This is a genomic window from Nostoc sp. DedQUE05 (assembly GCF_034530955.1).
Lineage (GTDB): Bacteria > Cyanobacteriota > Cyanobacteriia > Cyanobacteriales > Nostocaceae > Nostoc.
In genome coordinates, this window is record NZ_JAVRCB010000031.1 from 35,676 (window position 1) to 93,346 (window position 57,671).

46 protein-coding genes (1 of these 46 only partly in view) are annotated in these 57,671 nt (G+C 40.7%); 18 read left to right on the forward strand and 28 right to left on the reverse strand.

Annotated features, from left to right (window positions below):
* Nucleotides 1-2,798: CHAT domain-containing protein (locus RMZ42_RS22215; RefSeq protein WP_322673444.1), on the reverse strand; the 2,798-nt coding region annotated here is incomplete at its 3' end.
* A gap of 137 nt (nucleotides 2,799-2,935) precedes the next feature.
* Here RMZ42_RS22215 and RMZ42_RS22220 point away from each other — a divergent pair.
* Nucleotides 2,936-4,060 (forward strand): succinylglutamate desuccinylase/aspartoacylase family protein, encoded by a 1,125-nt coding sequence (locus RMZ42_RS22220; protein WP_322673445.1) that lies wholly within the window; start codon nucleotides 2,936-2,938, stop codon nucleotides 4,058-4,060.
* A 93-nt stretch (nucleotides 4,061-4,153) separates the two neighbouring features.
* Here RMZ42_RS22220 and RMZ42_RS22225 read toward each other — a convergent pair whose 3' ends face one another.
* The 3 genes from RMZ42_RS22225 to RMZ42_RS22235 all read right to left on the reverse strand — a co-directional run bounded on the left by RMZ42_RS22225 (nucleotide 4,154) and on the right by RMZ42_RS22235 (nucleotide 6,226).
* Nucleotides 4,154-4,420 carry a type II toxin-antitoxin system RelE/ParE family toxin gene (locus RMZ42_RS22225; RefSeq protein ID WP_322673446.1) on the reverse strand — a complete coding sequence of 89 codons (267 nt, stop codon included), beginning with the start codon at nucleotides 4,418-4,420 and terminating at the stop codon, nucleotides 4,154-4,156.
* Nucleotides 4,417-4,656 carry a hypothetical protein gene (locus RMZ42_RS22230; RefSeq protein WP_322673447.1) on the reverse strand — a complete coding sequence of 80 codons (240 nt, stop codon included), beginning with the start codon at nucleotides 4,654-4,656 and terminating at the stop codon, nucleotides 4,417-4,419. Before RMZ42_RS22230 ends, RMZ42_RS22225 begins: the two co-directional genes overlap by 4 nt.
* Before the next feature lie 487 nt (nucleotides 4,657-5,143).
* On the reverse strand, nucleotides 5,144-6,226 hold the full coding sequence (locus tag RMZ42_RS22235; RefSeq protein ID WP_322673489.1) for an ATP-dependent 6-phosphofructokinase: 1,083 nt from the start codon (nucleotides 6,224-6,226) through the stop codon (nucleotides 5,144-5,146).
* Nucleotides 6,227-6,655: 429 nt separating this feature from the next.
* On the opposite strand from RMZ42_RS22235, the gene era reads away from it, so the two are divergent.
* The 3 genes from era to RMZ42_RS22250 all read left to right on the forward strand — a co-directional run bounded on the left by era (nucleotide 6,656) and on the right by RMZ42_RS22250 (nucleotide 8,961).
* Nucleotides 6,656-7,630, forward strand: a complete 975-nt coding sequence (gene era, locus RMZ42_RS22240; RefSeq protein WP_322673448.1) for a GTPase Era — start codon at nucleotides 6,656-6,658, stop codon at nucleotides 7,628-7,630.
* A gap of 251 nt (nucleotides 7,631-7,881) precedes the next feature.
* The gene (locus tag RMZ42_RS22245) at nucleotides 7,882-8,559 is read left to right on the forward strand and encodes a response regulator (RefSeq protein WP_104908984.1); all 678 of its coding nucleotides are present in this window, start codon (nucleotides 7,882-7,884) and stop codon (nucleotides 8,557-8,559) included.
* Nucleotides 8,560-8,694: 135 nt separating this feature from the next.
* A complete protein-coding gene (locus RMZ42_RS22250; RefSeq protein WP_322673449.1) occupies nucleotides 8,695-8,961 on the forward strand; it encodes a hypothetical protein in 267 nt (88 codons plus the stop codon).
* A 739-nt stretch (nucleotides 8,962-9,700) separates the two neighbouring features.
* Here the strand turns inward: RMZ42_RS22250 and RMZ42_RS22255 are convergent.
* The 6 genes from RMZ42_RS22255 to RMZ42_RS22280 all read right to left on the reverse strand — a co-directional run bounded on the left by RMZ42_RS22255 (nucleotide 9,701) and on the right by RMZ42_RS22280 (nucleotide 17,397).
* A complete protein-coding gene (locus RMZ42_RS22255; protein WP_322673450.1) occupies nucleotides 9,701-10,441 on the reverse strand; it encodes a DUF3891 family protein in 741 nt (246 codons plus the stop codon).
* 318 nt (nucleotides 10,442-10,759) lie between these two features.
* Nucleotides 10,760-11,452, reverse strand: coding sequence for a manganese catalase family protein (locus RMZ42_RS22260; RefSeq protein ID WP_012410902.1), 693 nt, complete (start codon nucleotides 11,450-11,452; stop codon nucleotides 10,760-10,762).
* Between the two features lie 165 nt (nucleotides 11,453-11,617).
* Nucleotides 11,618-11,896: a GlsB/YeaQ/YmgE family stress response membrane protein gene (locus RMZ42_RS22265; protein WP_322673451.1), complete on the reverse strand. Its 279-nt coding sequence runs from the start codon at nucleotides 11,894-11,896 to the stop codon at nucleotides 11,618-11,620.
* Nucleotides 11,897-12,494: 598 nt separating this feature from the next.
* Nucleotides 12,495-13,877, reverse strand: coding sequence for an oxygen-independent coproporphyrinogen III oxidase (gene hemN, locus RMZ42_RS22270; RefSeq protein ID WP_322673452.1), 1,383 nt, complete (start codon nucleotides 13,875-13,877; stop codon nucleotides 12,495-12,497).
* Nucleotides 13,878-14,019: 142 nt separating this feature from the next.
* Nucleotides 14,020-14,736 (reverse strand): heme oxygenase (biliverdin-producing), encoded by a 717-nt coding sequence (locus tag RMZ42_RS22275; RefSeq protein WP_322673453.1) that lies wholly within the window; start codon nucleotides 14,734-14,736, stop codon nucleotides 14,020-14,022.
* Nucleotides 14,737-15,141: 405 nt separating this feature from the next.
* Entirely contained in the window at nucleotides 15,142-17,397 is a 2,256-nt protein-coding gene (locus tag RMZ42_RS22280; RefSeq protein WP_322673454.1) for an FdhF/YdeP family oxidoreductase, read from the reverse strand.
* 419 nt (nucleotides 17,398-17,816) lie between these two features.
* On the opposite strand from RMZ42_RS22280, the gene RMZ42_RS22285 reads away from it, so the two are divergent.
* Nucleotides 17,817-20,051: a DUF1796 family putative cysteine peptidase gene (locus RMZ42_RS22285; protein WP_322673455.1), complete on the forward strand. Its 2,235-nt coding sequence runs from the start codon at nucleotides 17,817-17,819 to the stop codon at nucleotides 20,049-20,051.
* A gap of 138 nt (nucleotides 20,052-20,189) precedes the next feature.
* On the opposite strand, the gene RMZ42_RS22290 is transcribed toward RMZ42_RS22285, so the two are convergent.
* The gene (locus tag RMZ42_RS22290) at nucleotides 20,190-21,311 is read right to left on the reverse strand and encodes an aldo/keto reductase (RefSeq protein ID WP_322673456.1); all 1,122 of its coding nucleotides are present in this window, start codon (nucleotides 21,309-21,311) and stop codon (nucleotides 20,190-20,192) included.
* A gap of 34 nt (nucleotides 21,312-21,345) precedes the next feature.
* On the opposite strand from RMZ42_RS22290, the gene RMZ42_RS22295 reads away from it, so the two are divergent.
* Complete coding sequence (locus RMZ42_RS22295) at nucleotides 21,346-22,383, forward strand: AraC family transcriptional regulator (RefSeq protein WP_322673490.1); 1,038 nt, start codon at nucleotides 21,346-21,348, stop codon at nucleotides 22,381-22,383.
* Between the two features lie 109 nt (nucleotides 22,384-22,492).
* Here RMZ42_RS22295 and RMZ42_RS22300 read toward each other — a convergent pair whose 3' ends face one another.
* The 7 genes from RMZ42_RS22300 to RMZ42_RS22330 form a co-directional block, all read right to left on the reverse strand.
* The gene (locus RMZ42_RS22300; RefSeq protein ID WP_322673457.1) at nucleotides 22,493-23,995 is read right to left on the reverse strand and encodes an acyl-CoA synthetase; all 1,503 of its coding nucleotides are present in this window, start codon (nucleotides 23,993-23,995) and stop codon (nucleotides 22,493-22,495) included.
* Between the two features lie 122 nt (nucleotides 23,996-24,117).
* Nucleotides 24,118-25,098 carry a magnesium transporter CorA family protein gene (locus RMZ42_RS22305; RefSeq protein ID WP_322673458.1) on the reverse strand — a complete coding sequence of 327 codons (981 nt, stop codon included), beginning with the start codon at nucleotides 25,096-25,098 and terminating at the stop codon, nucleotides 24,118-24,120.
* Nucleotides 25,099-25,318: 220 nt separating this feature from the next.
* Nucleotides 25,319-27,379: a tetratricopeptide repeat protein gene (locus tag RMZ42_RS22310; protein ID WP_322673459.1), complete on the reverse strand. Its 2,061-nt coding sequence runs from the start codon at nucleotides 27,377-27,379 to the stop codon at nucleotides 25,319-25,321.
* Between the two features lie 366 nt (nucleotides 27,380-27,745).
* Nucleotides 27,746-29,593, reverse strand: a complete 1,848-nt coding sequence (locus RMZ42_RS22315) for an aspartate kinase (protein WP_322673460.1) — start codon at nucleotides 29,591-29,593, stop codon at nucleotides 27,746-27,748.
* Between the two features lie 119 nt (nucleotides 29,594-29,712).
* The gene (locus RMZ42_RS22320) at nucleotides 29,713-30,282 is read right to left on the reverse strand and encodes a Uma2 family endonuclease (protein WP_322673461.1); all 570 of its coding nucleotides are present in this window, start codon (nucleotides 30,280-30,282) and stop codon (nucleotides 29,713-29,715) included.
* Between the two features lie 82 nt (nucleotides 30,283-30,364).
* Nucleotides 30,365-30,553: a type II toxin-antitoxin system HicA family toxin gene (locus tag RMZ42_RS22325; protein ID WP_322673462.1), complete on the reverse strand. Its 189-nt coding sequence runs from the start codon at nucleotides 30,551-30,553 to the stop codon at nucleotides 30,365-30,367.
* A 2-nt stretch (nucleotides 30,554-30,555) separates the two neighbouring features.
* Complete coding sequence (locus RMZ42_RS22330) at nucleotides 30,556-30,726, reverse strand: type II toxin-antitoxin system HicB family antitoxin (RefSeq protein ID WP_322673463.1); 171 nt, start codon at nucleotides 30,724-30,726, stop codon at nucleotides 30,556-30,558.
* 343 nt (nucleotides 30,727-31,069) lie between these two features.
* Between RMZ42_RS22330 and RMZ42_RS22335 the strand changes: the two genes are divergently transcribed.
* From RMZ42_RS22335 to RMZ42_RS22350, 4 genes are all read left to right on the forward strand, one after another.
* On the forward strand, nucleotides 31,070-31,342 hold the full coding sequence (locus RMZ42_RS22335; RefSeq protein WP_322673464.1) for a type II toxin-antitoxin system HicB family antitoxin: 273 nt from the start codon (nucleotides 31,070-31,072) through the stop codon (nucleotides 31,340-31,342).
* Nucleotides 31,320-31,550 carry a hypothetical protein gene (locus tag RMZ42_RS22340; RefSeq protein WP_322673465.1) on the forward strand — a complete coding sequence of 77 codons (231 nt, stop codon included), beginning with the start codon at nucleotides 31,320-31,322 and terminating at the stop codon, nucleotides 31,548-31,550. The genes RMZ42_RS22335 and RMZ42_RS22340 overlap by 23 nt, the downstream gene beginning before the upstream one ends.
* A 488-nt stretch (nucleotides 31,551-32,038) precedes the next feature.
* Nucleotides 32,039-32,404: a DUF433 domain-containing protein gene (locus RMZ42_RS34790; protein WP_416211830.1), complete on the forward strand. Its 366-nt coding sequence runs from the start codon at nucleotides 32,039-32,041 to the stop codon at nucleotides 32,402-32,404.
* Nucleotides 32,405-32,413: 9 nt separating this feature from the next.
* Entirely contained in the window at nucleotides 32,414-32,776 is a 363-nt protein-coding gene (locus RMZ42_RS22350; RefSeq protein WP_322673466.1) for a DUF5615 family PIN-like protein, read from the forward strand.
* 143 nt (nucleotides 32,777-32,919) lie between these two features.
* Here the strand turns inward: RMZ42_RS22350 and RMZ42_RS22355 are convergent, their stop codons facing one another.
* The 4 genes from RMZ42_RS22355 to RMZ42_RS22370 all read right to left on the reverse strand — a co-directional run bounded on the left by RMZ42_RS22355 (nucleotide 32,920) and on the right by RMZ42_RS22370 (nucleotide 37,720).
* Nucleotides 32,920-35,103, reverse strand: coding sequence for a tetratricopeptide repeat protein (locus tag RMZ42_RS22355; RefSeq protein WP_322673467.1), 2,184 nt, complete (start codon nucleotides 35,101-35,103; stop codon nucleotides 32,920-32,922).
* A 60-nt stretch (nucleotides 35,104-35,163) separates the two neighbouring features.
* The gene (locus tag RMZ42_RS22360) at nucleotides 35,164-35,538 is read right to left on the reverse strand and encodes a hypothetical protein (protein WP_322673468.1); all 375 of its coding nucleotides are present in this window, start codon (nucleotides 35,536-35,538) and stop codon (nucleotides 35,164-35,166) included.
* A gap of 301 nt (nucleotides 35,539-35,839) precedes the next feature.
* Nucleotides 35,840-36,229, reverse strand: a complete 390-nt coding sequence (locus RMZ42_RS22365; RefSeq protein ID WP_322673469.1) for a Tudor-knot domain-containing protein — start codon at nucleotides 36,227-36,229, stop codon at nucleotides 35,840-35,842.
* Between the two features lie 558 nt (nucleotides 36,230-36,787).
* A complete protein-coding gene (locus RMZ42_RS22370; RefSeq protein ID WP_322673470.1) occupies nucleotides 36,788-37,720 on the reverse strand; it encodes a lysylphosphatidylglycerol synthase domain-containing protein in 933 nt (310 codons plus the stop codon).
* A gap of 142 nt (nucleotides 37,721-37,862) precedes the next feature.
* On the opposite strand from RMZ42_RS22370, the gene RMZ42_RS22375 reads away from it, so the two are divergent.
* The 4 genes from RMZ42_RS22375 to RMZ42_RS22390 all read left to right on the forward strand — a co-directional run bounded on the left by RMZ42_RS22375 (nucleotide 37,863) and on the right by RMZ42_RS22390 (nucleotide 43,574).
* Nucleotides 37,863-38,852: an alpha/beta hydrolase gene (locus RMZ42_RS22375; RefSeq protein ID WP_322673471.1), complete on the forward strand. Its 990-nt coding sequence runs from the start codon at nucleotides 37,863-37,865 to the stop codon at nucleotides 38,850-38,852.
* A gap of 259 nt (nucleotides 38,853-39,111) precedes the next feature.
* Entirely contained in the window at nucleotides 39,112-40,020 is a 909-nt protein-coding gene (locus RMZ42_RS22380; RefSeq protein WP_322673472.1) for an alpha/beta hydrolase, read from the forward strand.
* An 86-nt stretch (nucleotides 40,021-40,106) separates the two neighbouring features.
* Complete coding sequence (locus RMZ42_RS22385) at nucleotides 40,107-41,777, forward strand: phosphatidylglycerol lysyltransferase domain-containing protein (RefSeq protein ID WP_322673473.1); 1,671 nt, start codon at nucleotides 40,107-40,109, stop codon at nucleotides 41,775-41,777.
* A 405-nt stretch (nucleotides 41,778-42,182) separates the two neighbouring features.
* The gene (locus RMZ42_RS22390) at nucleotides 42,183-43,574 is read left to right on the forward strand and encodes a hypothetical protein (protein ID WP_322673474.1); all 1,392 of its coding nucleotides are present in this window, start codon (nucleotides 42,183-42,185) and stop codon (nucleotides 43,572-43,574) included.
* 135 nt (nucleotides 43,575-43,709) lie between these two features.
* On the opposite strand, the gene RMZ42_RS22395 is transcribed toward RMZ42_RS22390, so the two are convergent.
* The 3 genes from RMZ42_RS22395 to RMZ42_RS22405 all read right to left on the reverse strand — a co-directional run bounded on the left by RMZ42_RS22395 (nucleotide 43,710) and on the right by RMZ42_RS22405 (nucleotide 46,673).
* Complete coding sequence (locus tag RMZ42_RS22395; RefSeq protein WP_322673475.1) at nucleotides 43,710-45,356, reverse strand: PAS domain-containing sensor histidine kinase; 1,647 nt, start codon at nucleotides 45,354-45,356, stop codon at nucleotides 43,710-43,712.
* A gap of 137 nt (nucleotides 45,357-45,493) precedes the next feature.
* Nucleotides 45,494-46,027: a hypothetical protein gene (locus RMZ42_RS22400; RefSeq protein ID WP_322673476.1), complete on the reverse strand. Its 534-nt coding sequence runs from the start codon at nucleotides 46,025-46,027 to the stop codon at nucleotides 45,494-45,496.
* A gap of 37 nt (nucleotides 46,028-46,064) precedes the next feature.
* Nucleotides 46,065-46,673, reverse strand: a complete 609-nt coding sequence (locus tag RMZ42_RS22405; RefSeq protein WP_322673477.1) for a site-2 protease family protein — start codon at nucleotides 46,671-46,673, stop codon at nucleotides 46,065-46,067.
* A gap of 519 nt (nucleotides 46,674-47,192) precedes the next feature.
* Here RMZ42_RS22405 and RMZ42_RS22410 point away from each other — a divergent pair.
* Nucleotides 47,193-47,468, forward strand: a complete 276-nt coding sequence (locus RMZ42_RS22410) for a DUF485 domain-containing protein (RefSeq protein WP_322673478.1) — start codon at nucleotides 47,193-47,195, stop codon at nucleotides 47,466-47,468.
* Between the two features lie 224 nt (nucleotides 47,469-47,692).
* Complete coding sequence (locus RMZ42_RS22415) at nucleotides 47,693-49,261, forward strand: sodium:solute symporter family transporter (RefSeq protein WP_322673479.1); 1,569 nt, start codon at nucleotides 47,693-47,695, stop codon at nucleotides 49,259-49,261.
* Between the two features lie 188 nt (nucleotides 49,262-49,449).
* Here the strand turns inward: RMZ42_RS22415 and RMZ42_RS22420 are convergent, their stop codons facing one another.
* Together RMZ42_RS22420 and RMZ42_RS22425 are read right to left on the reverse strand one after the other, a co-directional pair.
* On the reverse strand, nucleotides 49,450-50,292 hold the full coding sequence (locus RMZ42_RS22420; protein ID WP_322673480.1) for a tetratricopeptide repeat protein: 843 nt from the start codon (nucleotides 50,290-50,292) through the stop codon (nucleotides 49,450-49,452).
* Nucleotides 50,293-50,524: 232 nt separating this feature from the next.
* On the reverse strand, nucleotides 50,525-51,445 hold the full coding sequence (locus RMZ42_RS22425; protein WP_322673481.1) for a ribonuclease D: 921 nt from the start codon (nucleotides 51,443-51,445) through the stop codon (nucleotides 50,525-50,527).
* Nucleotides 51,446-51,912: 467 nt separating this feature from the next.
* On the opposite strand from RMZ42_RS22425, the gene RMZ42_RS22430 reads away from it, so the two are divergent.
* The gene (locus RMZ42_RS22430) at nucleotides 51,913-52,371 is read left to right on the forward strand and encodes a BON domain-containing protein (RefSeq protein ID WP_322673482.1); all 459 of its coding nucleotides are present in this window, start codon (nucleotides 51,913-51,915) and stop codon (nucleotides 52,369-52,371) included.
* 507 nt (nucleotides 52,372-52,878) lie between these two features.
* Here the strand turns inward: RMZ42_RS22430 and RMZ42_RS22435 are convergent.
* Complete coding sequence (locus RMZ42_RS22435) at nucleotides 52,879-53,700, reverse strand: carbonic anhydrase (protein ID WP_322673483.1); 822 nt, start codon at nucleotides 53,698-53,700, stop codon at nucleotides 52,879-52,881.
* Nucleotides 53,701-54,360: 660 nt separating this feature from the next.
* Between RMZ42_RS22435 and smc the strand changes: the two genes are divergently transcribed.
* A protein-coding gene (gene smc / locus RMZ42_RS22440) for a chromosome segregation protein SMC (protein WP_322673484.1) crosses the window boundary here: on the forward strand, nucleotides 54,361-57,671 show its 5' portion. The gene runs 355 nt beyond the window's last position; the window shows 3,311 of its 3,666 coding nt (coding positions 1-3,311); its start codon is at nucleotides 54,361-54,363; the stop codon falls past the right edge of the window.

Below are 57,671 nucleotides of genomic sequence, written 5' to 3' on the forward strand. Positions count from 1 at the left end.
ATTTTCAGCGCCTTGTTGTAGTAATCAACAGCCACATCAAACTGCCGTTGCTCTTCGGCAATAGTGCCTAAATTATGATTAGCACTGGCAATTTTGACATTCACTGAGGAGTCATTTACAGCTATCAGTTCATCCAGAATTTCTTGATCAACTTTCCTTGCCCCTTTCAAGTCAGCACTTTGAGCTGCTTCATTAGCATCTGCACCCCGCAGATACATCCAAAAATCCAAAGCATTTTTACCCTTTGCTTTTGCATCTGCCAAGTGAATGCCTATTTGTTTCAGCGCACGTTGCCGCAGTGACTTAAATTCGGGTTTGCGCCCTATCCGCTTATACACTTCTCCCAAAGCTTGCAGAATTGATTGTGCATAAGCCCATTCCTGCTGCTGTTCAGCAAGGCGCAGATTTTGCAACAGATTTGGTTCTTCGACCCGCAGCACAAAAGTTGCTAGTTTTGCCTTGCTGATGAGTTGCTTATAATACTTGTCAGCCAACGCTGCGTAGAAAATCAGTAACTTTTTTTCGAGTTCGTTAATCACCTCCTGGGAAGTAATTGTGTTTAACTGCTGGCGCAAATACCAAGGCAATGCAGGGTGAATTTTGTAGATAGTCTCACCCAAATATTCCAAAACACCTGCGGCGGCGGCTTCATTGAGAATCCTTAACCAATCTGGTTTTTGCAAGTTCTCCCCAAACACAGCCCGATAAGCTTGTCCAAATTCATTATCAGCATTTTCTGAAAACAGATTCAGCCAATGTGCATCAACCCGTTCCGAAAACAGTGCCAAAAATGGTAAATGCTGACGTGTTCGTTCTGACAACTTAGCAAAGGAATAATCCAACGACACAGTAAGAGATTTTTCTCTCCCTTCTTCCTCTTGTCCCCTAAAAGTATCTAACCCCCGCCGCAACGCCTCAATTAACTGCACAGGTGTCTGCATTTTTAAATGCGGTAACACCACCCGCAAAGACAACGGATGTCCCCCCAACAATTTCAACAATTCCAAATACTCTGCTGGTAGGTTCTTTCTCTCCACACCCACGGTTTGCAAAATCTTCGCGGCTAACTCTTGGGCATCCGCTTGAAACAACCCCCGCAAGTTGATTAAACTATACCCACAATCCAACCAAAGTTCTTCGTGGCGACTGGTAATTAATACCCAAGATTTACCACCCCGCAATTCCTTAAGAAACTGCTTCAGCTTGTTTCTTTCTTCCCCACTCAATAATGGTTCATTCCCCGTAGGGAAACCGTTGACAGGTTCAAAGTTATCCCAAATCAACAAGCAAGGATTAGTTTGCAGATATTGCTGCACCACATCCTCTTGCTTATCTGGCATCATTTGGGAAAATCTCTCACCTCCTAACGCCCTACCAATTTGGTTAATTACCTGACTCAACCCCGCACCCTGTTCAAAGGAAGTGAAGAACATACCGCCAGTACGTCCTTGAGTGTCATTTAACCACCGGGCGAAACCTGCGGCTAACTCAGTTTTACCAACGCCGCCCATTCCCTGCACTAACACAACATGATTTTGCCGAAATGCTCTCTCTAAACGCAAAATCTCATAATCCCGCCCAATAAAACCATAGGCGCTTTCATCAGGTAAACCTACAGCTTTGCTACTTTCTGAAATGTTGTCAGCTTGCGCCATCAACTCGGCAAAGCTGGGTACTGTGTTTTTAGGAACAAAAGGCGTATAGGGTTCCTGCTGATACAGCACTGGCACTAGCCAATCTTGTAAAGGTAAATTTCCTTTCGGACTGGGGCGCATTTTTTCAATAGACATGGACTTGCGCCCTGCTGCGACGGCTGTGGCGATACACTCTCCCCTGACTAATTCCCCATACAACCGCCCAATAAAATGTTCTGCACCTTTGGCGTAAACTGAATACGCCATTGCTACTACACCCTTTGCCCCCAATTTCACCAACTGTCCCGCCACAGAAGAAAAGGCTTCTTCGCCTACTTGCCCAGACTTGCAAGCATTCAGCACAAAAATCGGCACGCGACAATCTGTTAAATATTGGGCAATTTCTCTGGCACTAACAAGTTGCTCGTTTCCCTGCTCATCTTCAAAGACTAAAACTCCTTGAGTATCGCTGTCAAAATTTCCATGTCCATCAAAATGGACGATATGGTAAAAAGCTTTATTTGCCTGGAGTTCTGCTTCAAACGCTTTCAAGCTAGGGGGACGCAATACTTTCAAGTTGACTCGCTGACGTATTGGTTGCAACGCCGCCAGCAAAGGACGGGCAATGGTTTTAAAATTTACGTCTTGCTCATCATAAGGGCGGGCAATAACTAATAAAATATTCAGTTGGTCATCGGGCATTGGTGGCAATGGTGCTTTTACGCCCTGAGTGCTGAGACTGCGATACATCCCCGCCAGTGAAGGTGCAAGAAATTGATAGTCGGGGGAGTACAGCAATTCCCAAGGTAAATTCAGCACGTTGGCGTTATCGGAAATGATGCCCAGTTCGCATTTATCGAGTCCTTCCCGTGTAGCTTCTTGAAAAAACTCTCTTCCTTTTTCTGTGCTGCGAAATACTAGCTCAAATAGCTGTTGTCCCCACTGCTGTAACTTTTGTTCGATTTTTACAGCGTTATCAGGAAAAATACCGTAAGGAAACTGTAAATAATCTTCTAAATACCAGCGCAATTCAGCCGCGTTTTCTTCATCGAAGGGTTGTTGGAAAGGGACTGCTGGGGCTAGGCGAGGATTTTCGTATCCGCGTTGCCAAGAAAGTTGGATTGTTTCGCCTTGATGGGTGATTCGCAACCAATTTGTTGCCATTGCTGCTGTGCTGGTTACTGGGTAAATTGATGCTAGCTTAATTTGGGTAATTCACGCAGAGGCACAGAGAGGAAGATTGAGTTTTAATTCAGTACAGATACAGCGATAATGTACTCAAATTATCAGCGAATTATTTTATGCAGCCAGTTATTGAGACTATTGTATTACGTCAAATGGCTTCGGGCGATCGCCTATCTTTACAACTATACAAATTCATCGGCGCTCAACCTGGTAAAAAGGTTTACATTCAATCTAATCTGCACGGTGCAGAAATTGCTGGTAATGCCGTTATTCACCAGCTAATTGAGTTTTTTTTAACAATAAATGATACAGATTTAACTGGAGAAATTTGGCTAGTTCCCGTTTGTAATCCAATGGGGACGAATGAACGCGCTCATCATTTTTCCCCCGGACGTTACTGCATTTACGAATCTAAAGACTGGAATCGCATATTTTGGGACTACGAAAAAGAAGCTGATGATTTAGTAGCTTTTACTAAATCTCAACTTCATATCGATCTAAAGGTCGTTCGACAAAATTATCTAACTATAATTAAGCAACAATTTGCGAAAATTTTAGAAAAAATTAATTCTCCTAGTGCAGTGCCCTACACTGAGCTTTTTGGCTACAAGTTACAAAACCTGAGTTTAGATGCAGACTACTTAATTGATTTACATAGTTCTACAAATCAAGCGTTAGACTATGTTTATTACTTCCGAAATCGAGAAGACAGTGCAAAACACTTTCTACTCGATTTTGGAATCTTGCTTAATAAATACGATGGTGATGCTTTTGATGAAGCTTTTATCAAACCTTGGTTAGCGCTGGAAGCTTGTTTTAAAGAGTTGGGTAGAGATATTAAGTTTGATGTGGAAGCTTGGACACTAGAATTAGGCTCAGGAATGCAAATGAATCCTGATTCAGTTGCTAAAGGTGTACGGGGTGTAAAAAATTATTTAGCACAAAAAGGTGTACTGCAAATGTCTGTATCAGGTGACACAAAAACCCATGAAATGACTTTTGCATCTAGCAGCAATCGAAAAAAATATTATGCGATCGCAGGTGGGATGATTCAATCGAGAATAGCATTAGGTAGTACAGTCAAAGCTGGAGACAAGCTGTATCAAATTCTCAGTTTTAATAAAGAAGGTCAACTACCTAGTGTAATTGATGTCTGCGCTCAACATGATGGATTAGTTTATGATGTCGCAACCAATCAAGCTGTTAATGAAGGTGAGTTTGTCTTGGGAATTGTTAGTTAAGGAATAGCAGTTCGTAATTAAGATAGGAGCAATAAGTTAATGCGATCGCGTTTGGGTTTGTGGAGTGCGATCGCTCTAAGTTTTTCTTGCTTCTCAACTTTCATCTTTATAAATATTTTTACGATGTCCGACTTCCACAACATTTACCATTAGAATATCGTCGAAAATATCATAGATAACGCGATAGTCACCTACTCTAATTCTATAAGCATTTTCTTTCCCTTTTAGCTTTTTAACTTTATTCGGACGTGGTTCTGTAGCTAAATCATCAATTTTAATTTGTATACGTTCTTGAAGTTCTGACGGTATTTTTTTAAGTTGCTTCAATGCACCCCTCGATATTTCAACTTTATAACTCACGCCACTTCCTTGTTTATTCCTGTCTTTAGTTCTTTTTTAGCTTCTTCCCATGACACTGAATTATCAAGATTAGCTTCTTTTTTTGCTTTGTCGTAGGCTTTTAAATCTTCTTCTTCTTCTTCTTCTTCGATTGTTTGAAGTAGTGCGTAAATCTCATCTAAAGTACTATCATAAGCTTGATTTAATAGTACGTTAATCTCTTTAATTAATTGTTCGCGTTCCTGTTCACTTTTCATAATTTGTCTTTCTTACTCTAAACTTAGGTTATAAATTCAATTATAAATGCAATCGCGTTTTGGTGTTTTGACATGGCGATCGCTATTCATTTTATACTGGTGTAATTTCTTAATTTTGCCCTAACTTCCTGTGCGGAAATTACTTTACCAGCTTGACTGTCAGTAAGTCCAGCCGCGTTGCGTCTACACATTTTTATTTTGTAAAGAAGTACGATCGCTTTTTGAAAATCAATTTAACTTCAACTACTTTGTTGCTGTTCCAACCACAGCTAACAAACATTATCAAAACTCACAAGATTAACAGACATAATATTATGATTATATTAATCTGAAATGGTCTCAGTAATTATTGTGCGATCGCGCAGATGAAGAAGTTATTGCATCTGTATTTTATTTCCCCAGTGGTAAAATTCCCGCGTCATTTACATCTTCTACTAAACTTTGTACTTTGATAGGCACAGCTATGCTGTGCCTGTACCATGTATATTCAGTCTCCCAAATAAATACTCATACCACGAGCAGTTTTAACTAAAGTACCATTGGGATCGACAGCGCTATATTGAGCGATCGCTTCTATAATTGGTACACTTAATACTTGGCGATTTTGCCATGTTACCATGCGATCGTATTTACCCTCTGCAATTAGATTAACGGCTGCAACACCAAAAGCTGTTGCAACTAATCTATCTAGTGGTGAAGCAGTTCCACCGCGTTGAATGTGTCCTAAAACTGTAACTCGTGTTTCTACACCGATGTGTTCAATAATTTTATCTGCCAAATATTCACCAATTCCGCCATATCGAGATTGACCTAAGCGATTTGTAATCGTCACATTTTCCCCATCGTGGGTACGAACCGCTTCAGAAACAATAATCAAACAATAGTTTTTGCCTTTCTCTTGGCGTTCTTTGATTTTGTGGCAAATATGCTCAACTGTGTAAGGAATTTCGGGAATTAAAATTACATTCGCTCCCCCCGCAATTCCCGCAGCTATTGCTATGTGTCCGGCATCACGACCCATTACTTCCAAAATCATGACTCGGCTATGACTTGCAGCAGTAAAATGTAACCTGTCTAGTGCTTCCGTGGCAATATTGACTGCTGTATCAAAACCGATGGCGTGTTCGGTAACGCCAATATCGTTATCAATGGTTTTGGGAATACCTACTAAATTAATACCACCTTGTTGAGCTAGGCGACGCAAAATTGCCAAGCTACCATCGCCGCCGATACCAATCAAAGCGTCTAAACCTAGTTCATGATAACCTGCAATAATTTCTTCGGAGCGATCGCATAAACTTCCATCCGCCATCGGAAAAGCAAAAGGGTCGCCTTTATTGGTCGTCCCCAACATTGTGCCACCCGCAGTTAACAATGAGTCAACTCGGTCAACTTCCAGGTTGGTAAATTGCGGCGGACGCGCCATTAATCCTAGAGTCGCTTGACGAATTCCTAAAACCTCCCAGCCGTAAGTATTTACAGCACAATTTACTACAGCCCTAATCACAGCATTTAAACCAGAACAATCACCTCCACTCGTAAGAATTCCTATGCGTTTGGGTTCTCCCACATTTTTTATTGACATTTTGATCCAAATGTATACGTTAAGTAGTCGATGAAACTTAAGCCAAAGTTAGCAGTAGATTAAACTCAAGCAAAAGTCCTCTCTGTTAATGCCAAAGTAATTTTATGTTTCTTTTGGATCTAAAAACAAAACAAAGTCTAAAAATTCAGCAACTCTTGAGCTAAAAGTCAAAATTTATGTGGGTTTAGTACGATCGGCGATGAAATGAGGTAAACTTTGAGTTTAATTTTTTTAATATTCTGACTACTGAATTCTGACTCCTGAATACTACAACTAAGGTTATCTCAGCTGTAAAATATAAGTGTAGAGCAAGTAGTAGATTAAACCTCGGCAAAAGCAAACCCTAAAAATGCCAGGGTAATTTTATGCTTGTTTTGTGTCTAAGAAAAAACCAAGTTATCCCAGCTAGAAAATATGAGGGTGGAGCCAAAGGTGACTAGTATTGAAAATTACACTTTCTCTTTTTCAGAAGAAGTAACAATTCCCCAGGCTCCTCCTGAATTCAAATCAGGTTTTATCGGCATTGTTGGTCGTCCAAATGTCGGTAAATCTACTTTGATGAATCAGTTAGTAGGACAAAAAATTGCCATTACATCACCAGTAGCACAAACTACACGTAACCGTTTGCGCGGTGTACTAACTACGCCAGAGGCGCAGTTAATATTTGTAGATACGCCAGGAATTCATAAGCCCCATCATCAATTGGGCGAAGTATTGGTGCAAAATGCCAAAATTGCCATTGAATCGGTAGATGTAGTGTTATTTGTGGTAGATGGATCTGTAGCTTGTGGATCGGGCGATCGCTACATTGCCGAATTGCTCAGTCGCAGCAAAACACCAGTAATTCTGGGTGTGAACAAAACCGACCAACAACCGGCTGATTCGCAGTTTCTAGATGATAGTTACGCCCAAATGGCCCAATCCCATGAATGGGAAATCGTGAAATTTTCTGCCAAGACTAGTACCGGATTACCGCAACTTCAAGAATTATTAATTAAACATTTAGAAATTGGGCCATTATATTATCCTCCAGACTTGGTAACTGACCAGCCAGAACGCTTTATTATGGGTGAATTGATCCGAGAACAAATTTTATTATTGACTCGTGAAGAAGTACCCCATTCAGTAGCGATCGCCATTGATCTAGTAGAAGAAACTCCCAGCATTACCCGCGTACTTGCTACTATCAACGTCGAGCGTGATTCCCAAAAAGGTATACTCATCGGCAAAGGTGGAGCAATGCTCAAAGCAATTGGTAGTGAAGCCCGCGAACAAATTCAAAAATTAATCGCTGGCAAAGTTTATCTAGAATTGTTTGTGAAAGTCCAGCCAAAATGGCGACAGTCGCGGATTAGTTTAGCAGAGTTAGGCTATCGCGTGGAAGAATAATAATTGGTCATTTGTCATTGGTCATTGGTCATTTGTCATTGGTCATTGGTCATTGGTAACTTGTACTGAGCGACTTGTACCGAGCAAAGTCGAGGTAAGCCGTTGACGCAGCCTCTCCAAGAGTTGTATTGTCATTGGTTATTGGCAGGTGAAAAAAGCAAAAAACAAAAGCCAAAAGACTAATAACTAATGACAAATGACTAATGACAAATGACAAATGACAAATGACAAATGACAAATAATTAATAAAAATGTCTTTAGATACTCGCTATCCCTTAAATTTACCCGTCAATGCTCCGCCCTTGCGCGTGTTAATTGTTGAAGACGATCCGATGATGCAACTGGGATTAGAGCAATCGTTGATGGCTCATCCTCAGTTAGAGATTGTTGGACAAGCTGAAGATGGTTATTTGGGAGTTCAAGCTGCACTGCAACTGAAACCTGATTTGGTGGTTATGGATATTGGGTTGCCGCGATTGGATGGTATTGCCGCGACACAGCAAATTAAGGCGGCGCTACCAGCAACTCATGTAGTAATGCTGACATCTCATCAAACAGAGACAGAAATTATTGCGGCATTGTCTAGCGGTGCAGATGCATATTGTATCAAAGGTGCAAGTGTGGAAAGATTGTTAAGTGCGATCGCAGCCGCAGTTGATGGCGCAGCCTATCTCGATCCCCAAATTGCGCGGCGAGTAATTGACAATCTCAAACCGCCTTCACCCACCACCAACACCGCCAACTTATCAGGGCGCGAGTTAGAAGTGTTAAAGCTGATGGTAGATGGATTGAGCAACCCAGAGATTGCCGAAAAGCTCTATCTTAGCCCCAACACCATCAAAACTCATGTCCGAGGGATTATGAATAAATTAGCAGTAGACGATCGCGTGCAAGCAGCAGTTGTCGCACTGCGTTCTGGTTTGGTTTGATACTAGAATAAATTTATCTGCAACTTTCAAAATACTAAAGTTCAACCTTTGGCTAGTATTTTTAACTATTAAAATTGTTGCAAAAACTTTAAATTCAGCTAATTTTTTTCCATGCGCTCATTAATATTTCAAAATTTGAAGCTGACTATTCCTACAGCTTTAGCATTTACGGTTCTTGGTTATATTCTAAGTCTACCTCTGAGTTATCTTGGCAACTCAGAAGCAGCAAGATGGCAATTCAATTTCGAACGCACAACATTTATTGAAACCCGAAAGCTTGATGAGCTTGGAAGTTTTCAAGCTAGGGTAGCACTTGGTGGTACAGCGCTTGGAATCTTAGTAGCTCAAACAACTTTTATTGCGTATATATTTGGACTTAGCAATCGTAGTACTAAGCAGTAATATCTTTGATGAAATATATGTAAATACAGCCTTTAGGCCACCTAATGCAGTTGTATATTATAGCGATCGCTACACCTTTGGCTTTCAAGTTGGCACACATTTATAACCACATTTACAATTAGAGGCGTACATATATATGTACGCCTCTATAGCTGAATAATTTGTTGCCAAGATGTTGGAAAGATAGTCTACCTCAATGCATTTCAGTTAAAAGAGTTTGAGAATTGATTAGGGTCTATATTAGCAGGAAATAAAAAAATTTCCTTGCCTTCTCTTCTTGCCTTTTGGTGAAGCAAAATTGCCTTTTCCAAAGAACAATATTTGATTGGAACCCATCTGTCGCTATAATAGTAGACAGTTACTCGGCTCATTGCATACTCTTTCAACGGCAGTGGAAGAGACCAGGACGAGTCCACAGTTTGAACCTTACCTGTTGAGTCCATGCTTTGAACCTCAGTTATTAAGTATATTTACTTTCACTGATTGGAATGATGTAGAGGAACTATCATAAGTAATAATCAATGTATTTTAAAACTACATCTTTAGATAAAAATTAAAACAATTAAAACTGCTATCACGCCCTTAGCACTAAATGCGATCGCTACTTCTGGTATCTCATCAGCAGTCGTTACTCAGATCGCCATTGTCAGAATAAGTAGGGATTTGATAGAAGAGTGCGATCGCATAACCTAGTTTTCTTACAGCAATTGTCAGGAAAATAGCTGTAAGTTGTATGCATCTAACTCTTAACGAATGTCCACTCTAGTACCTTGATCGGGGCTTCTTGTAGTGCTTGAGTTAATTCGGTGCTACTCTGAAATTTCACCTCAGAGAGGTCACAGGCTTCGACATTGACCGTGAATTTATCGTTTTGGAAGGGCCAGGGTTTGACAACAACCAAGTTATCACTGCGCTGCATGATGTCATAGCGCTCACCTTCAGGGCCCTTGCTAATTTCTAAAAACCGCTCATCGTCAGGTAGTTCCTGCTGGCATAAAATGAGAGAAAGGCGATCGCACCATTGCATAAATGCATAGGCTGCATCAACTTCCTCCTTTTTGATGCCCAATTCTTTACGCCAACGTTGCTGATTTTGAAGTTGCTCGTCTAAAAGTTTGTCTAATTTTGAGGACTTACCCCGGCTGGACTCATTTAAACGGCTGATGTGCATGGAAATTAATAGAGCTACCCATCGTCCACGGTAAAGGGCATTCTTTGCCAAATTAGCCAATTTATCGACACCTGCATCTAAATCGGCATTTGTGGAGAGCATGAAGTCCTTTGGCGCACCCGCTTCAGTTAGAATATCTTCTTCCCACTCTTTTTCTAGATCGTCGTGATGAGAAATTGCAGCTATTGTTTCATATAACCTTACGGGAGCATTTTTACGTTGCCATTGTCCAGCCAGTTCAGCTGCTAATAAAGCATGGGCACGATGATAAATGACTTCCCAACCATTTGATGTAGCGTTGACAATCACAAGTTAATCTCCAGATTTTTAGTTGAATTAATTTCTAAAATTAGAAATATCGAGGTAGAAATTGAAGAAGCGATCGCTAGGAATTTTTCAGTGTTTCTGAATATTTATAGCTATAGCTATTTTTAATTGGTGTAATAGCCAAATACTCAGCGAAAATTCCCGACTTATTAGAAAAGTCGGGAATATTTTTGCCTGCTAGATGTAGTGAAACAGCCTAAAATTTGCTAAATCAGGTGAGCAAATAACCGACTTTACTTTCTGAGTGGGATTTTTTTAGAATCTCCCAATCATCTCTTTACTCAAAATCAAGCTATGTAATTAAGAGTGGCTTTCTAGCGGATTAGCAATGTATTTGAATGTTGGCTCAGAATTCCAGGGCCCACGCTCATCTTGACCATTTCCGTTTGTAGACAGGTTGTAATAAAGAGCAACAGTTTCATCGGGCTTAATATTACCAAAGAATGGATCTGTCAACTTACCTAGCGAATCTAGAGCTTTCATAAACATCTGAGTATGAGAAATTTCTCGTGTTAACAGATGGACTAAAGTCTCTTGGGTTCCTTTGTCGGTTGCCAATTTAATCAACTCTTCGTAAGTCTGACGAGCGCCTGCTTCAGCTGCAACGTTAGCTCTTAAATCACGTACTACATCTCCACCCTCATTCAAGTAACTTGCAGTCCAAGCATTACCTTGGCTATCTAGAAAATGAGGCCCAATTCCTCGGACTGCAAAAAGAGTACTCTTGTAAGCCTCTGTTTGATCTACATTTTTAGTGTGAGCCTCAATGAGTTTACCAACCATTTCTAAATGGCTGAATTCTTCAATTGCAATGTCTTGGAGCATGTCTTTAATACCAGCATTTTCGACATGGAATGATTGCACCCAATATTGAAGCGCTGCACTAAGTTCTCCAGTAGCTCCGCCAAACTGCTCTAGTAGCAATTGAGCAAAACGTGGGTTTGGTTCGCTTACGTTAACTGCATGAATAGGCTCTTTTTTGTGGAAAAACATAGATCTACACTTCCCAAGGTTATGATGTTTCAGAATGAATTGATTTATCTTTTAGTCTTTTTCCAGATAGAGCTAATTTGATGTTTTTTAGCTTGTTCTACTCGTGAACTAAAAGATTGAAAAAGTCCAGTAGTTATCTCAGGGTTGATAACTGCCAATCAGCGATTATGCATTGCTGCTTCTTCTGATAAATCCCCACAGATAAATAGCAACAATTGCACCAAGCACAGCCACTAAAATACCAGGAAGAGTTAAACCAGCGCCAGCCGCAGTAATTTGCAGAGTTCCTGTTCTTAACAAGGTAAATAAAGTTCCACCGACGAAAGCACCAATGATACCCAAAATCATTGTGGAGAGAATTCCGCCGCCTTGAGAACCAGGATAAATAGCTTTAGCGATTGCACCTGCCAAAAGTCCTAAAACTATCCAAGCAATAATACTCATAACCGCCTCAACAATCTCACTCACTTAATATCTAAGTTATCAACTCTAATTCCAAATTCTTTCTACCAGATGGGGTAAATGTTAAATCCAAAAGTTATACACAATACTTTCATATTCAGAATTGGATGAGAATTTGCGTTTTTTACATCTTTTTAACGTTAAACGAAAATTTTTGCATATTTTAAGCTAGAAGTTATTAAAAACATCTAATCATAGACATAATTATTGTCAGCAAAACTAAATGTTAATTAGCTAATCAATATATTATTTTTTATCTCTGTCTTCAGGTATAAAGTTCGTATCTAACTTCTTGGGGATGTATTAAAAATATTTATTCATTCAACTTTTGATAATTTTCGTTATAACCGATCGTTAATTATCTATATAAATAATTAACCAAGATTTTTGTAGATTTTTATTTAACAACTTTATTCCAATTACCTTTTGACTGCCTATCCGCTTGCACTGCGCTTCATGCACCACACAAATAAGTTCAAACATAAAATTGGATTACTATAGTCTTAATAATATCCCCTCAAATTTTATTTTTCAGATAGATTGAGGGGATAATATGTGGTAAAGATTTGCAGAAGCGATATCAAATAGCACGAGAAAACTTTGTCTCTCGCGTTCTTGTATGAGTATCAAATATGACGGCAATATTTCTTACTAGTAATCTACCGATGTCGGTAATCTGAATCTGATTTTTTGATAAACTGACTAGACCATCAGCTTCTAGTGGTTTTAACGCCTCTAGTTCCTCAGAAAAATATTCATCAAAACTGATATGATATTTGTTTTCAATATCTTGCTTATGAAGCTGAAAATGAGACATAATACTCATAATCACATCCCGTCGAATAATGTCATTCTGAGTGAGCTTGATACCTTTACTAATAGGTAAACTACTTGCTGCCAGTGTTTGATAATAATCCTTTAACTCCTTGTGATTTTGAGCATAAGCATCTTCTAACATACTGATGGATGTGGCACCAAAACCAAATAATTCTGTCTCGGCATGGGTAGTATAGCCCTGAAAATTGCGTTTAAGAGTACCATTGCGTTGAGCGATCGCTAGTTCATCATTAGTTTTAGCGAAATGATCCATTCCAATAAATAGATATTGGTTATTCGTCAATTCTTCAATGGTCATTTTCAGAATCTCTAACTTTTCCTGTGCTGGGGGTAGCGCCTCTTGAGGAATATTTTTTTGCGTCGGTTTTAGCCAAGGCACATAAGCAAAGTTAAACACAACAATTCGGTCAGGATCTAATTCAATTGTTTTTTTCAGCGTTTCTTGAAATGTCTCACGTGTTTGATAAGGTAAACCATAAATTAGGTCTACATTCACACTTTCAAACTTAGCTTCTTTAATCCAACTCATGACATCAAAGAGCATTTCTTCAGGCTGGACACGATTCACTGCTACTTGAACTTGGCGATTAAAATCCTGAATGCCAAAACTAATGCGGTTAAATCCAATCTTTCTCAGAAAGAAAATGTAGTTTTTATCGATATAGCGGGGATTAATCTCAATTGAGATTTCTGCTTGGGGATCGATGTTGAAATAGTGATTGATATTTTTCCATAAAAATTCTACTTGGTGACGCTCTAAATAATTAGGAGTACCACCTCCCCAGTGGATTTGCAGCACTTTTCTATCGGAATCGATTAAAGCTGCGGTGTTTTTAATGTCTTCAACCAAAGACTCCACGTAAGGTTTAGCAATATTCTTGTTGTTGGAAATTACTGTATTACAGCCGCAGAAGTAGCAAGCACTTTGGCAAAAAGGGATATGGAAATACAAACTCATAGGGGTTTTGCGTTGATTCGAGGCGGCGATCGCGGCCTTAAAATCAGTTTCAGTGAATGTTTCGCTTAACTCTGTAGCGGGCGGGTAACTGGTATATCTAGGTGCGCGAGTGTCGTACTTTTGAATCAGATCCAGATCGAACTTAACACCAGGTAATAGAAAAACCATTGAGTTGCTTTCCAATAAATGAAGGGAGTAATTAATGGGGAGCAGGGGAGCAGGGGAGAAGTATACAGTAAGTTTTTCCCCTCTGCCTCTTGTGCCCAATGACAAATGACAAATGACAAATGACAAATGACAAATAACAAAATTAATTAGCCGCAGCTATTTCAGTGCTACCTGAATTTTGAGAACGAGTGAGGCTATTAAAGAGAACTTGACCGAGTGCTTTAATTAAACTTCCCTCTAACTCTTGAGCCATCTTTAAATTGAACCCAAAGGCATTATTAGCTTCTGCAACAATCCGTTCTGCTGTTATATCATCAACGGGTAATGCATTTAATGCCTGACGATACTTATCCTTAAATGCCTTTTTGTCAGGAATTTGCTCAAAGTTGTAAAAGGATGTGCCTTCATACCCAGAAAGCTTTAGGACTGACTGAGCAACTTTTTGTAGCATTTGACCCCCAGAAAGATCGCCCATGTAGCGAGTGTAGGCATGACCTAGCAATAAGGCTGGTTCACTAGCAGAAATTTCCCGAATGCGGTCAATGTAGCTCTGGGCAGCAGGTGAGATTGTAACTTGCTCTCTCCAATTATCCCCATAATAGAACACCATGTCTTTTTCGAGTGAGGATTGACGATTAAGTTCAGGAAAGTAAACCGCACTAATCACAGGATGCACTCTATGGCTCTCTAATGCCGCTTCTAGTTCGCTGTAGACGTAATACAAGTTGCTTAAGAATTTAGCGAAGCAGTCTCTATCCACAACTCCTTGCAAAAAACATTTCATGAATGCCACATTTTCCGCTGATGTGTGGGCTTGTTGAGTTCCAGAGCGCAGTTTGATGGCTAGATTGCTACTCATTGTTGCTTCCTTCATGTTCAAACGCAAGGTTTATCGGCAGTCACCGACTCAGGATGCCTACCAGTACCAGCTAAAAAATTGTTATTCTAGGTTGAGAAAGGATCTGCATCACTACTATCTAGCAGCAAATACAACTGCCGATGCAAATCCCAGGTATTTTTATTTCTCCTAAGATTATTTAACTCTTAACTTATATATAACTATTAAGATATTAATATTTATTTATGTTTTTCTGATGCTTGTATTCAGGCACATCCTAGCTGAGTAGTAACAAAACTGATTGTGGAATAAGCATTTCAAGTCTTCTGAAACAACGGGTAATAAGTTTATTTATTACAATTTACTCTCAATAATTTAACTGATGTCTACAAACAACAAAAACTCAAAGCCTGGATTCGCCTGTTCTTAAAGAAGTCGAGAACCTATAATACAAACTGGAACTCTTTTATAAGCAGGTGTACCGCTTTGCGGATCGATTTTTGCTTTAAATAAAACATTAGCTTCAGGATAAAACATAAAAGCTACACCTTCAAGAATCGCCCCACAAATAATTTCAATATTGTCTAATTCTTCTCGATCTCCTTTCACTATTACTCGCTGATGCTCCTGAAATCCCGCTTTTTTGACATCTAGAGAATTCATTAAAATACAGTGACGATGAGGCATACCTCGATATTTATCTTCACTGCGATAAACTACAGTATTATGTTGACCATAGCTGCGCCCTGTTCCTAAAATTACCACAATTCCTAGCTGATTTTCTGCCACACCAAATGCTGCTTTAGTTGGTACTGATAATTGCGGTAAAGGTGTGACAAACATTTGTGCTTTACCATCAGGTGTGGGAAATTTCGGTTCATCCAAAATCCGCCCTTCAATGATAAACTCCTGCTTAGTTTGGTCAATTGTACCAATCTTCTCATAGCCAGGAATAGTTTTAGCAATTAATTCTCTCACATAAGTTGTATCTTGCAGCTTACGCCAATTTATCGGTGTTTCACTATGTAAACGATGAGCAATTTCTGTCATTAATTCTATTTCCGAAATTAGCTCGGCATTAGGCGCTTTTAAATGGCTTTTACCTTCATCATTTAACCGTACAAAATTATTACCCGATTCAGTTGTTGTTTTATGAGGATTTTCAAAACGATTGAATACAGGTAATATTAAAGTTTGCTGTTTCGCTAATCCGTGGAAATGTCCTAAGTTTGGTTTTGTAGCTACATAAAATATGGTTTTTATTTGCGATAATGCCTGTTTTACTTGCTGTAAGTCGGGGTTAGCTGCATACAAATTACCCCCTAAACAAAACAGTGTATCTATCTTTCCTAATTCTGCTGCTGCGATCAAGTCACGGGTATGATAGCCAGGAGTTTCATTTAGAGTTTTTCCTAATAATTGAGATAGTGCTTGTTTGATTTCTTCTCGCAAGTTTACAGTAACACCCATTGAACCAAAGCCTTGCACATTGGAATGTCCTCGAATGGGCATTGTCCCAGCACCAATTTTACCAGCGTTACCTGTAATTAAGGCTGTATTAGCAATACTAAAAATATTATCTACGCCGTTAGAGTGTTGAGTTATCCCCATTGCCCAGGCAAAAACTACACGCGTTGATTTACCAATTATATAAGCTGTTGCTGTGATTTCTTCTTGGGATAAGCCACAGGTGCTAGTGATGTTATCCCACGAGATATTATTAGCGTAATCTACAACTTCTTGCCAATTTTGTGTATAAGCTTTCAGATATTCTATTTTAATTAAATTCTGTTCAATCAAAGATTTTTGTAAACCTACAAATAATGCAGCATCACTTCCAGGAATTGGTTGTAGATATAAAGAAGATATATCTGAACCTCCTGTGAGTAAAGATTTGATCGGAAATGCCGGAGACGCAAATTTAACTAAACCGATTTCAATTTGGGGATTAATAATAATTACTTTCCCGCCTCTTTCCCGCAATTCGATCAATTCGTTCATCAGTCGTGGATGATTTGCAGGGGCGTTAGAACCAATTAAAACGATACAATCACTATGTTTTAGGTTTTCTAAGCTCACCATTGATGTACCTGAGCCGAAAACTTTTTTTAACCCTACTGTTGAGGGTGCATGACACAAATCTGAACAGTCTGCTAGATTATTACTACCTAGCGATCGCATTAATAATTGTAGTAAATAGGCAGCTTCATTAGATGAGCGTCCAGAACTATAACTAGCAATTCGGGCTGGTGGGAAATTAAAGGTTTGTGTAGCGATCTGGTAGACTTCTTCCCAGCTTATACGTTGATAGTGGGATGAACCCGATCTGAGAATCAGAGGATAACTTAATCTACCCAAGGAATCGCATTCTTGAGAAGTCAGTTTTTGTAATTCACTAATGCTTTTTTCTCGGAAAAAATCTCGCTTAATTCCTGGTTGCAATTCCGCAGCGATCGCCTCTACACTTTTAGCACAGCGTTGTAAATATTCTCCCGCTTCATTAACAAAGCCTCCTTTTTGTCCACCCGTGCCCCAAGCGCAGGATAAACATGCACTTTTATGATTGAGAGTTTGCCATAATTTTAACCCTTGTGATGAGAGAGTTTTTTCTACCCAATACTGAATCACAGGTAAACCACCCCCAGCAGGGGAGTTAGAATCGTTTTGAGGTAAGTTATCCATACTGAGCTAAATCTCAACTCGCTTAACTTATTATTGCTAAAAATTATTCGGCAAGTATTAATTTCAATTGAAACTATTTGTAACACTTACGTAAAAATGCTTTTCTGGCTCTAACTATATAAAAGAGAGCGATAGAACCAATTTAACTTAATCTTATCCTTTTTTTGATTTGTTCTTAATTGTGTTATGACTTTTAATACAATAAATTATATTTAATCAGTATAAGATTCTTCTATAAAGAGCCGATTTTATTTTTGAAAAGCTTGCCTGCTATAGCTTTGAGTGATGTAAATCAGAGATTCAGTATACTTAAAAAGATTAATACCGGAATCTTAAGAGTTCTATGTGATATTCTCTAAACAGATTTCAGGATTCAGCTGACCGTTTGGTATTGTCCTCACTAAATCAGGATAAACTCTATGTATCGATTCCAGATCAGTGCATACACTCAAACGGGCGAATCCATTGGTCTGGTGGGTTCTACTCCAGAGTTGGGATTGTGGGATATTAGTAAATGTGTTCATCTGCGTACAAGTGGCGATCGCTATCCTTTATGGTGGACAGATGAAATTGACATTCAAGAGTCAGGCGGTCAACAGAGAGTTGAATACAAGTATGTGCTATTCGATGTCAACGGCAACGCCCAATGGGAGAGCTTACTAGATACAAACCGCTGGATTCCAATCGATTCTAAAAATTGTGCCAGCACAATTATTGTGGATGATGGCGCATTCGGTTATTTACAACCTTATCCGTTCGGATATATTGAGAAGCTTGCTGTTAAAGTCCCCCTGGATCGAGAGCCTGAAGGTTTAAAAATCGTAGTCATTGGTAGTTCGGTTGCATTAGGTCATAAAGCCTGGTTTTTGAAAGGTTGGGTTTGGCTGTTGGCACAAGCTTTACAGCAAAAATATGGACATAAACTGGTGAATGTGTCAGAGGTGGGAGCGAATGTCAGCAGAACGATCGCTCGATTCCCTTGGTTTGTCACCCCAGAACACCCGGATATCGTCATCATTGCCCTATCTCTGGGTAACGAAGGGTTAGCTTACTGTCCCCCTCACGAACGACGAGCAGTACAGCGACGGTTTGAAAGTGGTTTGCAGCAACTTGTAAAAATGACACGAGACATCGGGGCAATTCCAATTCTAGGCAGTGTCTATCCCAACGGTGATTATTCCCAGGAACATTACTGGCTGATCCGAGATACACACAACCGGATGCTAAATTGGGGCGTACCTGTATTGGATTGGTTGGCTGCTGTAGATGATGGACAAGGAAGATGGAAAGCGGGGATATCCTTCGATCCGGCTCACCCGAATACAGTTGGTCATAGCCTCATGTATCAGCAGATCGACCAGCAACTATTTGATATCGACAAAGACGAATTAGCAGAAAAACAACGCTTCCGCGAGCCGAATGAATTTCCCATTTACTTTGATAATGTGGGCTTTAATGTTTCTGTCTGTATCGAAGAGAAGCGTTTACGGATTATTAATACATCGCAATACAGCTACACGATCGCTCCCTATTGGCAAGAACTACAAACTGCACTGCAAAGTAAGGCTGGATTGATATCAGGTATTTACATTGCCAAGGATACCCAACCAGGAACGCTCCCCTTCTTCGTTGTAGAGAATGGTGCGATCGCAACTACAATAAATATCCGTCCAAATACCGATTTAGAATATAGTCCCGCCTTTAATCTCTTTTCGCCGAACAACGTTTTATTCTATGACGGGCATTTGGGGATTTTGCAAGCAGATGAACGCCACCTCTGGGTAATCAACGAATCAGACAGCGAGTACAACATTCAGCCGATGTGGACGGAAGTTTGCAATGCCCTTAAAGCCATGCCATCAGGTGTTTATGAAGATCCGCTTTATCCCGATGTCCCTTTTCGCACAATGATGATTGGTAAAGATGGGCTAGAAAGCCGGGTAAAAGCACCACCTAAGTCTGCGGTATTTTTCCAATACAAATGTGACTTATCAGATATCAGCCGTGTGGCAATTCTTCCCCTTGGCGATCGCTGTGCCGTCCGTATGATGTTGTATAAAATGGAGTACGATGGTCCCGCCTTTCCGTTTGATTTAACGCGCACCACTAATATTGCAGATGTTGCGGATGCGATCGAAACCGGTTTTGATGATATGTGGAACCCTGTTTTTCTGCATTACAGCCCTAATGCAGGCAGGATTTACCACGGTAAGTGGTCGGGTTTATCCTTTGCCCATGAAGTTGAGGAGACAGACGACGCTGTTCAAGATATGTCTCCCGTCTATAAACGGATGCGGGTTCGTTACACGGCACGCGCTGAAAGGTTTTGGTATACACTGCGGCACTGCGACAAAGTGCTTTTTGTTCGCACAGGAATTAGCGATCGCGGTGGTGTGTTAGATTTGGTGAACAAGCTGGAAAAACAATGTCAGGGGAAGCCATTTCATCTCTTGCTTCTTTCTCCCCAAAGCAATGATGAGTTTTTAGACCTTCCCAATGTGCTGCATTACAATGTCGAGTTTAATCCCGATCGCATGTATGAAGATTTAGGACATTGGATGTACTGCACAGAGGTGATGCGAGGAATTCTAGAATCTCTTGGTGTGTCCAGCAAAAATCTCTTTTGGTGTCCGCCTAAAATACCGAAGGGGTGAGAAATTAGCTAAAGACGATGCCTACGGCTGGCTACGCCTACGCATTTGCTATTTCGGCGATCGCATTTGGTATTAGTTTCGTACATTATTATGTCATGCGAACTTATCCCCATCCGGCGTGAAGCTAGCGACTGATCGCTATTCAACGACCTGCATCTGCATTTCATTCATACGGCCACCGTGTACTTCGATCTGGGAGAAAGCAGTTTCGAGTTCGCGAAGATCGGCAGGTGTTAGCTGCACATTGATTGCTCCTAAGTTCTCGTTCAGGTGATTGATGTTGCGTGTCCCTGGGATTGGAACAATAAATGGCTTCTGCGCTAAAAGCCATGCCAGCGCAATTTGAGCAGGTGTTGCGTATTTCTTATCCGCCAATCTTCTGAGCGCATCAACTATCGGAGCATTTGCGGATAAGTTTTGGGGAGAAAAGCGGTCGAACCCGGATCGAAGATCCGTTTTTAGATCGAACTTTTTGCGAGCATCTATTTGTCCAGTCAGGTAACCCATTCCCACCGGCCCCCACGGTACAAAGCCGATTCCCAGATCCTCACACGCTTTCAGAACGCCGTTCTTTTCAGGACTTCTTTCCATGAACGAGTACTCGCTCTGAATGGCTGTCACCGATTGAACAACGTGCGCTCTGCGAATGGTTTTTGCACTCGCCTCAGACAGACCAAAGTGCATAACTTTTCCCTGTTGGATGAGGTCTTTAACCGCACCAGCCACATCCTCGATGGGCACTTTGGGATCGACTCGGTGCTGGTAATAGAGATCGATGCGGTCAGTTCGGAGGCGCTTCAATGACGCCTCAACTACTTTCTTAATATGTTCCGGTCGGCTATTTGGAACACCATCGGCTTCAATGTCAAAGCCAAATTTAGTGGCGATAACGACTTTGTCGCGCAAAGGCGCGAGTGCTTCTCCGACAAATTCTTCATTTGTATATGGTCCGTAAACTTCGGCTGTATCGAAGAACCTGACACCATTTTCATAGGCCGTGCGAATGGCCCGAATGCCCTGATTTCTATCTGCGGGAGGGCCGTAGTTGGCGCTAATACTCATGCACCCGGAGCCTAATTCCGAGACTTCCAAATTTCCGAGTTTTCGTGTTTTCATTTTGTTCCCTTCTCTATCGGGAGGCTGATTTGATGATGCAGCCCGCGCCACTGGGCCGACAGCCAATCCTGCCCCGAAAAGGGCAGTAGTAGCCAAAAAGTCACGGCGACTGAGGGGTTGACGCTCCTGCTTGTTCTTTTTCATAAGTACTCCCTTCCATATAAATATTCTGCACTTGATGGAACGGATGCCGATAGGAAAATTCTGGAATTTGATAGGTAAATTCTCCAAACTTTTAGAAATAAACGATGCGGGAGTGCGTCCAGAAGGTAAGATAAATCCTATGACCCAGAGAGAATTAGAGACACAACAGGAGCAGTACCAGCGAGCGGAACTGGTGGAGCGGATGGCGCGAGCCATTCCCGCAGATGGAGTAATTCAACCTCTTCAAGGTCTTCGCTTGGCCCGCTCCTCCAAAATGAGGCAGAAGGTGTACGGAGTGTCAGATCCCACCTTTTGCGTGATTGCCCAGGGCTGCAAAGAGGTGTACCTCGGAGGGAATCCTTATCAGTACGACCCCTACAACTACCTTCTCGCCACAGCGGAACTTCCCATCGTGAGCTGGGTTCTAGAAGCGTCCGAGGAGCGGCCGTATCTGGGGCTGCAACTGCATCTCGACGCCGCTATAGTCGGCGGGGTCATGGTAGAAATCGGCCAACTGCCGCCTCAAAATCAGAAGGCTGTTAAGGCCATCGAAGTCAGCCCGCTCGATTCCACCCTACTGGACGCCACTGTGAGACTCGTCAGGCTGCTCGATTTTCCCACCGAAGCGCGGGTGCTTTTGCCCCTCATTACGCGGGAGGTCATCTATCGGCTTCTGGTCGGAGAACAGGGACACCGGCTCCGTCAGATGACGGTTTTGGGAGGTCATACCTACCAAATCGCTCAGGCTGTCGAGAAAATTTGCCGGGAGTTCAATGAGCCGCTTTACGTTGAGGAGATAGCGCGAGGGATCGGCATGAGCGTTTCCAGCTTTCACCACCACTTTAAGGAAGTCACCGCCATGAGTCCGTTACAGTTCCAGAAGCAGTTACGGCTCCAGGAAGCGCGGCGGCTGATGGTTGGTGAAGCGTTGGACGCGGCGACGGCGGGTTATCGTGTGGGATATGATGATGCTTCGCAGTTCAATCGCGAGTACAAACGCCTCTTTGGTGTCACGCCGATGCGTGATGTGGAACGTCTTTGCGAAGCGGTTGAGGCCGGTGCAGATATTTGATTTAGCCTTTGCATGTTCTTCTCGAATTCTATAAATCTCTTCAAGAATTTCATCTTTCCACATATCTACTCTCCCATTAATGGGAAGCGTTCAGCGTTGACGATCGCTATCAGCAAAATAGCTCAACCACCGTCGGCTTAGTAACTTTCCCCATAGCGTTGCGCGGTAATTCTTCAACTATCAAAATTTGAGTTGGCACTTTATAAACCGCCAATCGCTCTTTTGCCCAACTCCTGAAAGCTTGTAATGTTAAAGGTTGTGACCCTTGCAAGACTAACGCCGCACAAACCCGTTCACCCCACTCTGGATCGGCAACCCCAACCACTGCACATTCCTGAATATCTGGATGCGATCGCAGTACTTCTTCAATTTCTAAAGCGGAAACTTTATACCCTCCGGTTTTGATGATATCCACACTCATCCGTCCCAGAATTCGATAGTTACCGTTCTCAACTACGGCGGTATCTCCAGTACGGAACCAGCCATTTTGGAAAGCTTTGGCGGTTGCTTCGGGGTTTTGCCAATATTCTAAAAACACTCCAGAACCTTTAACTTGGATTTCTCCTGGTGTCCCAGTTGGAACTAACTCTCCGTTCTCGTCTACTAATCTCACTTCAATTTGAGGTAAAGGCTTCCCCACATATCCAGATAATCGTTCACCGTGTAAAGGGTTCGATAACGCCATGCCAATTTCAGTCATACCATAGCGTTCCAGCAGAAAATGGCCGCTGATGGTTTGCCACTTTTCTAAAACTTGAACTGGTAATGCTGCGGAGCCAGAAACCATCAGGCGCATTTTAGCACAGCCTGCTGACATAATTTTTTGGCGTTCCTTAGAGGCAGTTTCCCAAGCCGCAATGAGCTTTACATAAATTGTTGGTACTGCCATAAATAAGGTTAAGTCACCGTCACAAATTCGCCTCCAAACGGTTTCGGCATCAAATTTGCTTAATATATGGCACTCCGCGCCAGCCCATAAAGCACAAGTGAGTACGTTAATAATTCCATGAATATGATGTAGTGGCAGGATATGCAAAATGCGATCGCTAGATGTCCATTCCCAAGCGGTAGTTAAGCTAGTCACTTGCGCTTGAATATTTTGGTGAGTTGTAACTACACCCTTGGGTTTACCTGTTGTACCGCTAGTGTAGAGAATTAAAGCGCGTCTAGTGATATCTACTTCTGGGAGGCGACTAATATTATGTGGGAGCGTTTCTGAGGTGAGAATAAATCGCAAATTGTGTTCTTGGGCAAGCGATGGCTGCGGCGGTAAACTACGCAGTATATCTTCAAAATTAGGATGAGCAATAATAATCGATGCTCCAGAATTAGTAATTACATACTCCAATTCTGGGCGTGGATGGGAAATACACAGAGGTACAGCTATACCACCAGCCAGCCAAATTCCCCATTGAGTGGCTACATATTCAAACCCAGGCGGAATGAGAAAGGCAACTCGCTGCTCTTGTAAATCTCCTATATTTTGAAGAAGATTTGTTGCTATTTGACTGGAAGTGTATAGCAAATCCCGATAGGTAAATGCTCCGTCCGTTGTCACAATTGCTGTTTTTTCGTTATGTTCTTTAGCACGAATAATCAATGGTAGGTTCACGTTTGTTTACCGATTTAAGGTTGATTCAGTCTACTTAATGAAAGTTTTATCTGCACCGACAGGCTCAGATAAAGGATTTTTTTAATAAATCTATATTTTTTTTATTCGTAACTTTATAAATACTACAACCAACGTTGTTTTTTCGCATAGGCAATACTGCCAATCACAATTAATGCCATCATACAGATCACCATAGGGTAAGCCAAAGGCTGTTCTAATTCCGGCATATTTTTGAAGTTCATACCATAGAAACCAGATATAAAAGTTATTGGCAAAAAGATGGTCGATAAGATAGTCAAGCGATTAATTCGTTCGCCCGTTTTACTAGCAATATTATCGCGTTGAATTTCCATTAATTCTGACATCCAGGCTCTTATAGCTTGATATTCTTGCCAGAGTTTATCAACGTGATGAACCAATTCTTGATTGAATAGTTCCTTCACTGGCTGGCCGATCCATTGGAAATCTTCATTATCCATAATAGCCATAAGTAACTTGATGCTTTGAAAATTACGACGTCCAGAACGAGTAGATTGCCTCATTGTGGCAATTTTTTGGTAAGTTGATTCGTCACCAGAATTGTCTAAAACTTCATCTTCTAAATCATCAAGCTTTCTCGAAATATAGGTAAACACAGTTTCATAATTATTTAAAATATCTTTAAATATGAGATAAAAAAGATAGTCAATTCCCAATTTTTGAATATCTATAGTTCGCTTTTGGAGATTATTAGTTAAAATACTTAAAATTTTTAATTCAGTGATTTCAAAAGTTATGATAAAATTATTTCCAACTACAATGTTGCCACGCACCACCTCAAACTCATTATTTTTTATTTGAGAACTTAGGATTTCATAACTGTCAAATAAACAATCTTCTACGTCTTCATCAATTCCTACAGGGGAATGGTTGAAAATCATGTTAACACGAGATGGATTTAGTCCAAAGTGCTTGATAATCCTGGCTGTTCCAGTGCGGTCGCGGAAGTGAATGCAACGCAACCAAATATTGTGAGAACCATCAATTCTTTTCAGTACCGTATCGACATCTCTATGGCTGAATATTTCCAGATTATCTGGATGAAAAGTCAGGAGAATTAGCATATAGCAATCCTAATTGAGTCGTAATAAAATACTGTGACTCATGGTAATTAATCAGGACTTTAGTCCTTGTTTTATAAGCACTAAAGTGCTTACTACAAACCATTAAAACTCGTTTGATAAAGTACTAGTCGTAAATTTGTAAAGTAAAACACATTTAAATAGCACAATCACTCTCTAAGAGTTTTGACGGTTGATAGTCAACACTATATTGAGTGGTAGCTCAATTTTTTTCTATTTTCCCAGATTTTGGGCGACTAGTTGGCGCTGGTGCTGAATTATTTTGTAAAATTGCAATTTCCCGCCGTGCATCTTGATAACTATCTTGTTCGCCTTGCTGTCGGAATAGTTTTGCAGCTTTTTTAAAATCTGCGATCGCACCCGATTTATTTTTCTGCTTAGTACGAATCACGCCCCGATTATAATAGGCTAAGGCGTTGTTAGGATTAATTGCGATCGCTCGTGAATAATCCTGATTTGCAGCTTTTTTATTTCCCAGTTCCAGATAAGCGTTACCACGGTTGTTGTAAGCTGCTATATTATTAGTATCTAGTTTTAGTGCTTCAGTATAATCTTGAATAGCGCCTTTATAATCTCCAAAAGAAAAGCGGTGAATACCTCTGTGAATATAAGCTGCAATAAATTTAGGATCTATCTGTAAAATAGTGTTGTAATCTTCAGTAGCTTCTACTTGATTTCCCAGATCGCTGTAAATATCACCACGATTCAGATAAGCTTCTATGTATTTAGGATTGATGTTGATTGCATCTGTGTAATCTTTAATTGCTTCATCTTTTTGTTGATTAATAGATTGAGTTAAACCCCTTTGATAATAAGCTTTGGCATCGCTAGGATTAATCTTAATTACTTTATCAAAATCTTGGATTGCTTCAAGTCTTTGTTTGAGGCGGCGGTGGAGAATACCTCGTTGCAAGTAGGCTTCGGTATACTGGGGTTTAAGAGCGATCGCTTGACTAAAATCTTCAATTGCACCTTTATTATCCTTTGATTGACCACGAGCTAATCCTCGTCCATAGTAAGCATAAGCATCTTTAGAATTCAACTTAATTGCTTGAGTATAATCTGCGATCGCTTCTTTGTATTTGCCTAATGCCGAAAAAGCAAATCCTCGGTCAAAATAGGCATTAGCATCTTGAGGATTAAGTAAAATGGCTTGGCTAGAATCTGCTTGTGCTTGCTCGTAGTCTCCTAATCGATAATAAGCATCACCCCGCCTATTATAAGCTAAAGCGTTTTGCGGATCTAATTCAATAACCTGATTGAAATCTTCAACTGCTCCTTCATAGTTTCCTGACTCATATTTATTGACCCCCTTTTGGTATAATGTCTTCTGAGCATCACTCACAAGTTTTGGCGATCTCAATTGCCAAGCTGCAACACTAAGGGTAATACATCCAGCTATCCCTGCTATAACTAGTAATAATTTTTTTTGATGCTGTTTTTGTCGATTGTCATCAACATTTATTAACTTTTTTAGGTCGTCTAAAACTTCCGTTGCATACTGGTAGCGCTTCCGATAATCAAAACGCACCATTTTATTAATAATTTTTGCTAATTTTCTGTTACATTTTATATTTTTATCGCGCCAAAGTATTTCACCTGTCAGCTTATTTTTCTGACTTCGCAAATTAGATATTTCCTTTGTAGGTAACCCTTTCAGTGCTGCGATCGCAACGATACCCAAAGCATATATATCACTGTTGTATTTGAGGTTGCCGTTAATTTGTTCTATAGGCATATACTCGGAATTTTCAACAGTATTATCGAGCGCTTCATTAAAAGTACCCAAATTAATCAAAACTAATTTTTTATCTGATTCCCGGCGAATAATATTTGCTGGTGTAATATTCCGATGAATTATGCCATAGCTATGTATAACTACCAAAGTTTCTAATATCTCTGACAAAAGACTAATTACTTGGTCTTCCTTTATAAGTTGTCCCTGGATAATTTCGTCAGTTAAAGGATTACCAGGTATGAATTCTTGGACTAGATAAAATTCTTCATTTTCTTCAAAAGAAGCAATGAGCTTTTGAATTTTATCGTGTTCTTGTCCGAGTTTTTCTAAAGTTTCTGCCTTGCTGGCAAACAAGCGGCGTAGGATTGTTAAAGCTTGAGGATTGCTATTAGGAAGAGATAACTGCTTTACGATAAATTCTTGACCATTAAGATTAACATCTTCAACTAGATAGGTTTTCTCTTTTTCCCCATCATTGAGAACTTTTAGTATTTGATAATGTCCATCTAGTAAATGACTATTCATCAATATAAAATTATAGTCTGATAAATTGTTCGATTATAGCTTAAGTGTTATTACTACTGATTTTAAAATATAAATATTTATTTATTAAGTAACTTCAAATGAGATCGATGCGTGGGCTGCTACCGCGTGTATATATCAAACGTCCCTCTCCCAAGCTTGGGAGCTACGGTGTATACACAAGTCTGAAATAGCTGAAAAACCCAAGGTTTTACCCCACCCTAACCCTCCCCTTATAAAGGGGAGGGAATAAGATTCTCTTGTTTCCCCCCTTTACAAGGGGGGATTAAGGGGGGTAATTTGACTTGTGTAAACACGGTAGCCTAAGCTTGGGAGAGGGATTTAGGGTGAAAGCTCATGATTCAGATTTTACGCTGGCACGACAAATTTCTCGCTACCAGCCAGTTCAAAGGCTGCATGAATAGCTTGCAAAGCTTTAACACCTTGCTCTTGTGCCACAACACAACTAATTTTGATTTCTGAGGTGGCAATCATTTGAATATTGATTTGTTGTTGAGCTAAAGCTTCAAACATTTTAGCGGCAACGCCTGGTTGTCCTACCATCCCTGCACCGACAATACTTACTTTAGCGATCGCACTATCTAAAACAACTTCCCCCCATCCTAACTCTGCCGCTACTTGAGTCAGCATTTTTTTGGCATTTTCCCCGTCTATCCGCGAGACTGTAAAAGCAATATCTCGTCTGGGAACACCATCAATCACCCGGCAACGCTGAGATTGGATAATCATATCAACACTAATATTGTGTTGCGCTAATAATCCAAACAACTTCGCCGCCATTCCCGGACGATCTGGCAATTGGCGAATCGCAAGACGCGCTTGATTCAAATCGAGCGCAACACCGCGAACGGGGGGAATGGGCGAGGAGTGAGGAGTTAAGGGTGAGGAGTTAGGAGTGAGGAATTCTCTCTTGCTCCCTGCTTCCTGCTCCCCTGCTTCGATTTCAAAGGCGGTGCGGAGTGCGTTGACGGCGCGATCGCATTGGTTGGCATCGACTACGCAACTTACTTTGACTTCGCTGGTGGAAATCATTTGTATATTCACGCCAGCTTCGGCTAAGGTGGCGAACATCTTTGCAGCAACACCAGGACGGCCAATCATTCCCGCACCTGCGATGCTGACTTTGGCAATATTATGTTCTACCATTACTTCGGCTTCGTCAGATTTGGGGTTAGATTGACTCCTCAGTGCTGGGGCGATCGCTGTTGCTACTGCTTCTGCCCGTTTTAATATTGGTGTGGTGACAGTAAAGGCAATGTCATTACTGTTACCTTCATGAACTGACTGAATAATCAAATCTACATCTACTTTTTGCCGAGAAATTTCGCCAAATAACCTAGCTGCCACACCTGGTTTATCGGGTACGCGCAACAAAGCGACCTTTGCTTGGTTAGTGTCAAATTCTACATGATCTACAGGACGGGCAATTTCCAGATTGATTAGCGATCGCCCTTGGGGTTTGGCTGATGTCACCCAAGTACCTGGTTGATCCGTCCAACTAGACCTAACTACAAGGGGAACCCCATAGTTACGGGCAATTTCCACAGCACGGGGATGCAGCACTTTTGCGCCCAAGCTAGCTAATTCCAACATTTCATCGCAGCTGATAGCATCCATCAACTGAGCTTCGGCAACCAACCGGGGATCTGTAGTGAGAATACCTGGAACGTCTGTATAAATTTCGCAAAAATTTGCTTTTAATGCGGCGGCGATCGCCACTGCTGAAGTGTCAGAACCACCACGCCCCAAAGTCGTAATTTCCATCTCTCCCGCGCTAGAGATACCTTGGAAGCCAGCTACTACAACTACTTTACCTGCATTTATGTGGCGAGTTAGGCGAGTAGTTTCAATATGCAAAATCCGAGCGCGGCTGTGTTCGGCTTCGGTAACAATTCCTACTTGAGCGCCAGTCATGGAAATTGCTGGTTGTCCGAGTTCCTGCAAAGCCATACTGAGTAAGGCAATAGTTACTTGTTCGCCAGTGGAAAGCAGCATATCCATTTCCCGGCGATTAGGATTTGGAGAAATTTCAGTAGCTAGTTTGACGAGTCCATCGGTGGTTTTGCCCATTGCCGAAACCACTACGACAATAGAGTTTCCAGCTTGAACAGTTTTATAAACACGCTGTGCAACAGCTTGAATACGTTCCACTGAACCGACAGATGTACCACCGTATTTCTGAACTATGAGCGCCATAACTTTTTTTAATCAATTGTGCCTGCTTTCATCAATGCTTCCGCCTAGTAAGGAAGCTTTCAAGGCTTATCAGTTATATATTTTACTAAATATTGCGTCGAATACTTTATAATAATTGATTATTCAAAAACTACATCTTCATAGAGTGTTGCCATTGTTTCCTCAAAATCCACGCTATTGAGTCGAAATGATTGATGCTCTGATGTGTAAGATTGTAAAACCCATAACCCTTGTTCATTACGTCGAAAACACTCAACTCGCTGACGTTTTGTATTAATTAAAACATATTCTTGCAGACTTTCCAGTGCTTGATAATCGGCGAATTTGTCGCCCCGGTCAAAGGCTTCGGTAGAATTAGATAAAACTTCGACAATTAAACAGGGAAATCTTTTATAACCAGGCGTTTCTCGATCTCGTCGATCGCAAGTAACCATCACATCGGGATAATAAAAGCGATTCAGAGATTCAATTCTGGTTTTCATGTCAGCCATGTAAACACGACAACCAGAGCCGCGCACATGATTACGGAGGAGAACGGCAAGGTTTCCAGCAACGGTAACATGTGGATCGAGTACTTCAGGCTTTGCATAGATGTAGCCGTCTATATATTCATGCTTGATATCGCTCTGTTCCTCCATTTGGAGGTATTCTTGGGCGGTGAAGTAGTTTTGGTGAGGTGAAGCTATCATATTTGAAACTTCAAGGTTTGAGTGATGCTGATTTCTAGGGTAGCGTTTGCTGTTAGTGCTTCACTACGAACTAACAGAGCAATTAAAAATTAGGTAATAAACCTGCTTGCTTGCAAATCTCATTAGCAGTAATCCGATCAATAGTGCGATGCCGTTTTACAGGAAGAGTTTTTATATCATTAGTATAAATAGAATGATTTCCTCCTTCCCTTAATAAATAAAAGCCATTCTCTTCTAAGTATTTAATTAGCTCTTTTCGTTTGACTGACACACTCAAACCTCTATAGGAATTTGTTCGAGCAAAGAATTACCTGTAGGAATTTCCTTATTTTGTTGACGATAGGCAAGAATCATTTCTTTTGTTGCATCTTGCAACATAGCCCTGCATTCTTCTATAGTTTCTGCCTCTGTGATGACTTCTTGCCATTCAATGAGTTGTCCCATATATCCGCTATTAGTTTTTGTATATTTTGCAGTGTATGTAATTAACATTGCTATGTTTGTGAAGATAATTATATGATCGATCGTAGCTGATTTTTTGTTGTGAAGGTGTAAGTGTAGCGTGTTAGAGACAATTTACAACCACATCAGTGCGTAGGCGTAGCCCTTCTCCTGTCGGAGACGCTGCGCGTAGCTTGCTTCCACGAAGTGGTACGGCTGCGCTCAGGAACCGCCCGTTGTAGACATCGCTTCTACATTTCCACTTCTTTTCTAGAGCGTAGACGCTTCATCGGCGAAACACCATTATTCAACGTAAGATTAAACTGGTAGCACAACGCGAGATTTCATGGCGATAAGGTTTATTTTGAGCGATTATGTTGACCGAGCGATCGCCCAGGCTATTTATGACAAGCTCGAAGATGGTACATTTGCAGGTAGGATTCCTGTTTGCAAAGGAGTAATAGCTTTTGCATCAACTTTGCGCGAGTGTGAGGATGAATTACGCTCAACGCTAGAAGACTGGATTTTGCTTGGGTTAAAGCTGGGACATTCTCTACCAATAATTGATAATATTGACCTCAACAAGGAGCCGACTCTTGAGCCGATGGATACCCTGTAAGCGTCGTGATTTTGTAAAAAAATTACGACCGCTTGGCTTTGATGGCCCTTTTTCTGGAACAAGACATCAGTTTATGGTTTACGGAGAATATCGCCTAACTATTCCCTCTAATGATGAGTATTCTGTACCGCAATTGCGGATGATGATTCGAGAAGTTGAGGTTATTCTAGAGCGGGAAATCACGTTAGAAGAATGGAATAGCCTTTAAGATTTCCAAGAAGCGATGTCTCCGACGGGCTACGCCTACGCCAGCTTTCGGCTCAATGATATACCAAAATGAATGCGTGAATTACTCAAATGAGAAAGCAAACTGGGGTTTGAGTAAGTCAAAGCTGCTTTTGCTTGCGGAAAACACCAAAATGAGAAAGTAAAAGCTGCTTTTGCTTGCGGAAAACACTAAAATGAGAAAGCAAACTGGGGTTTGAATAAGTCAAAGCTGCTTTTGCTTGCGGAAAACACCAAAATGAGAAAGCAAAAGCTCCTTTTGAATAAGTAAAAGCTTCTTTTGCTTGCGGAAAACACCAAAATGAGAAAGCAAAAGCTTCTTTTGAATAAGTAAAAGCTCTTTTTGAGAAAGTAAAAGATCCTTTTGAGTAAGTCGAATGGCATCTTTACTTAGTTCAATATGAATTTTAGTCTAGGCGATACCTTCGGTGAGCTTCGCTAACGCCCTTTTCAGTTTTATTACGGTATGCTTTGCACAAAACTAGCTTATTCTGGATTTGGGGGGAGGCGATCGCTTATGGGTTGACAATCAAAAATAGAGCGCTAGGTTTTACAATATCATCATTACACCTCAGAGCGATAAAAAAGGTTTTGGAGCGATCGTTTATGTTAGGTCTGGAGAGAATTACATTTGACCCTAGCATTATGGCTGGACAAGCTTGCATTCGCGGGATGCGAATTCCGGTTTCTTTAGTAGTAAATTTGGTAGCTCATGGAAAGCCTATAGAAGAAATTTTAGAAGAATATCCTGATTTAGAAGCAGAAGATATTCGTCAATCTCTTCTTTATGCAGCATGGTTGACTCAAGAACGAGTTTATACCTTCAAAAGTGCTTAACAAGTAATAATGAAGTTTTTGGCAGATATGGGAATTTCACTACGCACTGTAACTTGGTTGCGTGGTGCTGGTTATGATGTAGTGCATTTGCGCGATGAAGGTTTGCAAAGACTACCAGATGATGAGATTTTAATTAAAGCCCGTGCAGAAGGAAGAATTTTATTAACTATAGATTTAGATTTTGCCCAACTTTTAGCCGTGAGTGGGGAGAGTTTACCCAGTGTGATTTTGTTTAGGTTGGGGAACGAAAATTATGATGCAACTAATGAACGGTTGACGCAAGTTTTAAGTGAATGTCAGGAAGATTTAGAGTTAGGGGCAATTATTTCTGTAAGTAATGAAACTTTCCGAGTGAGGCGATTGCCTATATAACAATACGCTTGGGTTAAGGCTAAAAACTAAAACTGGCGTAGATTGGGGAGCCTCATTCTACCTCAGAGTTCAGAACAGGAAAGTCCGAGTTAAAGCGATCGCACTTTTCAGTTTTATAGCGGTACGTTTTGCACAAAACTAGCTTATTCTGGATTTGGAGGGACGACATCTGGATGTTCTTCACCCAGCAGCTTGCGGTAGAGTACCAAAGCTTGGATGTAAAAAGGTTCGGCTTCGCTGTATCTGCCTTGGGAGTTGTAGAGTGCCACTAGGTTTTTGAGACTTTGTGCAACATCTGGATGTTCTTCTCCCAGCAACTTGCGCCTGAGTTTTAAAGCTCGGATGTGAAGGAGTTCGCTCTCGCTGTATCTGCCTTGGTCACGGTAGAGTACCGCTAGGTTGTTGAGACAAGCAGCGACATCTGGATGTTCTTCTCCCAGCAGGTTGCGCCAGAGTGCTAAAGCTTGTTGGTACAGGGGTTCGGCTTCGCTATATCTGCCTTGGGAATAGTAGAGATACGCTAGGTTGTTGAGACTTTGGGCGATATCTGGATGTTCTTCGCCTAGCAGGTTGCGCCTGACTGCTAAAGCTTGTTGGTGCAGGGGTTCGGCTTCGCTGTATCTACCTTGAAAATTGTAGAGTGATGCTAGGTTGTTGAGGCTTAGAGCGATATCTGGATGTTCTTCGCCTAGCAGGTTGCGCCAGAGTGCTAAAGCTTGTTGGTACAGGGGTTCGGCTTCGCTGTATCTACCTTGGAAATCGTAGAGTAATGCTAGGTTGTTGAGGCTTTGGGCGATATCTGGATGTTCTTCGCCCAGCAGTTTACGCCTAAGCTCTAAAGCTTGTTGGTACAGGGGTTCGGCTTCGCTGTATCTACCTTGAGAATTGTAGAGCGATGCTAGGTTGTTGAGACAAGCAGCGACATCTGGATGTTCTTCGCCCAGCAGTTTACGCCTAAGCTCTAAAGCTTGTTGGTACAGGGGTTCGGCTTCGCTGTATCTGCCTTGGAAATCGTAGAGTAATGCTAGATTATTGAGGCTAGAGGCGATATCTGGATGTTCTTCGCTTAGAAGTTTTTTGCTGATTTGTAGACACTTCTTATACCAAGGTAAAGCTTGATCGTATAGCCCTTGACCTTTATAAAACCTAGCGTTGCCAACGAATGGCCAAGGTAAATCTTCATCGCTGATGTATGGAATTAGATTCTTAGCTACTTCACTTAGATGAGGTATTGCTGAGGTAACAGCAGTGATTTGCTTAAGAGTGGGGGTTTGAGGAATTTCTTTGGCGACTGCTACCATTACCCGACAAACGGATCGCTTTAATTCTTCCCCCTTATCTAAATCTGTACACTTGTATTGAAAAAATTCCCGCAGCAGTGGATGCAGTTGATAGATTCCCTCACCTTTGCGCTGGAGTAAATGCAGATTCAGCAACTTATCATCTCTAATTTCTTCTAAATCTTCGGCATCTTCTTCTGGTAAACACTGTTCCACCAACTTCCAAGGTATGGGTGCGGCTGCAAATAAACTCAATAAACAACTCAGTTGTTTATCGTCGTTTTCTAATTCTTGCCAACTCAACTCAAAGGCTGCTAACACACCTCGTTGTGCTGTCATGTCGGCATCCGACTTAGATTTAGACAGAGAACGCTCCTTATATAATCGCTTGTTCTTCAGCCGCCGCAACATTTCTGCTAAAGATAAATCCTGTTTTTGCGCTAAATAGCGCCCCACTAATTCCACACCTAAAGGTAAATATCCCAGCCATTCACACAACTGATTTGCTACAGCTAATTCTCGCTCAATTCGCTCTGGTGTTTCTTTGAGTAAAGACTTTAATAACTCCAGCGCCGCCTCTGGTTGCAGCACATCTAAAGATAACTGTGCGATGCGTCCCAACTTCTGGCGCGTAGTCATCAACACTTTAAACCGAGAAGGTAGCGACTGTAAGTAAGGCTTAACTTGCTCGTAGTCGCTGACATCATCCAACACTAGCAGCACATCACCATCACGCCAACGCCGCCAACAGTATTGCACTTGGGCAAGTATATCAAAATCTTCTGGCGGCTTTAAATCAAGCTGCGTTCTAGCAAACTGCACAACTTGAATGCCCACATCCCCAGTTTTTGCTAGCAACCAGCAAAGCCCACCGTTATATGTTTCGCGTTGCTGGATGGCATATTGCAGGGCGAGTTCTGTTTTACCAACTCCACCCATACCGGCTATTGCTGCGATCGCAACTTGTTTATTATCCTGCAAAAGTTGGTGGAGGTTTTGCAATTCTTCTTCACGTCCGACAAATTCCACCACCCCACTCAGGGGCAAATTTTGCGGTATTCCAGTAGAGAGATTTGACTTTACCCGTTCCCGTTCGGGCGACTGTAGTCAGAAGTTAAAGGTATTGCCAGAAACAGTATTAGTTCCGCCTTTAATAATTATCCCTTTATAGTTTTCAATAGTTTGAGTCAATTCCGGTTGAGCTTCTTTAGCCAATGCTTCCACAGCTTGAGCAATTTCAGGATCTTTCTTTGCTGCTTCCTCTACCTGCTGCCCAATAAGATAAGCTTGACCATAATCTAAAGGTTGCGTTTTAGCCTGTTCGATAACCTTCGCCGTGCTAGGTTCCTTGCGTTTCAGCAAAACTAACAACTTTTCGCCTTCGTTCCAAGCCTTTTCGCCGATGATTTCCCCAGTTTTTTCAAAGGCTTTGATGATTACCAAAGTTGCGATCGCACCTGCTGTCAGTGATATTGGCTCCATAAGTTTGCCAAAGTATACGAGATTTCACTTATGATTCTCAGTTTAACAGAGCTAGGGCGAATGAAATGAGACTGTTGGCGAATTAATAAAAGGTCTAACCCATCATTTCTGATTACTCTGATTTCAGTCCGTTTCAACGGACTTGAGCTATTAGCCCGAAATTTATTTCAGGGCGGGAAAGCAACGCCAAACCCATTTTTTAGAGGTGAGTAGCTGCGGTTTATAATCACCCTTTTAAATTTTAAGGGACGATTCCAACAGGTGAAATCGCCCCTTTAAACTTATAAAAATGAAATATTCTCTATCTGCTTACTCTTGCAGGTTCAACCCACTCATCCCAAGAACTATCATAGCCATCATAAGTAATTTTATAAAGATCGTTGCTAACTTCTAAAACCTGCCCTGGATACCATTTACCCTTCCACAAAATTCTCACTGCATCGCCAGTTTGAAATGATGCCCGAAAGCGTGCAGTGCCAACCCATTCATCCCAGGAACTATCATAACCATCGTAGGTAATATAGCACTTCTCATCATTAACCTGAAGTACCGTTGCCGAATACCATGTTTCCTTCCAAAGAACTTCAGCTTTTTGTCCTACAGAACAGGGTGAAGCAGCAAAAGCACTGGGAATTAATGTTCCTACCCAAGTTGCTATGAATATAGCGCCAAACAATACTTTATTTTTCATGATTATTTCTATCCTCAAATAGTAAAACCAAATTTTGATGCTGATTTCTGGAAATCTACTTCAAAACTTGCAACTAACTGTTACTATTTTTGTGGGATTTATTTAGCGATCGCCTCAGCAAAAATTATGAATTTATACTGCCGAATGTGAAGATAGCACCGCAGGATTCCGCATTTAAAAATAACGGTAGTTACTGATTTTACGAATTTGGCATCAATGTATAGTAGTGCTTATACCAAAGCTGAACTCCACACGTTATTCATTAGATATCTTGCAAAATTCCCTAATACCTCACCCCTTAATCCCCTCCCCAAAATATCGGCTACAGTGTACGCACAAGTCGAATTACCCCCCTTAATCCCCCCTTATAAAGGGGGGAAAAAAGAAATTTAGTTCCCTCCCCTTTATAAGGGGAGGGTTAGGGTGGGGTAATTCGAGAACTGGTAGTGATTCGATAACTTGTGTGTACACCGTCACCGATACTTTGGGGAGAGGACACAAAACATAGCTTTGGCGGGGTGTCGTTCTTATCTGTGATTCATGCAAGAGTTCTATTTTTTAATTCCCCTTTCTAAATCTCATTTCATAAATTCCGAGCAAGCCTGCTGCTATTAGCAAAGGTAAGAAATAATAAACTCCCCGATAAGCTAACATTGAACCCAAAACTGCTGCCGCCGAAACTTTTGAAGAGAGAATCAGCAAAATTATAGTTTCAAATACTCCCAAACCACCGGGAACATTACTAACCACACCTGCAAACATCGCTAGTAAATAAATTCCCAAAAAGTCTAAATATGACAAAGATATATTGCTAGGAAGTAAAGCATAAAGAACTGCTGCTGCAAGAATCCAGTCAAAACTAGAAATTGCTATTTGAGCCAGAGATATTTTAAAAGAAGGAAATCGGAATTCATGTCCACGAATTATTAATGGTTGTTTTATAAAAATACTTCCTAGTAAATAAGCCGCAACTAATAGCATAAAAATTACGCCAATGGGACGTACAGTAGCAAAAGGTAAATGTAATTGAGTGGGAATCTTCAGGGGGTTGATGACGAACAATAAACCTGCAACAGCAAACATTCCCAACCAAAAAGTAAAATTTGCGAAAGCAATTACTTGAGCGATCGCCACTGCTGACACTCCCCAACTAGCATAAAATCGATAACGGATAGCACTGCCAGTTAGCAAGGCAAAACCGATAGTATTACTAAATGCAGAGCTAATAAAGTTAGTGAAAGCTATCTTATTCCAACTTAGAGAACGATTAATGTAGTTAAAACCTAAGATATCGTACCCAATCATCACTAGATAACCCAAAGCTGTCAGCCAAATTGCCCAACTTACGCGACTTTTGGGAATAGCAGCTAGAGAGTTGAGGATATCACGATAATTATACTCACGTAATTCGTTAGCGATCGCCAACAGGGAAAGCACCAGCAGCAACAAGCCAAACAAAGAACTGAAATTTAGTTGCAGCTTTTTAAGCATAGTGAAGAAACTTATCCTAACCTTGACTTTTAATTTACAACCAGTCGTAAAGTTTCCATTCTGTTGACACAGCGTTGACATATCACTTGCATAAGATTTTGAAAACAAGCAACGACTACCCCATGCTCAATTTCCTTCAAAGATGAACTACAAGCAATTTAAAACTCTCTTGCTATTTTCAGTATTAACTCTAGTTAGCTGTAATTTTTACCAAAGTGTCGTTGCAAAACCACCGCAACAGCAGAATTTACAAACAACGCCTTCCGTCGTTCCAACCCAGCGCAATACTAGCAACTCAGAAACTCCCCTAACCTATAAAATTGAAACCTACGATAGTCAAGCAATGGGTGGAAGTCGCACTTATGGCGTTTCCTTACCTCCTGGCTACGAGCAAAACCCCAAACAAAGGTATCCTGTAATCTTTCTCCTCCACGGTGGACATGGTAATCCCAGTGACTGGTTTATTCAGAATAAGGGACAAGCTCTCAAGACTGTAGAACAACTTTATACTACAGGTAAGTTGCCACCCAGTATCATCATTACACCAGATGGTAACGACAAACGTGGCTCTAGTCCGTACCGAGATCCAGAATATATCGATGGCCCTAATGGTAAAGTCTCTACAGCCGTGGGCGATGAGTTAGTAAAAGTTGTGCAAAGCCGTTATCGGACAATAAATAATCCAAATTTTTGGGCGATAGGTGGTTTATCTTCTGGTGGTTGGGGAGCAATAAATGTGGGATTACACAACCTGGATCGTTTCTCGATTTTATTTAGTCATAGTGGTTATTTTCAAGATAAAAGTGGCCCGGCGAATAGCCCAATATTTTATATCAAAACCATTCCTATACAAGCTCAAAAAAGGTTAAAAATCTACCTTGATTCGGGTACATCAGATATTGATGAACTCAAGGAAGCCGAGCGATTTAGTACTTTACTAAATCAACTTAAAATTTATAATTCATTTCGTCAGTTTCCTGGTAGTCACACTTGGCAATACTGGCGGAAGCATTTAGCAGATTCATTAACATTTGTCGGCGAACAATTTCGAGCTTCAGAAACAGCAAGTATGGCTGATAAAACTTTAAGTATTAATCATAAAAAAATGCTCAAAATAATTGAAAATCCATAGTACAAGGTCTAAGCTAGTAATGAAAAGTTTGTAGTAAGCACTTTAGTGCTTGGAAAATTAAGGACTAAAGTCCTTACTACGAACTTGCTTCCCCATCAATTTCAACTTGAGAAATTACTAGTATAATAAATAATACTTTTTTACCAACCATTTAATACTTGAAAACCACATTTTCAAAATTATACTGCTATTTTGAAAATGTTCATTATAGTAAGTTCTAATGGAGGTAATTTTTTTAAGTTAAAAGAATATAAAAAATATGAAGATTTCTAAATTTTTAATTGGCTTAGTAGGAGCGATCGCACTCCTCACTAGCGTTGGTTATTATTATGTATTCATCTTAGGTGCGCCACAACTAGACCCACCCAAAAAAGAGGCAAATACTGGGCTAAAGTTTCAATTAGCAACCTTCAACTCCCAAGCGATGGGTGCAGTCCGTAACTACGGCGTGATTTTGCCCCCTAGTTATAGCAAAAATCCCCAAAAGCGCTACCCTGTGATATTCTTACTACACGGTGGTCATGATGACGCTCGTGCTTATGTTAATAAATATGCACTTTTAGACGTATTGCATGAACTTTATCAAAGTGGAAAATTACCGCCATCGATTGTGATTACACCTGATGGTAATGATAATCGCGGTTCTAGTCCTTTATACGACCCCGATTATTTTGATGGGCCGAATGGCAAAATGGGGACTTTGATTGGTTCAGAATTAGTACAAGTTGTCAAGTCGCGCTACCGCACTTTGGAAGAACCCCAATTTTGGGCGCTAGGAGGTCTATCTTCTGGAGGATGGGGTGCATTTAATATCGGATTACGCTATCTCAACAACTTTCAGATTTTGTTTAGCCATAGCGGTTACTTTACTGATGACAGCGGTTCACAAAATAGTCCTCAACAAATTGTGCAACAGCTACCAGTTAAAGATAGGAAGCGATTGCGTGTTTACCTAGATGCGGGTGTGAACGATCCTAATTTGTTAGCCTCTACCAAAGCCTTTAACGAAACCTTAAATAAATTAGGCATTGCTCACGTATTTTATGCATTTCCTGGCGGTCATGGTTTGTCTGGTGCTAATGTAGGCTGGAACTACTTCCACAAACATCTTAAAGATTCACTCTCCTATGTTGGAGAACAGTTTCAAAAGTCAGGAGTTAAGAGTTAAGAGTTTTAACGCCACAACAAATGACAAATGACCAATGACCAATACTTCGGCTTCGCTCAGTACAAGTGACCAATGACAAATGACAAATGACAAATAATTTAAAAACTCAGATTGGACTTTGGAGTGCAGCTTTCCTAACAGGTTTAGTCGGAGTAGTAAATTTATTATCAGCAGTGACACCTAACCTATATGGTCGGACTCACTGGTTAAATGAATTTTTACCATTTGAAATTCGTGCCAGCGGTCATATATTTGCAGCATTGACTGGGTTTATTTTATTAACACTTGCTACTAATTTATTACGCCGTAAAAGAATAGCCTGGTTACTTACCATTGGTTTACTAATAATTTCCATTTTCAGCCATTTGCTGAAGGGACTGGACTATGAAGAAAGTCTACTCTCTGGAGTTTTGCTAGTGCAATTAATCTTGATGCGCCATTATTTCACGGCGCAATCAGACCGTCCTTCGATTGCACGGGGAGTCAGAGTGCTGATAGGCGCTTTATTATTTACTCTGGCATACGGAACTATTGGATTTTACTTGTTAGACGGCAAATTTTCAGAGAATTTTAATTGGCGGGAAGCGATAGTTCAGACTTTGGCGATGTTCTTCACCGAGGATAATTGGGGACTGCAACCAAAGAGTCGATTTGGAGAATTTTTTGCTAATTCTATCTATATTATTGCCGCAGGTACTATTACTTATGCAATGGTAATGCTGTTGCAACCTGTGTTTTGGCGAAATCTAACAACTACAAATGAGCGAAGAAGAGTTAAAGAAATTGTCGAGCAATATGGATGTTCTTCTTTAGCAGCGCTTACACTCTTAAATGATAAAAGTTATTATTTCAGTCCTTCGGGTAATAGTGTAATTGCTTATGTTCCCAAAGGACGGGGCGCGATCGCCTTAGGAGATCCCATCGGCCCCATTGAAGACCGCAAAGAGACAATTATTGCTTTCCAACAGTTTTGTCAGCGTAATGACTGGTATCCTGGCTTTTACCAAACTATGCCCGATGATGTTGAACTTTACAAGTCATTGGGGTTTAAAGTACTTAAGATTGGAGAGGAAGCGATCGTTGACTTAAAAAGTTTTACGTTACAAGGTAAAGCCGGTAAAAACTTTAGACCATCAATCAGTCGTTTAACTAAGCTAGGATACCAAATCGACTTTTACCAACCACCCATCGCCAATGATTTATTGCATCGGCTCAAATCTGTGAGTGATGAATGGTTGAAAATGGTACAAGGTTCAGAAAAACAATTTTCTTTGGGTTGGTTTGACGAAGCTTACCTGCGAGAGTGCGAGATTGCTGTGGTGCATAATCCTGAAGGTAACATCAGCGCCTTTGCCAACATTATCCGCGAGTACCAACTCAACGAAGCGACTATTGACATGATGCGACATCGCTCATCTCTTGAAAATGGCACAATGGACTTTCTATTTATTTCCCTGCTCCAGCATTTTAAAGAGAATGGCTACGACAGCTTTAATTTCGGTCTTTCTGCACTTGCTGGAGTTGGAGACAACCCGGAATCGCGCCGCTTGGAGAAAGTATTGCGCTATCTTTACGAGCATTTGAATCGTTTCTACAACTTCAAGGGACTCCACGCCTACAAAGATAAGTTCCGTCCCCGTTGGGAACCACGTTACTTGGTTTACCCCAGTTTAGCTGCCTTACCAGATGTAGTTGTAGCATTGATTCGCGCAGATTCAGGCGATCGCCTCTTCGATTATTTCAAACCCGGAGCCTAAATCTAGACTCAAAACAAAGCAATATCTACCAGCGGCTACGCCTACACAGCTTGTCCTTTGTATGATACAATTGTACTATAATTAAAGGCAAGGCTGTTCTTCGCGTTGCCTAAATTCCTAGCGAATAGACTCAAAACTTACTTTGCGTTCCTCTGCGCTATACTCTGCGCGACGGCAGTCGCTACAACGGGGAGGCAGCGAGGTCTTGGGGGTTTCCCCCATGAGCGACTGCCGTGGGAACCCCCGCAACGCGCTGCCTCCCCTCTGCGTTTAAACTTAAACCCTCAATCATCCACAAACTTACCATTAAATTTCACACGGTAAGAACAGTTTATTTTGGAATATTAATAAACTTCAATAACCGTTGTTATAAAAGATTATTGACCTTATTCGCAAGGTGACAATATGAGCGACAATAAAATTTCTCTAGTAGAATTAATCCAAATTTTTGCACAATACCGCAATAACATTATCATCAATATCAAGCACTTACAAGAAGATTATCAAAGAACAGGTATTAAACGTATTAGAGGCATTAGAAACGAAAATGGAGAACTGTTACAACCTTGGTTAACAACAGAATATATAGATAATGCTGAGTACGTTGACATGGGCGAGTTTCAGTTGAGCCGCAACGCTGCTACTATCAATATGCTTATCAAGCGTAGAGTTAAACTTGCAAAATTTGAAGACCAAACTCCTACTATTGAAGTAGCAGGCTTGTTAGTAAATGACCTCAACGCTTTTAATAATTACACGATTGTAAGTGACGGTAAAATAAACGTAAAGTCATTACAAGTCAAAATTAGCAGTAAAAAAGTCTTTGATTTACTCAAACAAAAAGGCATACTAGACGCAGAAGAATTTGACTTTCGGGCAGAATATACGATTCAGTTAGATAATTTGCCACTTGTAGCTGCTAATAGTAGTTACAGCAGTATTGATGGACTATTCAATGAACTCGCAGAAATTAAAGTACTGAATAGTATTATGTGCGCTCACTTGAAAAATGAGTCAGATGTATTTATCGAGACGCAGTTAGATGAGTTTAAAAAGCACTATCTGTCTAAGAATACTTACATCAATTTTCCTACAACCAACGAATATACTGATATCAACCAAGCTTTAGTCGATGGTACTATTGACTCAAAATTGAGCTATAAAATCGATATTGGCAGTCAAGATATTCTGAATCTGAGTAAGTTCCCTTCTGCTAACAAGTTTCTCAATAGAATGTATCGCCTTTATGACAAAGAAACCGGAGAAATTATCATGAATCCGAGTTTTGAGATGGTATTTAATGAAAATCTCGCTGTTAGGCACAGGTTATTATCATCACGTACCAAGATTACAAAAGTTGATGAGTTGATGAAACCAATTTTTGATGATTTTCTTGGGCTTGAGCAAAATGGCATTGTTGAAGGTATTCTTAAGAAAGTTGGTGCTGATAGTTTAGCGCAGTTATTAGAGGATAAACAAACTGGTAAGCAGATCGGCAAAGAAGAAATGGTTGCAGCTTTAACGGTGGCAAATAAAAAGTTAGAACAATATGCAGAAAATATCTACCAAGATAAAATATCTCCCTTAGTATTTTACATTGGTTGTACTGGACTATTGCCAGAACAAATGCAAGCCAAAGCCATGACTTATGATGAAGCTGCTGCGAAATACCCAAATTTGCAATTTTCTAAAAATGAGCAAGAAGGCAGTTTTTTTGCAGTTGGTGATAGTATTATCAGTATCTATACTAAAACAGAATATTACAGTAAAGTTCTTTCTGCCAGTACAGATAATTAGATTATATAGCAATTATAATTTTTGCTGATTACACAGTAGTGGCACAAATAGTTGTGTCACTACAAATATGTATTATGAATCTAATTGATAACTGCTGGAAAAACTTCATAGAAAATCCCAAAAGATTAAAGGTTTTTAGCATTTTTGCACTTCTTTATTGTCAAGCAGTAAATTTGCCTGCATGGATTTATTTTGTCGAATAGGAATCTCAATTATAAATGTTGCTCCTTCTCCTAGAGATGAAATACATCGCAGTTGACCCTGATGTTTTTTTGTGACAATTTGATAACTAATTGACATCCCTAAACCAGTTCCCTTACCTACTACTTTAGTTGTAAAGAAGGGATCGAATAGACGTTGTTGAATTTCTTGCGACATTCCTACTCCATTGTCAGCAATCTCAATAGCAACCCAATCTGAGTTGAGTAACTCAGTGCGAATAGTGATTTGTGGATTGCAACTTGACTCCTGGTTATTGACATATAACTCTTCCAAAGCATCGATCGCGTTAGTAATAATATTCATAAACACCTGGTTAAGTTGACCGACGTAACACTCTATTAGAGGGAGTTGACTATACTTTTTAATAATTTTGATTTCGCAACTGTCAGGCTTGCCTTTGAGGCGGTTTTGTAGAATCATTAGCGTACTATCAATACCGCTATGAACATCCACTGCTTTCATTTCTGCTTCATCCAGTCGTGAGAAATTCCGTAACGACAGTACAATGTTGCGAATGCGATCGCTGCCGATTTGCATAGAATTTATTAATTTTTGTAGGTCTTCAATCAGAAAATCTAACTCGATCGCTTCTATTTCTTCCTGAATCACTGGTGTTGGATGAGGATATTCTTTTTGGTAAAGTTGCAGTATTTCTAACACTTGTTGAATGTATTCTTTAGCATGAGTGATATTGCCATTGATAAAGCTAATCGGATTATTAATTTCGTGAGCTATACCTGCAACCAATTGTCCCAAAGAAGACATTTTCTCTGTTTGAATTAGTTGTGCTTGAGTTTTTTGTAATTGTTCAAGGGTTTCTTGAAGTTGTTGATTTTTTTGAGTTAATTCCTGCTCCCTTTGTCGCAAAGCAGACTCAGCTTTTTTGACAGCAGTAATATCTAAACCCATTTCCACAACCATCGGCTGACCATTCATATCCTTGAATGGATAATCGTAAATCTGATATACCCGATCTGTTTTACTATCCACCCATTCCCAAAGTTGCGGAGCATTACTGTTAAAAACGCGAAAGGTAGGACATTCAGGACAAGGTTGTTTTAATCCGGCGATCGCTTCGTAACAACGTTTCCCTGTAGGGTCTCCAAATACCTCACGGAAGCGTTGGTTATAAAATCCCACCCCATAATCCTTGGGTTGCAGATAGAGAAAAGCTGGTAACTGATTGAGTAGGTTATAAAGGCTTTCCCGTTCGGTTTGCAGCGCTTCTATTCGCCGCAGTTGTTGACTAATGTCTTTACCTACTGCATAAATTAGTCCCTTTTGAGAAGTTGATAAACTCCAACACAACCACCGATAACTACCATCTTTATGAAGATAACGGCTGTCCCACTGCAACTGTTGCTGTGGTTCCGTTGGCAAGTGACTGATTGTGATATCATCTGGATGCACTAATCCCAGCCACAAATGCCCGATTAAGTTTTCCGGTTTCCATCCCAATACTTGTTCCCATGCTGGATTAACTTGTTGGTAAAAACCATCTTGTCCGATGATACAAAATAGGTCAGATGAAAGGTTAAAAAAGTCTTCCAGATCAAACACAGTAATCTTGCCACTCAAGTTGTGTCTTTAAGGTAACTAAGCATATCCACTAACTTCAATGTTAGGATTACTGAAGTAATCACTATCCAATATTTTTCAGTATTCTTTTAAAAGACTGTAAATATAAGCACCATTTATTAGGGATTCCCTAAAATACAGGTAGAGCTTGGACTAATTACAGAAGAAATTGAACTTGTGGGTGAAGACATCAAAACAATAACACTACCTATAATCTGTAAAGACAATAACAAAATAATACTGTAGTAAATAATTTTTAAATCTTTATTAATGATTTGAAAATAGCGCTCTACGAAGGAAGAATAACCTGCAATTCCCACAGAGCCAAAACTTCCAATAATTAATAATCTCATTAATAATTCAATGGAAGAGGTAAATGGCGATCGCTCCCGATCCAAACAGGTCATAAAATTACCTTTTTCAATTACAAAATTTCCTAACACGGAGTTAAATATCCCTGGTTGCACAACCATTAATTGTGGACTTATTTCGTGAGGATATTTGACTAAATGATTATTTCCAGAATGCCATTGATTACTATATTGTCCTACAGATAATGTACTCGCCATTGATTCTCCAGATGGTAGAAGCACAGCAGCAATACTCAAGGCAATACTAGTAGCAGCAACCACAACTTTTTGCTTGATTTTCATTTAAATTTTCCTTTGCCTTTGTCTAAATATTTGCTGTTTACATCCCCAATCCTGACCGGATAAATAAATCAGCAATCCTACCAAGTCCGATCCCAAAACCCGGAACTATAAATAGAACCATCATGGCAAAAAGTCCGAATTGGGTATATTCCAGTGGCTTTAGCTGAGGAAAAATCTCACTGAAGACATGAAAGCCGTCAAGTGGTGGAATTGGCAAGAGATTAAACAGAAATAAGGTCAAATTTATCCGAGCTGCTAGGTAAAGAAATTCAGCACTGAATAGTCCTGAAAGACTCAAATTAGCAAGAATTTTAAGCATCACAATAAATAGAATGCCTAAAGCTAGATTCGATAATGGGCCTGCTGCTGATACCAAAATATTGCCTAGCTTCCCAGAGCGAAACTTAGATGGGTTGACGGGCATTTGTCCCCAAGCTATACCCATGAGACAGAGAAAGATGATTGATTCCTTACCCATGTGAACTACAGGATTCAGCGTCAGATGACCAGTCTGTTGTGGAGTATTATCTCCCTGACTCATCGCAGCCCAGCCGTGAGCAAGTTCATGCAAAGTGATGGAGAATATAACAATTACAACGATTCTGAAAAAATGAATCGGGTTTGTGATTAATGTTTCGATAAACATACGTACTAAATTTTGGTAATGCCCTATCTGTGTAAAGACAAAATAATAGTATAAATTTTATCAAGTCACTTACTTAAATCACTACTGTAATTTTTGGTATATTTTATAAATTAAAATTTACTACTTTTATTAATCTCAGTTGATTTTATAGCTTAAAAAAAGTAGTTCATAACACTTGAAGGATTTTAAAACCTGGGAATAACTACGTATTTATTTTATTTTTTAGTATCTAAAAAGTTAATTTGTTAGCTAATAAATCAAATTTAATGTATAATAAAATACTTAAATGTGCAAAATCACAAATCGATGAGCTTTATTTGTGTCTAACTGCATCTATAGTTTTATATTTCTTGACTCAAAACAGAGTCGCTATTGTCTTGTTATTTGGGTATATCACTTTGCAAAGTTAATTTTATTACCTGATATAGCAATAGATTTACTAATAATCTTTAAGAAAATTACGCATAAATCAACTTCGATGAGACAATCTGACCTAATCTTCTCAACCTAAAGGAAGACATGAACGATCGCACAAAGGCTCTACAGGCTCTCGCGGCTGAACGTTGGCGGGTATCCTTGATTCTGACTGGAGCCATGATGTTTATTTACTTTGGCTTTATCCTATTAATCGCGTTCAATAAACCCCTGCTGGGGTCATTAGTATTTCCTGGTCTCAGCTTGGGAATTTTACTAGGGGCGCTAGTAATTGTCTCAGCATGGGTGTTAATTTTTATCTACGTGCGTTGGGCAAATAGTAGTTACGACGACCAAATCGCAAGGCTGACACGCAAGTGAAAATGGGTATGGGGCATGGGGCATGGGGCAGGGGAGCAGGGGAGCAGGGGAGCAGGGGAGTAGGGGAGCAGAGGAGAAGTTGTAGTAAATCTTTCCCCTCTGCCCCTCTGCCTCTTTCCCATGCCCAATGCCCAATGCCCAATGCCCAATGCCCAATGCCCAATGCCCAATGCCCAATTCCCAATTCCCAATTCCCAAATTTAAAATACTAAACCAAAAAAAGCATGAATAGTGTGTGGTTCGATCTGCCACTAGCGGCGGATATTACCAGTCTTGGTAAGTTTAACCCGTTGGCGATCGCTTTCTTTTTTCTGTTTGTTGTAAGTTCTTTAGGCATTACCTATTGGGCGGCAAAGCTCACCAAAAATACGGCACAGTTTTATACAGCTGGTGGTAAAATTAGCGGTTTCCAAAATGGGCTGGCCTTGGCTGGAGACTTTATGAGTGCAGCTAGCTTTTTAGGTATCGCTGGGCTAGTGGCACTCAACGGCTTTGACGGCTTAATTTATTCTATCGGCTTCTTGGTGGGCTGGCCGATTGTCATGTTCTTAATTGCCGAACCACTACGTAACTTAGGTAAATACACCTTTGCTGATGTAGTAGCTTTTCGCTTGCAGCAAAAACCTGTACGTATTGCCTCTGCAATTGGAACGCTGGTAGTAATTAGCTTTTACTTAATTGCCCAGATGGTAGGTGCTGGGGAGCTAATCAAACTATTGTTTGGCTTTGATTATGAATTAGCTGTGGTCATCGTCGGTTGTGTGATGATGGCTTATGTGATTTTTGGCGGGATGATTGCCACCACCTGGGTACAAATTATCAAAGCAATTTTGTTGCTTGGCGGAACTATCTTACTCGCTATCTTGGTACTGGCACGATTTGGCTTTAACCCGATCGCTCTTTTCGCTGCTGCATCCCAAAAGTATACAGGTGTATTAGCTCCAGGCAAACTGGTTTCCGATCCTTTTGATGCTATCTCCTTGGGGATGTCATTGATGTTCGGCACTGCTGGATTACCCCACATTCTCATGCGTTTCTACACAGTACCCGACGCCAAAGCAGCGCGGCTCTCTGTTACTTACGCCACAGCTATTATTGGCGTTTTTTATCTCCTTACCTTCATTCTGGGTTTTGGAGCAATGGTACTGGTAGGTCAAGATGCCATCAAGCAAATTGGTACTGGTGGTAATATGGCTGCGCCGATGTTGGCAGAATTTCTCGGTGGTGATGCTTTCTTAGGTTTTATTGCGGCTGTTTCTTTTGCGACGATTTTGGCGGTTGTTGCTGGATTGACACTTTCAGGTGCGGCTGCACTGTCTCATGATTTGTGGGTGAACGTGGTGCGATCGGGCCATGCTGACGAGTCAGAACAACTGAAGGTGGCTCGCGGTGCAACAATGCTTTTGGGATTAGTGGCAATATTCCTGGGCATCTTGTTTAAAGGGCAAAACGTGGCTTATATGGTAGGTTTAGCATTTGCGATCGCTGCGAGTGCAAACTTCCCAGCCTTACTCTTATCCATGCTTTGGCGACGCTTCACAACCAATGGTGCAGTTGCAAGTATGTTAGTAGGTACTGTTTCATCTTTGGTGCTGATTTATTTGTCACCTACTATTCAAGTTACAATTCTCAAGCACGCTTCTGCACCCTTTCCCCTGAAAAATCCTGGATTAATCAGTATCCCACTGGCGTTTATTGTGGCGATCGTCGTTTCACTATTGAGTACTGAACAACAGGCACAGGAAAAATTTGCGGAAGTTGAAGATCGCATTCACATTGGTTCTGGGATGTGATTTTGTCATTTGTCATTTGTCATTTGTCATTTGTCATTGGGCATTGGGCATTGGGCATTGGGCATGGAGAAGAGACAAGGTAGATCGAGAAGAGGGGGGAGACTTGGGAGAGACTTGTTCTATAATTCCCCATTGTCCCCCTTGTCCTCCTTGTCCTCCTTGTCCTCCTTGTCTCCCCTGCCCCTCTGCTACTGTCCAAGTTCTTTGATGTTATTCATCACTTGTTGGTATAAGTCGTTGTTACCTTGACTTTGAAAAATACTTGCTGCTTGTTGTAAGTCCTTGAGCGCCCCCTCTTTGTCTCCATTGCTGGCGCGGGCATTTCCTCGGTTATTGTAGGCAGGGGCAAAGTTACGATTGAGGCGAATGGCTTGATTGTAATCTGCGATCGCCCCTTCTAGTTCTCCATTGGTAGCACGAGCATTTCCTCGATTATTGTAGGCGATCGCATATTTTGGGTTGAGGAGAATTGCTTGGTCAAAATCATCTAGTGCCCCTTTTTTGTCTCCATTGGTGGCGTGGGCATTTCCTCGGTTATTGTAAGCTTCGGCATAGTTGGGATTCAGGCGAATTGCTTCACTGTAATCTTTAACTGCTTCTCTGTTATTTCCCAGTGAGGCGCGGGCATTCCCCAAGTTATTATGGGCTTCGGCGTCGTTAGGATTGATGCGGAGTGCTTGATTGTAATCTGCGATCGCTTTTTCCTTGTCTCCCAAATCAAAGTAGGCTAATCCCCGCGCGTTGTAGGCAGCGCCATACTGAGAATTTTGACTAATTGCCTTACTATAAGAAGCGATCGCAGCTTGCAAGTCGCCGTTTAAATGCTGATTCTTTCCCTGAAGATAAAATTCCCCACCAATGGAAGTTGTAGCTGAACCACGGCTAGGTTGACTAACTCCTATTTCTGTTACTAATACATTGTCATTCTTACTACAAGAAATACTGCTAGTTGCTGTTAATGTAGTAAAAATAGCTATGGTAAATAAAGTATTTACCCTTGTTCGCTTTTGCCCAAATAAACGCCGTCTCATAAGTTAATATAAACTGCCATAATACCTGAATGGAATTAGTACCAAAATCTAGATTTTAATTCTTTAACTCAATAACTATTCTAACTTTTGATCGTCCTTTCAAGTTAATTGACAAATTTCTCTAATATTTTATAGATTTCTCAGAGAAGGTAGGAGGAAATAATTATTAAATTTCAATATTTTTCTTCACAATCACTCTATAAATTCAGACATTTGTAGCCTGATGAACAATTTACTCATCCTCAGCTTCACTCTCTTGAGTTTTGGGAATTAGCCGCCAAGAGGTATTTTTATCAATATCTACAGATAGTTGTTCTAGATTTTGCCCTAAATCTTTTTGGAGTTTCTGAGTTAGCGTGACTGGAAAATCTAAATTAATACCTTGAGTTTGGGCTAGCTTTGCCAATTCTGTAAATGCAGCTTTGATTGTAGTTCGTTCATAACTAGTCAGTTTATAATCATAAGTTTCTGATATATTCTGAGCCTGCATAGCTTTTTTTATACGTTCTTGCAAATGCTCAAATTCTGAATTCAACAACTTCCACTGCTGCTCAACTTGCGAGTATCTAGCACTTAGCGAACTTAAGTCTTCTGTTGCAGGTTCGGGGCTGGCTTGGGCTTGTAAGTCTAACAAGTTTAGGTGAATTTGAGCAAGATAAATGCAGTCTAGGTAAGCATACTCTATCTGTTCTTCAGTCAGAGGGCGTTTTGCCCAATCACTTTTTTGTTCTTGTTTATCGATATTGTTAAAGCTACAAAGTGCTGTAGCTATTGTCTTGAGCTGGTAGTTGGGTAATGGCAAAAGATAGTAGGGAATTTTTTTGGCCATATCCAAAGTGCAAGTAATATTTTTGGCTTTCTTGCTACCGAGAAATTTTAGATCGTAACTCGCGTTGTGAAAAACTTTTTCAATGGCAGAATTTATCATAATTTTATCAATAAATTCAGCTATAATATTAGGTTGGTCTAATACATCTAAAAGATAGACGCGATCGCCACTCATATCTTGAGGATCATCTAATACCTGAATCAGCGATAATCGGGGATTACGACTTTTGTAGTCAGCGACTTCTGTATCTATCCACAATGTTTTAGCGTTTGTATATTCAGCAACAATGGCACGAATTTCGCTAGCCGAAGTAAGGTAGGGCATTGACTAATATTTCCTGATATTTAAGGCATTGTAAGTAAGCCATAGTTTTATAAAGTAACATTTTGCTGGCAAGAATGCTTATACAGAATTGCAAAAAAGCTGAAGTTTGAAATTCGTCATAGACATCGCCAAATTGACTCAAATCTGATAACATCGAGTCACTACTGTGGAGTGGCATAGTCTACCATCAAAAGAGCTACTGTGCATCTACATTAAATTCATCGAGAGCCACAGACTGTGTGTAAAGCCATCCTGGTTAGCAGCCGTCAGAAAAATTGAATTGAGATTTCTCAAAACCGGGTGCAAAATCTTAGCTTCAAGAAATCGCCCAAATTTCAATTTTCAGTAACCTGAGCTATTGCTTAAGTACTTTTGCTACTTCACTTTTAATTGTTTTTTTAAATTTGCTCCTCACCATGACACACATCTCAATTAACCGCTTCAATTACTCAATTCGGAGATAAATAATGAAAAAACTAATTCTATTAGTAGTTAGTAGCATTTTGGTAGTTGGTACTTTTGGCTGCCAAGAGGCTCCTAAAACTGGTTCCGAAACTCCTAGCACAACTAATGAAGCCGCTCAAGCACCAGCAAAACCAGCTTCAGACACAAATCAAACTGCCAAAGTGCCAGAAACACAAACTACTCCTTTAGCAGCTAGTACAGGTACTAAAGTTAAAACCGATGCTGAAAAAATGGCAGCAACAAAAGCTAAGAGCGACTTAAAAACTGAAGTTAGCGCCAAGTTGAATCAAGGCTTACCAGGTAACAAGTTACAAGTTGAAAACAAACAGAGTGAAATTATCCTCAAAGGTACAGCTGCTTCTGTTGAAGAACTTAAGAAAGCTGAAACCTTGGCTAAAGAAGTCCAAGGTGTGAAGACGGTGAAGGTAGAAGCAAAAATTGATGCTGTAAAAAAGCCATAAAAGAATAACTGAAGCTTTCAGTTAGCATCAACATGGAAGCCAAATAGAGACTTATACAGACGTAAGTCTCTATTTTTGACTTACTTAAATAAACGTAAGTTCGACAAGTATTATTTGACCTCTCCCCCAACCCCTCTCCGATACGGAGCTACGGTGTACACACATCTCTAAAAATCCTACCCACCCACCCAATATTTCTGTTCAAGTGAAAGTCTTACACTGAGCAAATATCCCGCCCAGAACTAAAGTTCCGGGCTGATAGCTAAAGTTCTCTAAAAGAGGACTAAACAAGAAATTTAGTTTAGTCCTCTTTTAGAGGACTTTGCTTATGAGACTCGGAATTTATTCCGAGGCGGGATAGGTCACTGTACACCGTAGCCGACACGGAGAGGGGAGGAAAAGCTGAATTTTTCATTGCTCCTCCCTTTCCGTTTCGGGGAGGGCAGGGTGGAAAAACCTCACCCTCAACCCTCTAATAGAATGTTTGAAATTCTATATTTTTATCTTTCAACTTCCATTATTTGAACCTCGATAAATTCGCTCCATCTGCTCTGGAGAAAGTCGTCTCATTGGAAACCACTCAAATGGAGAAACAGACTGTTTCTCATAAGGTTGAACATCATCCTGCTGGTTTTGGGGGGAACGCACAGCTAAATTGGTATTTGTAACCTCACCTCTGAATGACTCATCTATTTCTGATTCTGCAAACAGAGTTTGAGGCAAAACATAAGCGTGCTTCTGGGGATCGTATGCGAAAACTTCTCCTGTTTCAATGTGATAAATCCAAGCATAAATGCTGAGTTCTCCTTGATAAAGCTTAGAGTGAATCACTGGATATGTCCGCAAATTCTCAATTTGAGTCAGAACATTTTCAGCTATCATAATCTCTAGTAGTTCTTCTTCGTCATAGTGGCTATAGTGGTCTATAACTAGCCTTCGAGTTGCTTCTGCATATTTAAGCCAATCATGTACAAGCGGCATTTCATCGCTGAGATTGTGTAACTTCATTAATCCTTTCATTGCACCGCAATGAGAATGACCACAAATAATAATTTGGCGAACATCTAAAGCTTGAACAGCATATTCAATTGTCGCACCTTCACCGCCATTACTTGCCCCATAGGGTGGAATGATGTTACCTGCATTGCGAATGACAAATAATTCACCAACTTGGGCTTGTGTAATTAGATTTGGATCGAGACGCGAATCAGAACAGGTAATAAATAATACTCTGGGTTTTTGACCGTGTGAAAGTTGCTCAAATAATTTTTGATGTGTCGAAAAATAGCTAGATTTAAATTCGCGCAGACCTTTAATTAATTTCTTCATTACTAAGTTCTACAAATATTTGGGGTTAAGAACCATATCACAGACAACGGATTGGGGTAGTAAAGATGACTTTCTTTCTACGTTTTTTCAATTGTAAAGATTACTTTATTATAAATTCATTTGGTGCTTTTAATATCCTCTACCATTTGGTTAAATTACTTTTTTCTCTTGTTCCCCTCAGTTCCTTAGCAGGTAACATTACTGTGTGAGAATGCCTTGAGCGTATTTCAAACTAGTTATATCCTGAGATAAAAATGCGATCGCTTTGTTGTCACGATCGAGCGAAGACGACAGAGACAGAATAGATGATTGAAACTATACCAACTAATTATCCTTCGCACTTAAACTTTTCCTAAGATCGTTCTGGTTGAATAGTTGTAATTTAGGACTGATGCAAAGACACGCAAACGCAGAGATTTTTGAATTATAAGTAATTAGTCAGACATGATATTATCTGCTCTGGGAAAATTTTGACGATCGGTTTGCGACATCAAAATTTTTGCCGTACACTGAGCGATCGCCTCTGGTAAGCCTTTTGGCTGAAGCTTGCAGGCTCACCGCAACGCGTTTACTATAATTTTCAATTCTCCGCCTTACCCTCTTGCGAATTCTTAATTAGTTGATACACTTGTTCTTCATTAGCCCAGGGAACCAGCGCCTATGGTGCACATCAAGCGCGTGGAACTTACGAACTTCAAATCCTTCGGTGGCACTACTTCTGTCCCTTTGCTACCGGGGTGTACTGTCATATCTGGGCCAAATGGTTCGGGTAAGTCTAATATCTTAGATGCATTGCTCTTTTGCCTGGGACTCTCCAGTTCTAAGGGAATGCGAGCCGAACGCTTACCGGATTTGGTAAATAACACTCAAACGGCTAAAGGACGTGCTTCGATTGAGGCTAGCGTCACGGTAACGTTTGATTTGTCAGATGAGATATCACACAAAGACGCAAAGGCACAAAGGGAGGAAGTAGAGGAAGTAGGGGAAGTAGAGGAAGCAGGGGAAGAAAATCTAAAATCCAAAATCGCTCGACTGAGCGAAGCCGAAGTCCAAAATCCAAAATTGGACGAGTGGAGTGTTACTAGAAGGCTACGAGTCACTCACCAAGGGACTTACACATCGAATTACTATATCAATGGTGTACCTTGCACGTTAACAGAGTTGCATGGGGAACTAAGTAATCTACGGGTTTATCCTGAAGGCTACAATGTAGTACTGCAAGGGGATGTCACCAGCATTATCTCGATGAATGGGCGGGAACGACGGGAAATTATTGATGAATTAGCTGGGGTGGCAGCGTTCGATCGCAAAATTGTCCAAGCCAAATCAACTTTAGATGAGGTGAAGGAAAAGGAAGATAGCTGTCGGATTATTGAAACGGAATTAACTGCACAGCGCGATCGCCTTTCCCAAGATCGGGCGAAAGCTGAGAAATATCAAAAACTCCGCACAGAATTTCTAGCAAAACAATCCTGGGAAGCTGTATTATCATGGCGATCGCTACAAGCACAACAAGAAAAATTAGTTCACGAAATTCAAACAGGCGATCGCAATTCTACTGAACTCACTACCCAACTCACCAACCTAAATTCCGAAATCGTCCAAAAAACTGCTGAACTCGAACAACTCAATGCCCACGTCAAAGCATTGGGAGAAGAGGAACTTTTGGCGGTACAATCTACCCTCGCCACCCAAGAAGCAGAACGTAAACAACTCCAGCGCCAGCTAACGGAATTACAAACAACTTCCCAAGAAACCGCCAAACGTTTAGCTCAAACTCAGCAAGAGATTGAAAAACACCGCCATTCCCTACAAGAAATTTCCGAAACCCAACTTGTAGAGACGCGATTCATCGCGTCTTCCCAGCAACAAAGAAATGAAGCACAACAATCTCTAGAAACCTCCCGCGAAGCCGCCGCAGAAATCGCCTCGGCTTCAGAAGCCTGGGTGCAGCAACAAACAGCATTCAACCGTCAAATAGAAGCTTTGCTGCACACTCTAGAACCGCAACGCACCGAACAAGCACAACTCAGAGAACGCAATAATCAGTTACAGCAGTTAATCCAAGAGCAAACCCAGTTAATTGAACGCGACGAACCGCTATTAGCCCAAAAACAAACTGAATGTAGTCAAATTGAAACAGAATTTAACACCTCTAGCGAACCCATCCAAAATTTAGCCCAAAATCTCTCAGCCACAGAACAAGAACTGCAAATCCAACAGGAAACCCAAAAACGGTTACTTTCCGAACAACGAGAAAAACAACGCCAGTTGGATAAAATCGAGGCGCAAGCGCAAGCACAGCAAGAAGTCCAAGGAACTCAAGCTAGTAAAGTTATCTTACAATCAGGAATGCCTGGTGTTTGCGGTTTAGTGGTGCAGTTGGGACTAGTGGAACCCCGCCATCAGCTAGCCTTGGAAATGGCTGCTGGGGGACGCTTGGGACATATTGTGGTGGAAGATGATAGCATCGCCGCAGCAGGTATTGAATTGCTCAAACAAAAACGTGCAGGGAGGGCAACTTTTTTACCACTGAATAAAATTCACACTCCCAAATTTACCCAAGATGCAACGCTGCGTTTCGCTAGCGGTTTCGTTAACTATGCTGTTAACTTAGTCGATTGCGATCGCCGTTACAAAGATGTATTTAGCTATGTTTTCGGCAACACGGTAGTATTTGCCAACCTAGAGGCGGCGCGGAAAAATTTAGGACTTTATCGCATCGTCACCTTAGACGGGGAACTCTTAGAAACTAGTGGTGCAATGACTGGTGGTAGTAACACTCAGCGTTCGGCGTTACGGTTTGGTACGGGTGAAGCGGCGGAATCTGATGAAGCGATCGCTTTAAAAAGTCGCTTGGTGGACATTGAGCGAATTTTAGAGCGTTGTACAGAAGCGATCGCTACTTTGTCAGCCAAAACCAAAAAACTCACCCAAGAATTAACAGAAGCGCGTCAGGCGCGGCGCGAACAGCAGTTGCAATTGGAGCAGTTGCAAAAAGATATTAAGAATTTGACAGCGCAATTAGAGGGAACGCGATCGCAACTCGCCCAAAACAGCGAAAAATTAGCCACAGCTCAATCCCGATTAGAAATTTTAGAGCGGGAATTACCTGGACAAGAAAATGAGTTGCAACAATTGCGACACGCATTAGCAGAGTTAGAAGCATCCCAAACCCCCAGCGAATGGCAACAAATTCAGGCGACTATTAAAATTCAAGAGCAACAATTGCAACAACGCGAGACAACATTACGCGAAGCCGAACAAAGATTAAAAAATTTAGAAAATCAGCAACAACGATCGCAAGAAAAAATCCAAGAAGCAGAAACGCGAATTACCGAATACGAAACCCAACAAACCTCTTGTAGAGACGCGATTCATCGCGTCTTTACACAAACCACAACGATAGACGAGCAAATCACCCAAACCCGTTTATCGTTGAGTCAAATGGAGCAAAATTTAGGCGAAGAGAAACAAAAACGCGATGCTACAGAACTAGAAGTGCGATCGCATCTTTTGCGCCAACAACAATTGGAATGGGAAATCGAAAAACTCCAGGAAACCCAAGAGAAGCGCCGCGAAGAACTAATTGCATTACAAACGCAGTTGCGGGATGTGGGAGCAGAATTACCAAATCCCTTGCCAGAAGTTCCAGATAAGGTAGATTTGGAGGAATTGCAGAAAGAATTGCGATCGCTTACCAAACGCTTACAGGCAATGGAACCTGTGAATATGCTGGCGTTGGAAGAATACGAACGCACGCAAAACCGCCTCCAGGAACTCACGCAAAAATTAGAGACACTAGAAGGAGAACGCACCGAACTACTTTTACGAATTGAAAACTTTACCACATTGCGGCAACTTGCCTTTAAAGAAGCTTTCGATGCTGTCAACGAAAACTTTCAATCAATTTTTGCCATTCTTTCCGACGGCGACGGCTTCTTGCAACTTGAAAATCCTGAAGATCCCTT

What these genes read in the sequence shown, in the direction of transcription:
- RMZ42_RS22425 (WP_322673481.1), bottom strand. Translation starts at nt 51,445, where the DNA reads ATGCCCTACCTTACTTCGGCTAGCGAAATTCGTGCCATTGTTGCTGAA.
- RMZ42_RS22220 (WP_322673445.1), top strand. Translation starts at nt 2,936, where the DNA reads ATGCAGCCAGTTATTGAGACTATTGTATTACGTCAAATGGCTTCGGGC.
- RMZ42_RS22360 (WP_322673468.1), bottom strand. Translation starts at nt 35,538, where the DNA reads ATGGAGCCAATATCACTGACAGCAGGTGCGATCGCAACTTTGGTAATC.
- RMZ42_RS22430 (WP_322673482.1), top strand. Translation starts at nt 51,913, where the DNA reads ATGAAAAAACTAATTCTATTAGTAGTTAGTAGCATTTTGGTAGTTGGT.
- RMZ42_RS22435 (WP_322673483.1), bottom strand. Translation starts at nt 53,700, where the DNA reads ATGAAGAAATTAATTAAAGGTCTGCGCGAATTTAAATCTAGCTATTTT.
- RMZ42_RS22260 (WP_012410902.1), bottom strand. Translation starts at nt 11,452, where the DNA reads ATGTTTTTCCACAAAAAAGAGCCTATTCATGCAGTTAACGTAAGCGAA.
- RMZ42_RS22265 (WP_322673451.1), bottom strand. Translation starts at nt 11,896, where the DNA reads ATGAGTATTATTGCTTGGATAGTTTTAGGACTTTTGGCAGGTGCAATC.
- RMZ42_RS22320 (WP_322673461.1), bottom strand. Translation starts at nt 30,282, where the DNA reads ATGATAGCTTCACCTCACCAAAACTACTTCACCGCCCAAGAATACCTC.
- RMZ42_RS22410 (WP_322673478.1), top strand. Translation starts at nt 47,193, where the DNA reads ATGAACGATCGCACAAAGGCTCTACAGGCTCTCGCGGCTGAACGTTGG.
- RMZ42_RS22290 (WP_322673456.1), bottom strand. Translation starts at nt 21,311, where the DNA reads ATGAAAAAGAACAAGCAGGAGCGTCAACCCCTCAGTCGCCGTGACTTT.
- RMZ42_RS22230 (WP_322673447.1), bottom strand. Translation starts at nt 4,656, where the DNA reads ATGAAAAGTGAACAGGAACGCGAACAATTAATTAAAGAGATTAACGTA.
- RMZ42_RS22365 (WP_322673469.1), bottom strand. Translation starts at nt 36,229, where the DNA reads ATGAAAAATAAAGTATTGTTTGGCGCTATATTCATAGCAACTTGGGTA.
- RMZ42_RS22245 (WP_104908984.1), top strand. Translation starts at nt 7,882, where the DNA reads ATGTCTTTAGATACTCGCTATCCCTTAAATTTACCCGTCAATGCTCCG.
- RMZ42_RS22405 (WP_322673477.1), bottom strand. Translation starts at nt 46,673, where the DNA reads ATGTTTATCGAAACATTAATCACAAACCCGATTCATTTTTTCAGAATC.
- hemN (WP_322673452.1), bottom strand. Translation starts at nt 13,877, where the DNA reads ATGGTTTTTCTATTACCTGGTGTTAAGTTCGATCTGGATCTGATTCAA.
- RMZ42_RS22280 (WP_322673454.1), bottom strand. Translation starts at nt 17,397, where the DNA reads ATGGATAACTTACCTCAAAACGATTCTAACTCCCCTGCTGGGGGTGGT.
- RMZ42_RS22310 (WP_322673459.1), bottom strand. Translation starts at nt 27,379, where the DNA reads ATGAATAGTCATTTACTAGATGGACATTATCAAATACTAAAAGTTCTC.
- RMZ42_RS22375 (WP_322673471.1), top strand. Translation starts at nt 37,863, where the DNA reads ATGAACTACAAGCAATTTAAAACTCTCTTGCTATTTTCAGTATTAACT.
- RMZ42_RS22390 (WP_322673474.1), top strand. Translation starts at nt 42,183, where the DNA reads ATGAGCGACAATAAAATTTCTCTAGTAGAATTAATCCAAATTTTTGCA.
- RMZ42_RS22285 (WP_322673455.1), top strand. Translation starts at nt 17,817, where the DNA reads ATGTATCGATTCCAGATCAGTGCATACACTCAAACGGGCGAATCCATT.
- RMZ42_RS22305 (WP_322673458.1), bottom strand. Translation starts at nt 25,098, where the DNA reads ATGCTAATTCTCCTGACTTTTCATCCAGATAATCTGGAAATATTCAGC.
- RMZ42_RS22330 (WP_322673463.1), bottom strand. Translation starts at nt 30,726, where the DNA reads ATGGGACAACTCATTGAATGGCAAGAAGTCATCACAGAGGCAGAAACT.
- RMZ42_RS22385 (WP_322673473.1), top strand. Translation starts at nt 40,107, where the DNA reads ATGACAAATAATTTAAAAACTCAGATTGGACTTTGGAGTGCAGCTTTC.
- RMZ42_RS22420 (WP_322673480.1), bottom strand. Translation starts at nt 50,292, where the DNA reads ATGAGACGGCGTTTATTTGGGCAAAAGCGAACAAGGGTAAATACTTTA.
- RMZ42_RS22400 (WP_322673476.1), bottom strand. Translation starts at nt 46,027, where the DNA reads ATGAAAATCAAGCAAAAAGTTGTGGTTGCTGCTACTAGTATTGCCTTG.
- RMZ42_RS22415 (WP_322673479.1), top strand. Translation starts at nt 47,693, where the DNA reads ATGAATAGTGTGTGGTTCGATCTGCCACTAGCGGCGGATATTACCAGT.
- RMZ42_RS22380 (WP_322673472.1), top strand. Translation starts at nt 39,112, where the DNA reads ATGAAGATTTCTAAATTTTTAATTGGCTTAGTAGGAGCGATCGCACTC.
- RMZ42_RS22315 (WP_322673460.1), bottom strand. Translation starts at nt 29,593, where the DNA reads ATGGCGCTCATAGTTCAGAAATACGGTGGTACATCTGTCGGTTCAGTG.
- RMZ42_RS22370 (WP_322673470.1), bottom strand. Translation starts at nt 37,720, where the DNA reads ATGCTTAAAAAGCTGCAACTAAATTTCAGTTCTTTGTTTGGCTTGTTG.
- RMZ42_RS22335 (WP_322673464.1), top strand. Translation starts at nt 31,070, where the DNA reads ATGGCGATAAGGTTTATTTTGAGCGATTATGTTGACCGAGCGATCGCC.
- RMZ42_RS22295 (WP_322673490.1), top strand. Translation starts at nt 21,346, where the DNA reads ATGGAACGGATGCCGATAGGAAAATTCTGGAATTTGATAGGTAAATTC.
- RMZ42_RS22350 (WP_322673466.1), top strand. Translation starts at nt 32,414, where the DNA reads ATGAAGTTTTTGGCAGATATGGGAATTTCACTACGCACTGTAACTTGG.
- RMZ42_RS22275 (WP_322673453.1), bottom strand. Translation starts at nt 14,736, where the DNA reads ATGAGTAGCAATCTAGCCATCAAACTGCGCTCTGGAACTCAACAAGCC.
- era (WP_322673448.1), top strand. Translation starts at nt 6,656, where the DNA reads ATGAGGGTGGAGCCAAAGGTGACTAGTATTGAAAATTACACTTTCTCT.